The sequence below is a fragment of the Alicyclobacillus fructus genome (genome assembly GCF_017329605.1).
Taxonomy (GTDB): Bacteria; Bacillota; Bacilli; order Alicyclobacillales; family Alicyclobacillaceae; genus Alicyclobacillus; species Alicyclobacillus fructus.
Window position 1 is genome coordinate 1 of the sequence record NZ_JAFMTY010000024.1, and the last position, 51,829, is coordinate 51,829.

Here is a 51,829-nt window from a genome sequence, read left to right on the forward strand (position 1 = left end):
ATCAAACTCTCAATCCAAACAGCTTATCCTGACTTCGTGGTCGTCAAGACTCACGGGCTTGGTGGTCTTGTGTGTTTAGTTTTCAAGGAGCGACCCCGCGGTATCCCGCGGCTTTCGCGCCGCCTCGCGGCAGCCCGCTTAAAATAACATGCATCCCGCATGTCTGTCAAGCGCGCCTCTCGGCGTTTGTCATCTTCGATTTCGGCGTCGCGCGAACGCGACGTCCCGTAGGATAGCACCCTCATGATGCCCTGTCAAGGCGGATGCCACGATGAATGGTTTGGCCATTCGCCCGCATGTTTCCTATCCTTCGAGAGCGAAATTCCAACGCTGAGCCAAGAGGACGATGGATCAAGGTCACCTTTCTCGAGCGGTTAACACACGACAGGCCCATGAATGAAGCATCGACTTCTCCCGGCAAGCGACGTGATCGGATGCAGGACCGATAGTTCAACAAGGCGCGAGTCGGCTCGTTCCGGTGACGCGGACGTGAGGATGTGCAGATGCACCCTCAAACGCGAAGCCAAGGTAGGATTCGTCTCCGCCTGCCGGGGTCCCGTCTCCTACCGTCGGGCGTCCATTGCTGGCTGACGAGATCGCGCGGCCAGTCCGCCTCTCAGGCGCAAGGCACCGCCGTGAACCGTCCACGCGCATCGTTTCCGTCGCCGATCGGTGGCGCGGTGCAGCCCCTTGACCCCGCGCACGCCATTTCGCTTGACAAGCGCGCCCCTCCGTGTTAAAGTACCGAATGCCCAGCGTTGTGTGCGGGCTGAGAGCCATTAGCTCAGTTGGCAGAGCACCTGACTTTTAATCAGGGTGTCGCTGGTTCGAATCCAGCATGGCTCACCACATGCCACCTTGGCTCAGGGGTAGAGCAGCTCACTCGTAATGAGCAGGTCGTCGGTTCGAATCCGACAGGTGGCTCCACACGGGCAACGGCTCCGTTGCCCGCCAACCCGCTGGACTTGGTTGGACAGCGGACCCACAGCTTACCGATATACGCGCGCCCGTAGCTCAGTTGGATAGAGCGTTTGACTACGAATCAAAAGGTCGGGAGTTCGAATCTCTCCGGGCGCGCCACTTCATGCGGAGCATAGCGCAGCTTGGTAGCGCGCCTGCCTTGGGAGCAGGAGGTCGTGGGTTCAAATCCCGCTGCTCCGACCAAATTTCCGGGGGTATAGCTCAGCTGGGAGAGCACCTGCCTTGCAAGCAGGGGGTCGTCGGTTCGAATCCGGCTACCTCCACCATGATGTTCCTCGATAGCTCAGCGGTAGAGCATCCGGCTGTTAACCGGAGGGTCGCAGGTTCGAATCCTGCTCGGGGAGCCAGCACAAGCTCCCATAGCTCAGTCGGTAGAGCGCATCCATGGTAAGGATGAGGTCACCAGTTCGAGCCTGGTTGGGAGCTCCATGGCCCCATGGTCAAGTGGTTAAGACACCACCCTTTCACGGTGGTAACGGGGGTTCGAATCCCCCTGGGGTCATCACCTGGGACTTGACGCTTCGAACGCGTCGCGGGTATAATAGTCCAGTCTTCGTGCGGAAGTAGCTCAGGGGTAGAGCATCGCCTTGCCAAGGCGAGGGCCGCGGGTTCGAATCCCGTCTTCCGCTCCACATGGAGGCTCTCCTCCTCGCGGGTGTAGTTTAGTGGTAAAACATCAGCTTCCCAAGCTGAGGTCGGGGGTTCGATTCCCCTCACCCGCTCCACGCGGCTGTAGCTCAGAGGGAGAGCACTACCTTGACACGGTAGGGGTCACAGGTTCAATTCCTGTCAGCCGCACCACACGAGGCCCTATCGTCTAATGGTTCAGGACGCCGCCCTCTCACGGCGGAAATCGGGGTTCGAATCCCCGTAGGGTCACCACCACACGGAGTGATGGCCGAGTTGGTCGAAGGCGCTCGCCTGCTAAGCGAGTATACGGTTGTTAAGACCGTATCGAGGGTTCGAATCCCTCTCACTCCGCCATATTGGAACTGTGGTGTAGAGGCCTAACATGCCTGCCTGTCACGCAGGAGATCGCGGGTTCGAATCCCGTCAGTTCCGCCATGTGCGCCCATAGCTCAGTCGGCTAGAGCGCACGACTGATAATCGTGAGGTCGGTGGTTCGAATCCACCTGGGCGCACCAATCAGGCAGCAGCCGTCTTGAAACGGCTGCTGCTTTGATTTTCTTCAGCCACGTGGACCCCTGGAACGTTATCCCGAAGCGCTCCTGTCAGCCTGCGCTGCAGCGTGCCGAACGCATCGACTTCCTTTATGGAAAACTCATCGAAGCATTCGACAGACCTCCGCCATTCGAGCGTCCCCTTTCCAGCGCCGCTGCAGCGCCCAGTTCACACCTTGCGCGATCGCGTCAGCGTCACCGGTCCCGTTCACCGTCATGCATTCACAAGACAAGCCTCGATGTCTTCCCGGATGCTCTCCGGCGCAGTCTGCGGCGCGAAGCGCTTGACCACGCGCCCGTCGCGATCGACGAGGAATTTGGTGAAGTTCCACTTGATGGCCTCGGATCCGAGTGCACCCTTGGCCTGTTGCTTCAGATATTCGAACAGCGGATGCGCGTTCGGCCCATTCACGTCCACCTTCGCAAACACGGGGAACGTCACGCGGTAGGTCATCTGGCAAAACTGTTGAATTTCCTCGTTCGATCCCGGCTCCTGATTGCCGAACTGGTTGCACGGAAAGGCGAGGATCTCGAAGCCGCGATCGCGATACACCTCGTACAGCTTCTGCAGACCCTCGTATTGCGGCGTGAAGCCGCACTTGGAAGCGGTGTTGACAATCAAGAGCACCTTTCCCTCGTAGTCCCGCAGCGACGTCGTGGTCCCGTCGGCTTTCTCGACCTCAAAATCGTAAATCGTCAAGGTTATCCCCTCCCGCACCCATCGTACCACTCCTTTTGATTGTGCACAAATGATTCAAGCCCCGGCTTAACGGCCGGGGCCCTCGTTCACTTGCTCACCGGGATCGCCATCTCCGCCCTGCGCGCCAGCATCCGGTTCACCGCGCTCACCAGGGCCTTCGCCGAAGCTTCCATGATGTCCGTGTCGATGCCGCAGCCGAAGTGGGTGTTCCCGTCCTCGTCGTCGACGCTGATGTAGGCCACCGCGCGCGATCCCGACCCCACCTCCAGCGCGTGCTCCTTGTAGGTCAGGTTCGCGACCCGGATCCCGAGCCCCTCCTCCAGCGCATGGCAGAGCGCGTCGAGCCGCCCGTTGCCGGCCCCTTCAATCTCTTTCGCCTCTCCGTGAAAGACCACGGTCGCCCGCACGCGATGCGCGCCCTTCGCGTCCGTGCCTGTGAGATCGACGAGATCGAGCGGCTGACCGAGGTTGACGAACTCGCGCATGAAGATCTCGGCGATCTCGTCCGCCGACAGCTCCTTCTGCTCGCGATCCGACACGCGCTTCACGGCGTAGCCGAGCTGCTCGCGCATCTTCGGCGGCAGATCGAAGCCGTGGGACTGCTCCAGCACATAGCCGATGCCACCCTTGCCGGACTGGCTGTTGATGCGAATGATGTCGCCCTCGTACTCCCGGCCGATGTCCTTGGGATCGATGGGCAAATACGGGACGTTCCAGTGCTCCGGAGACCGCTCCTCGCGCCACTTCATGCCCTTCGCGATGGCGTCCTGATGCGATCCGGAGAACGCCGTGAAGACGAGCTCGCCCGCGTATGGGTGGCGCTTGCCGACCTGCATCTTGGTGAGCGCCTCGACCCGCGCCTGGATGGCCGGCAGGTTGGAGAAGTCGAGCCCCGGATCGATCCCGTGCGAGTACAGGTTCAGCGCCAGCGTGACGATGTCCACGTTGCCCGTCCGCTCGCCGTTGCCAAACAAGGTGCCCTCGAGCCGCTCGGCGCCCGCGAGCATGGCGAGTTCGGCCGCCGCGACGCCCGTGCCGCGATCGTTGTGCGGGTGCACGGACAGCACGACCGAGTCGCGCCGCGCCAGGCGCTTGCCCATGTACTCGATCTGGCTCGCGTACACGTGCGGCATCGAAAGCTCGACGGTCGCCGGCAGGTTGATGATGACCTTGCGATCCGGCGTCGGCTGCCACACGTCGAGCACCGCGTTGCAGATCTCGAGCGCGAAGTCGAGTTCGGTGCCGGTGAAACTCTCGGGCGAATACTGGAAGAGGAAGTTGCCCGGCGTGGTGCGGGCGAGATCGCGAATCTGTTCAGCGCCGGTCACGGCGATGTTGACGATCTCGTCCTTGTCCGCGCGGAACACCTGCTCGCGCTGCGCCACGGACGTCGAGTTGTACAGGTGCACGATGGCCCGCTTGGCCCCGCGAATGGCCTCGAACGTGCGCTCGATGATGTGATCGCGCGATTGGGTGAGGACCTGGATGGTCACGTCGTCCGGGACGAGATCGCGCTCGATGAGCGTCCGGACGAACTCGAACTCTGTGTCGGACGCGGCGGGAAAGCCGACCTCGATCTCCTTGAAGCCAATTTCGACAAGCAGTTGGAAATAGGCCAGCTTTTCCTCGAGGTTCATGGGCACAATCAGCGCCTGGTTGCCGTCGCGCAGATCGACGCTGCACCAGACGGGCGGCCGATCCACGTGGTCCTTGCGAACCCAGTCGAAGCACGGTTCCGGCGGCAGAAAGTACTGTCGGGTGTACTTGTTCACGTTGTTCATGTCCATCCACTCCTTCTTCTTTGTATGGAAGACTCCAAGCCTGGGCGGCGAAAGAGAAAAGAAAAAGGCCTCATCTCGGATAGAGACGAGGCCGGGTTGGCTCGCGGTACCACTCTACTTGGCTCTCCTTGCGGAAAAGCCCCCTCTGTCGACGGCAATCACCGTCTAGCCCGATAACGCGGGCACGCGGCACACCCTACTGGCACCTCCTCAGTGCACTTCGGGCTGCGGTTCATGGGCGAGTTCAGGACGTGCCTTCCGCCGGTTCGCACCGACCACCGGCTCTCTGGGCTCCAGCCGCGTCCCTACTACTCCCACTCGTCACCTTTTACGATTTTCAGGCTTGATTCGCACATCCGTCAGTTCTGTCGATTCCATCGTAAGGGGAATGCTCTGCGATGTCAAGCGGTGGGCGTAAACACAAGGGAAACCGTTTGATGTTGGTCATCCGCGGTGGTCTGTGACCACTGCAAAGGATGTGAAGTCGTTAGATAGAGCACGGTTGACTGACCATCCTGCGTAAATTCAACGCTTTGAACCAAAGCGCGTGGATCGCCGCTGCCGTAATCGACCGTCGTGGAAGGCAACGCGACATTACAACAGTTCGGAATGACGATGGAATACGTCCGTTCATTGGCTTTCGATTTGACGAATGCCCACTTGAGTTCGGAAAGCCAGAAACTGTAATCCACTCGCGGTTTTGTTGTCGCCAAGCCGAAGTCCAATTCGAATGTCCGCGCATTGTCCACTGGAGATTGGATTTTCATGATTTGCCACATCTGCGGCACATCGGGGACTGGCGGTTGAGGTTTGTACCACTGGGAACGTGCGCACCCCGTCATGAACGGCATGATGGCCAAGGCCACGAGCCATGTTGTCAGTCCACGCTTGGTTCCAGACACGCCGCATCACCTCGTATTCCCCCAATGTAACACAAACCGCAGCTCTCCAGAACCTGTAGGGCTCCGGAGATCTGCGGCATCTGCGCAGCACCGTCACCCAGAAGCCCTGGAACAGCCCGAGAAAGGTGCCGCTCAGGACGCCTTCGCCTATAGGGCGTTTGCAGGACAAAAAAATCGCCGCGCCCCTGCCACCTCCGGGAGCTGCGCGGCGACTCTACGCTTTCTTGTTCGGCACCACCTGTCTGCGGCTTTCGCAATCACGTCCCTCGCGAAATCTCCGGATCCAGACCGCCTTTGCGCGGCGGTTGCAGGCTTTGCCCATAGATCACGTCTCCTCTCGAACGCGCCTCAGCACCTCCTGCGCCTCTCGCTCTGAAAGCCCCGTCAACTCGACGACATCCGCGACCGACGCACCCTTGCGGAACATCCGCTCGGCAATTTCCCGAGCCTTGCGCTCTTCTGCCTCTTCCACAATCTCCTTCAGCAGTTCCGTCATCGCCAACACCCTCCTCAGTAACGTCTTTTGCTCATCCGTCAAAACTCGTGCGCTGAATCCGAACACCAACGCCGCCAGGTAGTTCTGCTCCTCGCGATCCGGGACGTGTTGCAAGGTTTGCACAATGGCGTCGAACGCCTCATCTCGCGTGCGACGCTCGAATCGCATGTGAAACGCAAACGCCAACCGAACCCGATCTTCCGGCGTCCACTCACCCGTCTCCAGGTGTCGCCGCACCGTCTCCAACGCTGCGTCGCCGTCCATCTGACCCAGATACACATTTTCCACCGCATATCGGAAACACCCGGCGTCCAGTTCAGACGGCGCGCTCTGCACGTCGCCCGTGTATAACACCACCGTGCGGATCGCCCGACGATGGCGTTCCGCAAGCGCAACATCGTAAGCCGCAAACCGATACAGCGTCGGTTCCTTTGTCGACTGGAACTCCAGGTGAAGCAGACGTCCATCCGCAAGCTCCAGCATGATGTCCGTCATGCTCTGACGCAGCCTCATCTCAGGGATCTCCGTCGCCAAGGCGCGCACCACCGGCGCGTGGCGTACGCCAATCACCGACAACACTTCCCCAGGCAGCGCCAACGTCAAGTGCTTCGCAACGAGATCGTTCGCATTCCTCGGTATGTCCATCATGACCTCCGTTTGCCTTCAGTATACTGCCGTGCTGCGTGAGGGGCCAATAGGTATACGAATGCAAAAAAGCAACCCTCTGGACCCAACCATGTCCCAAAGGGTTGCATGCGTTTCGATTCGATCGAGTTTACGAAGTCATCGACCTATCTCATCTACCCAACTGCTTCCGCCGCATGCGGGTGAAGGTGTCGAACGTGACCGCGAGCAGCAGGATGGCACCCTCCACCAGGTACTTCGTGCTCGTCGGCGCGTTCAGAAGCGCCATGCCGTTCTCAATGCTGCCGATGACGAGCGCGCCAAGCAGCGCGTTCCACACGCTTCCATAGCCTCCAAACAAGCTCGTCCCGCCGATCACGGCCGCCGCAATCGAGTCCATGAGCAGATCGCTGCCGCCCGAGGCCGTGGACGCCGCGCCCAATCGCGACGCGCCGACGATGCCGCCGATGGCCGCCATGGTGCCCGCGAGCGTGAACACCATGATCCGCACGCCCTTCACGTTGATGCCCGCCCGGCGCGCCGCCTCCGCGTTTCCGCCGACGGCGTAGATGTGGCGGCCAAACGTGGTGCTCTGGCAGAGCCACGCGAGCAGCACCACAAACACAATCAGGACCAGCCCGGCGATGGGCACGCCCTGGTAGGCGTTGAGCAGAACCGTCGCGCCGATCATCACGGCGGCGCTGAGCGCGAGCTTGGTCCACGTGGAGGAAGCCGACTTCAGCGGCAACCCGAGCTGCTGGCGCTTGGCGCGATCGCGCAACGTCGTCCACACCACGGCCAGAATCGCCACCGCCACGAGCACCCAGCTCAGCCAATCGGGCAGGTAGTTGCCCGCGATGGCGTTGATGGTGTTGTTCATGATGGGCACCGTGCCCTCTTGGCCAATCAGCACAAACAGGAGCCCCAAGAAGCCGAGCGATCCGGCCAAGGTCACGATGAACGACGGCACGCGCAGCACCGTCACCCAGAAGCCCTGGAACAGCCCGAGCAACGTGCCGCTCAAGGCGCCGGCAAGAATCGCCACGTACGGGTTCATGCCCTTGCCCGCCAGGACCGCCAGCACCGCTCCGCCGATGGCGCTCACGGCCGCGATGGACAGGTCGATCTCGCCGAGCAACAGGATGAGCGTCTCGCCGATGCCGAGCAGCCCGTATTCCGCCATCTGCAGCACGAGGTTGGACAGGTTGCGGCTCGTGAGAAAGCTGTTGTTCAGGATTTCGAACACAATCCAGATGAGGACGAGCGACAAAAACACCGGCAGCTGCTGAAACTCCCCGCCAATGACGCGATCGAACACCGAGGTGCTGCGCGCCGCGGGCGATTGCGTCTTGTTGGCCTGACCGATGTTGACCGTCATGTTAGGACGTGACCTCCTCTTGCGCCGATGCGCCCGTGATGGCCGCCACAACCTGCTCGGGCGTGACGTCGTTGCGGTCGAACGTCGCGACCGTGCGCCCCAGCCGCAGCACGACGATGCGGTTCGCAATCTTGAACACGTCGCTCATGTTGTGCGAGATGACGAGCACCGCGCGGCCGCTCGCCGCGAGCCGCTGGATGAGCTCCAGCACCGCGCGCTGTTGCACGACGCCGAGCGCGGCCGTCGGTTCGTCCAGCATCACGAGCTTCGAGCCCCACAGGACGGATCGCGCCACGGCGACCGTCTGCCTCTGACCGCCGGAGAGCGACGCGACCTGCGTGTGCAATGGGGGCAGGCGAATGCCGAGTTCGTTGAGCACAGGGATGGCGCGCCGCTCCATCTCGTTCCGGTCGATCACGCGCACCAGACCGGGGATCACGTTGCGCCGCAGCTCCCGGCCGAGAAACAGGTTGGAGACGATGTCCAGGTTGTCGCAGAGCGCGAGATCCTGGTAGACCGTCTGAATCCCGTATTTCTCCGCGACGGCGGGACTCGTCAGGCGCACCGGCTCACCTTCGAACAAGATCTCTCCCTCGTCCGGCTGCTCGACGCCCGCGATCATCTTGATGGTGGTGGACTTGCCGGCGCCGTTGTCCCCGACGAGCGCCACGATTTCGCCTGCATGTACGGAAAACGACACGCCGTCCAACGCCTGCACGGCACCAAACCGCTTGCGAAGGTTGCGCACCTCGAGGACCGGCTGTGTCTGGGTCTCAGTTGCCACCATCCTCGCCTCCTCTCGTCGTTAAGAAGCGCCGGAGAACACGTCGCGTGCGCTCCGGCGCCGGTCCTCAGACACGAATTACTGCTGTTCCGCAGGATTCTTGATGCGCGCCCAGGTCGTGAAGCCGTCCTTGATGACCGTGCTCTGGATGTTGGCCTTCGTCACGACGATGGGCTGCAGGAGAACGGACGGGACGTTCGTGGCACCGTTGTTCACCTTGCCGTTCACGAGCGATGCGGGCGGCTTCTTGCCCGTCACGATGTCATACGCCAACTGGGCAGCCGCATTGGCCTCCTCCGCGATGGGCTTGTAGACCGTCATCGACTGCGTGCCATCGTAGTAGATGCGGTGCAGGCCGGCGTCCGTCGCGTCCTGGCCGGTGACCGGGATGCCCTTGATGTGCTGTTGCTCAAGCGCCTGGATGGCCGCGCCCGCCAGGTTGTCGTTCGCAGCCAGCACAGCGTCGACGTGATTGTGCAGCCGCGTGAGCGCCTGCTGCATCTCCGTCAGCGCCTGCTGCGAATCCCAGTTGGGCGTGAACTGCTCATAGCCGAGCTTCAGCTTGCCCGACTTGAAGAGCGGATCCAGCACCTCGTGAGCGCCCTGCGCGAACTGCTTCGCGTTCGGGTCGGTGGGCGCACCGTCCAGCATGACCACCGTGCCGCCCTTCTTGGTGTGCTGCGCGATGTACTCGCCCTGGAGCTTGCCGACCTCGACGTTATTGAACGAGACGTAGTAGTCGACCTTGGCGTTTTGGATCAGGCGGTCGTACGAAATCACGGGGACGTGCGCCCGCGCCGCCTCGGTCACGATGGTGGTGGCCTCAAAGCCGTTCACCGGCGCCACGACGAGAAGTTTGGCGCCCTGCGTGATGGCGCTTTCCACCTGCTGAAGCTGCGTCGCCTCGGACCCCTGCGCGTTGGCATAGATGATCTGCGCGTTCGGATCCAGCTTCTTCATCGCCGCGATGAAATCCGGGCGATCATCGTACTCCCAGCGCGGCGACGTGTTGGTCTCCGGCATGAGGAAGGCGATTTTCACGCTCGGATGCGGATTCACCGCGGCAGCCGCCCCAGTCGACGAGGACCCTTGTGCATTCGTCGACGACGTGCCGCACCCGGCCAGAATCCCCGTCATCACCGCCGCAGCCGCCATCCACGTTGCACTCTTCTTCCACGTTTTCTTTGCCACTGTGCAATACCCCCTTGTTTCGATCTCACAACAGGCCATGCGCCGCTTCGCAACCGCTTACCTGATTGAGGCGGAAAGCGCAATCACCTCCACTTGCACATCCCTGCGTGGAGTTCGATCGGCGCAACCTGATCTATGCATACCAGACCGAAGCCTAGTTTGTCAACACAAACAACTAAGTGAATTCGCGCGGGCCCTGCCGCAAACGACGTCGCGGCGCCAGGCCGGCGCCTCCCTGCCACTTGAAGGGCCTCTCGACGCAAGCGGCGGGGCGCAAACGCGCCGCAGCGCCCCACCGTTCCCAGGCAGGGCGCGGCGCTTCGCTCAGGTCGTCGGTGCGCCTTCTCGCATCCACTTCTTGGTGTTGAACTGGTTGTTGACGAGGATGGGCACCTGAGGGAAGTTCGTGGGGTAAGACCAAAAGCTCATGCCACGCAAGTTGTATTCGACAACCAAGTCCTGTTTCGCCTGAAAGCTGCGCGGGTCCTCGAACCACACGATGTGATGCCTGCCCTGGGCGTCGGTGTACGTGAAGTAGGGAGCTTCCGCCCGGAGATCGTATTGAATCGGCACATGTTGCGCGTAGGCAAGATTCACGGCCTGCACCGGCGTGAGCGTCGCGGCGCGGGTGCCGGGGCGGTACGGAAGCGTCCAGTCGTACCCGTACACCGAGACGCCAAGCAGGATCTTGTCGCGCGGGATGGCGGTCACGGCGTAGTTCAGCACGCGCCGCATCTGATCCACGGGCGACACCGGCATGGGCGGGCCGCCGATCCAACCCCACTCATACGTCATGAGAACGACAAAGTCACAGACCTCTCCGTGCCAGCGATAGTCGTGGGCCTCGTACAGAAGCCCAGGCTGATCCGCGTACAATTTCGGCGCCAGCGCGCTCGACAGGAGGAAGCCTTCTTTGTGCACCTGCTCCGCGCACCGCTCGACGAAGGCGTTGTAGAGGTCGCGATCGTGCGGATAGATGTATTCGAAATCGAGGTTCAGCGCCCGGTAGCCCTTGCGCCCCATCTCGCGCAGCGCGTTGGTGATGACCTTTTCCTGGGTGGACGGCGACGTGAAAATGGCGTGCGCCACGTCCGAGTTGAACATGTCCCCGTGCCAGTTGGTGAGCACCAGCATGGGCGTCACGTCCTGGTCCAACGCGGCATCCACCAAAGGGGTGTCGTCCGACCGGGCCTGGATGGAACCGTCTGTCTGCGCCTCGTAGGAGAACGGCGACACGTAGGTCAACACCGGGGCGATCACGTCCAGCTGATGGGGCGCGGGATCGGAAAACTGCACGAAATACGCGTTCACTTCGATGGTGCGCCGCTCGGCGCCGGTCACCTCGCCCTCCCGGGTGGGAATGACCAGGGCTTGCCCGACGACCAGTTGCTCTGGGTTGCGAATGCCGTTGGCGGCCGCGATATCGGCTGCCGAGACGTGGTACAGCTTTCCGAGCTCCCACAGCGTGTCTCCGGGCTCGACGACATGGATGAGCATCTGCCTTCACTCCTCATGGGTGGCGATCTCGACACCAGCCTATGCCCAAACAGCGCGCGTGGGCTGGGCGCACGCCCAGCCCAGGGACGTTTGGAGATGAAAGCTGCACCGTCTATGATCGACATGGCAAGACCATGGGAGGTGTGGCGTCATGGCAACGGTTCCCGAGAACGTCCCTTCGCCTGCGCAACCCCTGTCACGACGGCTCGTCTTCTTGATGGCGGTGGCCGCAGGCGTTGGCGTGGCCAACCTGTACTACCTGCAGCCCCTCTTGCACGAAATCCAGGTTGGATTTCACGCGGCCTCCTGGCAGGTGGGCCTGGCGGCCACCCTGACCCAAATCGGCTACGCGCTGGGGCTGTTTCTCTTTGTACCCCTTGGGGACAGTCTGGAGCGGCGAGGACTGACGGTGCGGATGTGCATCGTGACGGCGAGCGCGCTCCTCATCCTGGCAGCATCGCTCAACGTGTGGTGGCTCATGGGCGGCTGTCTGCTCGTGGGCGCGGCCACCATCGTCCCTCAACTTGTGGTGCCATTTGCGGCTCACCTCGCGCCACCGAAAGAACGTGGGCGCACGGTCGGCACGGTGATGAGCGGCCTGCTCATGGGCGTCCTGCTGGCGCGGACACTGGCGGGGCTCGTGGGCCAAGTGCTCGGATGGCGGGCCGTGTACCTCCTGGCAGCGGCCGCGATGCTCGGCCTCGCAGCACTGCTTCACGCCAGTCTGCCTGCATCGCCGCCCGAATCGCGCACGCCGTATGGGCAACTGCTTCTTTCCCTCATTCATCTGATCCGCGCCTATCCGGACCTGCGCGACGCCTCGCTCCTCGGCGCGATGTCGTTCGGGGCGTTCAGCGCGTTTTGGACCGTGCTCTCACTGTATCTCGCCGGGGCGCCGTTTCATCTTGGGCCGGGCGTAACGGGGCTGTTTGGCCTCGCGGGCGTCGCAGGCGCCCTCGCCGCGCCGTACGCTGGGCACATGGCCTCACGGCTTCCAGCCATCTGGACGGCGCGCCTCGCGTCATGTCTGACCCTCGCGTCGTTTGGGCTGTTCTGGACTTTTCGGCACAGCCTCGCAGGCCTCGCGCTCGGCGTTGTCCTCATGGACCTTGGCGTTCAGGCGACGCAGGTGTCGAATCAGGCGCGCATCTACAGCCTGTCGGATGAGGCGCGCAGCCGCATCAACTCGGTGTACATGGTGGCCTATTTTCTCGGAGGCGCCTTGGGATCGTTCGCCGGCGCAAGCGCATGGGACAGATTTCACTTCGGGGGCGTCTGTGTCGCGGCCTGCGCCCTTCTCGCCATCGGCATCTTCGGCGTCGCGCTGGTCGCGCCGTCCCGCTTGCGGAGCTGGCACAGGTGACCGAGCGGGGGTCGGCCCGCTCGGCCTGTCGATTGGGCGATCTCGCCCTCAGATCCCGATGGATTTCATGCTGGCCTCAGGGTACCGCTCGCCCGCGGCGACGCCCTTCGGCGCGATGGCGTCGATCTCGCACAGTTCCTCCGCCGTGAGCTTCACCTCAAGCGCGCCGAGGTTCTCCTCCAGATACTTCACCCGCTTCGTTCCCGGGATCGGCACGATGTCGTCTCCCTGCGCCATCACCCAGGCGAGTGCGAGCTGCGCGGGCGTGCACCCTTTTTCTCGCGCCAGGCCCTCGATCTTCTCCACGAGATCGAGGTTCCGCTTGAAGTTTTCGCCCTGGAAGCGCGGCGAGTGGCGGCGGTAGTCGTCCTCCGGCAGATCCTCGAACCGACGGATGGCGCCCGTGAGGAACCCCCTTCCGAGCGGGCTGTACGCCACAAAGCCGATGCCAAGTTCCCGCACGGTCGGCAGGATCTCGTCTTCCACATCGCGGCTCCACAGCGAATACTCGGTCTGCAGCGCCGTGATGGGATGCACCTTGTGCGCGCGGCGAATGGTCTGCGCCCCGGCCTCGGACAGGCCCAGAAACCGCACCTTTCCCGCCTGCACCAACTCGGCCATCGCGCCGACCGTCTCCTCGATGGGCACGTTCGGGTCGACGCGGTGCTGGTAGTACAGATCAATGTAGTCGACGCCCAGCCGCTTGAGGCTTGCGTCGCAGGCCTGTTTCACGTATTCGGGCCTGCCGTTGATGCCGAGGAAGGTCCCGTCCGGCGCGCGCACGTTTCCGAATTTCGTGGCGATCACGACGCGATCGCGATACGGCCTGAGCACGCGCCCGACCAGCCTCTCGTTCTCGCCGACGCCGTACATGTCGGCCGTGTCAAAGAAGTTGATGCCGAGTTCCAAGGCGCGTTCCAGCGTCCGGATGGCTTCCGCCTCGTCACGGCCACTGTAGAAGTCCGACATGCCCATGCAACCGAGCCCAAGCGCGGAGACCCGGAGCCCTTGCGTGCCCAACGCTCTCGTCTGCACGTTCCATCCCTTCCTTTCAATTTCGCGCGCCTCGCCATCAAGCGACGGGTGCGAAGCTAGTATAATCCTTTCTGGAAAGTTCGAAAAAACGCCCGTGAAGGAGGACCTGCGCTTGCAGCGCCACACGCCCGATCCATCGACACCCCCGCGCCACCTCGCCATCACCTTCGACGACGGCCCAGACGGGGACACGACGCCCAAGATCCTGTCCACGCTTCGGGATTACGGCGTGCCCGCCACCTTTTTCTGCATCGGCGAGCAGGTCGAACGTTTTCCCGACGTCCTGAAGGCCATCCACGAAGCCGGCCACGAGATCGGCAACCACACCATGACGCATCCCCATCTCACGAACTTGGCGGATGCCGAGATCGAGCGCGAGTTGCGCGCCTGTCAAGCGGCCATTGAGAAGGTGGTCCAGGTGCCCATCCGCTACTTTCGCCCGCCCTATGGAGACATCGACGATCGCGTCCGCCGCATCGCAGCCTGGCTTCACTACGAGGTGGTGCTGTGGGACGTGGACTCGCTCGATTGGTCGGGCATCCCCGGCCCGGCCGTTGCGGCCAACGTCCTGCCGAAGCTCAAGCCGGGAGCCGTGATCCTCATGCACGCGGGCCCGTTCGCGAAGGGAACCCCCGACGCGCTGCCGTACGTGCTCGAGGTGGCTGTGGCGATGGGCTATGACTTCGTGCCGCTGTCACAGCTCAAGCGGGTGTGATGGCAAACCTCGCCCCGCCTCCGGGTTTCGGGATTTCGACTCGTCTGACGGGTTGCGGTTTGTAGGGCCCCTCGAGCAGCTTTGGTAACAGCCAACCCCCGCAGCGGACTTTCACCGCCCAGCTAGCGCCCATGCCGGGCGCGCCACAAAAGCCCCCTTTGCTACCAAAGGGGGCGTAAGAAAGATCATGTGCTTGCGTCGTTTGAGTGCGACGGACGTGCATGTGATTCGATCCAGGTTGCCACTTGACCTATATCGAGACGCTTATTCGCCACATCTAAACACAGCTGAAACACTTCTTCGTCATCAGCCCATAGTGGGTATCCATTCAGCTCTAAAAAAGTACTCGCACAGCCCCAGGCTGTTCGTTTATTCCCATCGACTTTTGGACAATCTCCTCATGGCATCGTCGTTCCGAGAAAACACTCGGTTCGCGATTTCGCGAATGAGATGTTGACGATCCTCTTTGCTCTTCGTGTTCATTTTCATCTGTTCGCCAACCTCTCTGGTTGGAGTGATTTTTGCCATCTATCTCGTCTCTCATTCATCTTTTCGTGTAAACCCACAGACGACAGGGTGGGCGTGTGAAAAGGAACCCATCCTCATGGTACCTAACGAAGGTAAAGGCGTCTAGGGAGGGCGGCCGTGAATCTCCGGCGTGGGCTATCGATTGGCGGTCGAACCGCCGGAAGGCGCGTGAAAAAGGCCGCCCAAGCCAGGCGGCCGAAGTGGCTCCATTGCACTCAAATCGAACATCTCGACGTCCACGGCGCTCAGTCGTCCACGTCGATCTCCTTGTGCTCCCGGACGATGTGGTTGTAGTCGTAGCCGTGCTCGCAGTGCTGGCAGTGCACCCGAACCACAAGCTCGCCCTCCGGCACCTCGACGACGTTTTTCTTCTCGCAGCGCGGACAGATGGACTCCACAATCCAATGTTTATGATGGCTCATGCGATCGCCTCCCCACTCACAACGTTGGAGTGTATCACACGCGCTTCAAAACGGAATTGAATCCGCCTCCTGGACCGAGGGCGAGATCGCCAAAAACGAGCCCGCGCCGCGGCTCAGTCGAGCCCGTGCAGGAAATAGTACGCGTCGATGGAGCCAAAGCCCGTCGGGTGATCCCATCCAACCCCCGCGCTGTAAGCCCCATTCGATCCCGCCGTGATATCGTGGAAGGCGTACGGCGCATAGGACGTATTCCGCGCCATCGCGTAGATGCCCACATCCGCCAGTCCAACCGGCGCCTTGCCCTCGAGCGCGCGCGCCTGATCGATGAGCGCAAACGTGGCCGCCATCATCGGCGCGACGAAGCTCGTGCCGCCCGCGACCTCCCACTGGCCCTGATAGAGAAAGTCATAGCCCGTGGCCGGATCGGCGTTCAGGGCGATGTCGCACGTCTGCCGATAGCCGGTCTGCGGCACACCCGGGCCGTACTGCCACCACGGCTCGCCGTACACCGAGCTCACGCCCCCGCCCGTGTCCGCCCAGGCCGTCTCCTTGAGGCGCGTGCCGTCTGCGCCCATGACGAGCCTCGTCCCGCCGCACGCGGTCACGCACGGATCGGACGAAGGATAGTCGACCGCCGTCCCGCTCGTCCCATCGGACGATCCGCTGTCCCCCGCCGCCGCGAACACGCTCTGTCCCTGCGCCGCCATCTGCATGAAGATCTGGTGCTCGGCCTGCATGGTGGACGAATCCGTCTCCGACTCGGGCGCGCCCCAACTGGTGGTGACGACGTGCGCGCCGTCATCCGCGGCCACCTGGGCGAACGCGTCGATGAACGACTGCGCGTCCGGCTCGGCCGCCTCGTACACGGCGAGGGACGCGGTCGGCGCGATGGCGTGCGCCCATTCGCAGTCGAGGGTGGTCTCGTCGTCCGGCGCCGTGGACGATCCGTCGATCACGCGCTGGCGCAGCACGGGATCGGGCAGCCCGAAGGCGCGGTCGAACGCCGCGATGTCCGACATCTGCACGGAGCCGGAGGTCACGATGGCAATCACCTGCCCGCGGCCCATGTAGTGACTGTAGAGCGGCGTGTAGTCGTACGCGCGCTGGATCTGGGCGGGCGTGTAGCCTCCGCCCGCGGGCGCCGCGTGCGACACGACGAGATGGCGCTCCATCGCGCCGCTCGACAGGCCCACCACCGCCGACACGTGCGCGGCCAACGGCGCAGGCAGCGTCGCCGCCCCGTCCGGCCCGTACCACGCGGCCGTTCCCTTCTCATACGTCATCTCGCGCACGCCGAACGCCCGTTCCACGCCGCGCGCACGTCCGGTGATGGCGAGCACCATCGGATTGGCTGTCTGCGCGACGCTGAGCCCATAGGCGCGAAGGCCCTGGACCACCGCCTCGACGTCTGCCTTGGTCGGTGCAAACTCCCGGTCGAACGCGGCGGGCGTGAGAAACCGGCCTTCCTCCGGCGATCCCGGCGTGTACAGCGCTTCGATCAGGCGCTCGAGCGCTGCCTCGTGGCGCAGGCGCAAGGTGACCACCAAATGCATCGTCTGCGACGGCGACAGGCTCCCCTCCGCGCGAGCCCCCCGCATCTGCGGGTCGGGCAAAGCCACCACGGCGCGATCCTGCAAAGGCGCCGCGAACACCGCCGGCGGCGCGGCCAACGCGGCCGAAGCGGCCGCCAAGGCGGACAGAAGTGTGAGCGCTCGCATGCGGAACCCTCCCTGTGTCTGTCGATTCTGTGCTTTCTAGTTAACCGACAGTATAGAGGGAGGTGAATTACATTTATAGTTAAACAATGAGGAAAAGGAATCTCATTCTGGTTCGTCATCCGGCTCCCTGGTCAGCCTGGCGTCGTTGTCCATCCATCCGGCGGCAGCACGCCTTCGTACCGCACCAGCGCCGCGAAGTACCTGCGGGCGAAGTCGCGGAACGCCTCGGCGGCCCGCGTGAGATGATGCCTCCGCGACCAGGCCAACCCAATGACGCGCTGGCAGCGCGGCGCCTCAATTCGCAGGCGGCGCGTCTCGTGCGCCTCCCGTTCCCACCACGTCAAGGCCGGCACAAACGCCACACCCAGGCCTTGGCGGACGAGATCGGCGATCACGTCGGCCTCGTCGCCCGAAAAATGCACCTTCGGTTCGAAGCCGGCCGCCCGGCAGAACCCGTCGGTCAACTCGCGAAACTCATGCCCTTGATTCACGCAGATAAACGGCTCGTCCCTGAGTTCCGACAGCCTTACCGAGGTGCGCGCGGCGAGAGGATGGCCAGCCGGCACGATGAGATACACCTCCTCCACCACAAGCGGCTCCCAGGCGATCTCGTCTCCCGCCATCCGCGCCCCCGAGATGCAGAAGTCCGCTTCGCCGCGCACGATCTGCCGGGTCATCTCCTCCGCACTCCCGGAGTACTGGCGCACGCGAACACTCGGATGTTCGCGCAGAAACGCGCGCAAGAGCCCTGGCAACAGGCGCGTGGTCGACACTGTGAGAATGACGGTCTCGTCCTGCGCCTTGGCCATCTGCTCCAGTTCCCGCCTCGCTTCCTCCATTTCCGTCAACGCGCGATCCACCCGCGCCAGAAACGCCCGCCCATACGCGTTCAGCCGCAGATTTCTCCCCGTCCGATCAAACAGGGGCACACCGAGCTCGGCCTCGAGCCGCGCGATGGTCTTGCTCAGCGAAGGCTGCGCGATGCGAAGCTCCATGGCCGCGCGCGTCATGTGCTCCACGCGCGCCAGCGTGCGAAAGTAGGTCAATTGAAGAAGGTCCATCTCGGTGCCTCCCGCGGCAATCATAGCTCTTGAGCTATCTATTCATATCTATCAATGCATTTTACGGAATCAATGTGGCTCTCTACAATGAAATGGCGTTCCGGAATTTCATCTCACGAAACCGCGAGGAGGTTGACATGGAAACCGCAAAGACCGCCGGGCATCCAGGACTCCGGCTGATGATGATTCTCGTCTCCACGGCGCTCTCGTTTGGTCCCCAATACATTGCCAACGTATCTTCCATCCTGGATCAGACCCTCATCCAGTCCGGACTGGCGGAGGGTATGCGCGCCTTCGCCCTGGCGGCGTCGCTTTCCAACCTCGCCTTCGCCGTCTGCGTGCCCATCGGGCTTGCGCTCACGCAGCGGTTCGGGCTGCGGCGCACCTATCCGTGGTTCGCGGCCATCTTTCTCGCGTCCTGCGCGATGTCTGCGGTCGCGATGAATCCGCTCGTCTTTACCGTCAGCCGCGTCCTCGAAGGCATGGCCGCGGGCGGACTGTTTCTCACCACGCTGCCCGTGAGCCTGATCTCGTTTCCGGCGCCGATTCGCGGCCGGTTCATCGCCTTCGCCATCGGCGGGCTGTTTGGCATGTCCGCCGTCGGCACCGTGGTCGGAGCCGTGGCCCTCCTGACGAATTCCTGGCGCCTCGTCTTTGTCGTCGCCGGGCTTTGCTCGGCCATCGGGGTGGCGCTCGGGCTTCGGTCCCTGCCGTCCGATCCGCCCGCCGCCCATGGGCGCTGGGACCATCCCGGCACGACGTTGCTCGCCCTGTTGGCCGCCTCGCTCGCGCCGCCGCTCGTCCAGATTCGGGTGGCGGGCCTCGGCGCGCCGAGCGTCTGGCCGTGGCTGGCTGCAGCAGCCGTCCTGTTCGCCATCTGGATCCTCTGGGAAGTTCGCTGCCGGGCGCCGCTGGTGCAGTACAGAGCCCTTCGCAGCCTGCGCCAGCTTTGCGGTGCGGCCATGGCCATCCTCAGCCATGTGGCTCTCATCCTCGTCCTCGTGATGGGCTACGAATGGCTACACGCCCTGTGCGGAATCATCCCGCGCCAATGGCTGGTTCCCGCGCTCGTCTTTGCGGGTTGCGTCACGGCCGTCGCCATGTTGGCCACCTGGTTGCATCCCATCGTCGGCCCCGGCGCACTCGGGGCCATCGGGTCGCTCGGCGTGGTTCTCGTGGCCTGGGCGTGGCGGCGACAGGGCCAACACGCCTCCGCCGCGCTCGTGAGCTGCGAGATGGCCGTGGCCCTGAGTCTCATCGGGCTCGTGCTCATCATGGGCGCGCTCACCGCCGCGCTCGCGGGCGATGTGCACGAAGCGCGGTTGCGCTCGTGCTCGCTTCACTTTCACCGCAACCTGGCGGGCGCCCTGGCCCCTTCTTTCGCGAGCTGGTGGATGGGGCGCAGCGCCGCCATCGCGTACGAGCACCTGCGCGATCACGTCACCCTGTTTCAGCCCAGCGCGCTCGCCGCGTACCATCAACTGGTGGCGGCGCTGGCAGCGAAGACGGGGAATCTCACGCTGGCCGAGCGCCTGGCGGGCGCCGCACTTCTCGCGGAGGCCCAACGCATCTCGCTCACGGCGGCCCTGCACCACACCGCGGACGTCCTCCTGCTGGTGGGTTTCGGCATGTTCGCAGCGTCCGTCCTCATGGCGGCGACGGGTAAGGGCCGCCCGCTTTCCCAGCCGGCTGACCACGCCACGGCCCCCGCGGCCGCGCAAGGGATTCAAGCCAAACCCGGCACGTTTGTGGTACCATGACCTCGTCCCATGAAATCCCGAGAGACAAGGATGATGGCCATGTCCCACACGAGCCTGGGTCAGAAACCGCCATTTCGCGCGGATCACGTCGGAAGCCTGCTGCGCCCGGAATCCGTGAAGGAGGCGCGGCGCAGGTTTTTTGCGGGCGAGATCGACCGCGACGAGCTCACCGCGGTGGAGAATGAGGCCATCCGCCGCGTGGTTGCGCAGCAAAAGGAGATTGGGCTTGCCGCGGTGACCGACGGCGAACTGCGCCGCTCCTGGTGGCACTTTGATTTCCTCGAGCACCTCGACGGCGTGATGGGCTACGAACCCGAGCAGGGCGGCATTCAGTTCCACAACGTGACCACCCGCCCGCGCGCCATCCGCGTCGTCGGAAAGCTCGGCTTCCCGCAGGATCACCCCATGCTCGCCCATTTCCGATTCCTGAAGGAGGCGGCGGGCGAGCACGTGGCGAAGATGACCATCCCCAGCCCGAGCATGTTGCACTTCCGCGGCGAGATCGCGGACGGGGTGTACGAAGACGAGGACGAGATGTTTCACGATCTCGCCATGGCCTATCAGGGCGCCATCCGCGCGTTTTACGATGCGGGCTGCCGATATTTGCAACTCGACGACACGGCATGGGCGTACCTGTGCTCGGAGGAGCAAAAGCAGCAGATGATCGCCAAGGGGCGCGATCCCAAGCGGCTTGAGGCGAAGTACGCGGAGACCATCAACAAGGCGCTCGCGGCAAAGCCCGCTGACATGACCATCACCATGCACATCTGCCGCGGCAACTTCCGATCCACCTGGATCTCGTCCGGCGGCTACGAGCCCGTGGCAGAGACCCTGTTTCAGAAGCTCAACATCGACGGCTTCTTCCTCGAATACGATACGGAACGGGCGGGCGGATTCGAGCCGCTTCGGTTTGTGAACCGCAGGTCGCTTTCCATTGTGCTCGGGCTCATCACCAGCAAGCACGGCGCCCTCGAGGACAAAGACGAGGTCAAGCGGCGGATTCACGAGGCCACGCGCTACGTTCCGCTGGAACAACTGTGCCTGAGTCCGCAGTGCGGTTTTGCTTCCACGGAAGAGGGCAATCTGCTGACGGAAGAGGAACAGTGGGCGAAGTTGCGGCACGTCGTCGAGATCGCGCACGAGGTCTGGGGCTGACAGAGAAGAAAGGCAAAAGAGGGGTCAAATGGTGTACGCGGTGCGCGTCGTCTACCGCTATGTGCGACGCTACTTCAAGTTTCTGCTCGTCGGCGTGATGAACGCGGCCGTCGATCTCGGCGTGTTAAACGCGCTTCTGCTCGCGTTTCCGACGAGGTCTCCGCTTGTGCTGATGGCGTACAACACAATCGGCGTCATGGCGGCCATCTGCAACAGCTACTTGTGGAACCGGTTCTGGACCTTCGGCGACATCGCGACGGGATCCCGCAGGGAGAAAATGAAGTTCGCGCTGCAGTCGCTCATCAACCTGGTGTTGAACGACGCGATTCTGGTGGGCGCGAACGACTACCTGGTCACGCATCGCGGACTCCCCTACATGCTGGGAAGCAACATCGCCAAGGGCGGCGCGATGTTCGTCTCGTCGTCCGTCTCGTACGTGTTCATGCGCATGTTCGTGTTCAAGCGGCGAAATGTGCTTCACCTGGAGACGCATCGCCGATAGGAAGCTTGCGCTAACGGGCCCAATGGATTGGATTTGAAATCAACAATTACCTTCCCACATTTTCGTCTCCCATGCTATGATCAGTTTGTCACCCATGCGCGCGCATTCCTCAAATCAGGGTGGTGTCCACGGGGACTGCGCGCGCATTTGGTTTTTGAAATCCCCATTCATTCACCCAAGATGAGCCTCCGCGAGACCGAGGCGGGCGCGGGTTTTCATGGTATGAGTTCCTCTCGGTTTCCTTGAGATCAAATTTTGATTTTTGGGTATTGACAGGCAAATCGCGCCAAGCTATGATCCTCTCATATTTTATCTCTTTTTCCTCTATGAGGGGTGATTTCGTGGTGACGGCGCGTTTTATGGCCCTCGCGACAGGCGCTACTGTGCTTCTGGCCGGTGCATTCCTCGCGATTTGGGAGGCGCCGCGCGTCTTCTCCAATCCAGCGCCCGTCCCCGTGCCATCCTCGGGGGACGTGGTCCAACAGTGGTGGCAAGAACAGCATTCGTCCGCTTCCACACTTGAAAAGGTCCTCTACACGTCCGAGTTGTACGTTGAGATGCCGCTTGTCAATCAGTATACGCGACAGCTCACGTTGCCCGACTTTTTGATGGTACAAGGCACGCCGTCGCAGAAGTATGCAGACGGAAGGATGACAGTCTTTTACGTCTCGTGGAAGTCATGGGGAGATGCCTGGATTCACGATTTCCATTATCACCCCACCATCTTCCGTTGCACCCTGTGGCGCCACAAAGCCACGGTCTCCATTTTGCCTGCGGCAACCGAACATATGACCGCCAGTCCAGCAGTTCTCGCAAACTTCCCGGGCGTCGTTCATAGGTTGACGCTGCAACAGGATGCGACGGGCGCCTGGAAGGTGGCGGACGACGATTATACCGACGAATTCAAGCAAGACGTTGGTTCCAACGTCGATTGGAAGAAGCTCATCGAATCCCTGCCGGGCGATATCGCGCGCGAAAAGTCACAGGCCGTTACCCAACCGCCTCCACGTTCCGGCCTCCCGAACGTCACGGGCTCGCCCGGTGGACCGTCCAACGAGGCCACGAACGCGTCTTCGGGCTGACTCGCGCCGCGATACGGCCACTCAAGCGGCGCGAGGCATCCACGCGTTCACCACGGCGGCAATGGCGAGTCCCAAGAGGACGGACGACGCCACGTACGCGATGGCCAAGCCGCGATGCGTTCTCCACAGCCCCACGGTTTCCGTGGAGAAGCTCGAGAACGTGGTGAATCCGCCGCAAAAACCCGCGCCGAGAAAGATGAAAAGGTGCGGGTCTTCGTGCGCGAGGCGCGCCGTGAAGAGCGCCAGGCACAGCGTGCCCACCATATTGATGATCCACGTCCCCCACGGAAATGGCGTTTTGTTCACCTTGCCAATCCACTGGCCCACGAGATATCGCAGCACGGCCCCGATGGCCGATCCGCCCGTGGTCAACCAAAGCACGGCGTCGTTCACAGCGAGACCTCCTCTTCCGCTTCCCACTCCTCTTCGGGTGTCGCCTGTGCTGGCACCACCTTCGTTCCGAGCCATGCGCACAGAGGCCCGAGGACGGCGGTCAACACCACGTACAGCACGCCCTGCCACGGAGCGAGCCGCAGCGCCTCCCAAGCGCCGACGGCAAACGTGGAGAACGTCGTGTAGCCGCCCATGACACCCGGCCCCAGTCCTGCCACCAGCCAGTGCGGAAGCGCGTGCCTCACCGCCAGTTGCTGAATCAGGCCGAGCACAAAGGCGCCCGTCAAATTGATGGCAAAGATGCCGAGCGGGAACAGGTGCACCTGACCCACGGCGACGTCGACGAGATCGCGCAATCCTCCGCCCAGCGCGCCGCCGACCAGCACGGCGGCGATTTTCTTCCATTCATCCAAAACCCTCTCCCCCTTCGCTTCCCAATGAAAATGGCCCCTGCCACGCGCGAACGCAGCCCAGCATGCGTCCACACATCGCAGGAGCCATCAGCCCTGGCGGGCGGTTCCGGTGAGCTCCATCACCTGACGGATTGTGCCCTCATCGTAACGAATCGGCGCGCGGAAGACAAGCGCGCGCTCACTGCGCCACGTATCCCCCGTCGATCACGACGGCCTGGCCCGTGACGGAGGCGGCGAGATCGGACGCGAGGAACACGGCGTAGTGCGCGACCTCCTCGGGGAAGAGCAGCCGCTTCTGCGGCACGAGCGGATAGATCACGTCCTCCAGCACCTGCTCCACGGGGACGTTGCGCGTGCGGGCGAGATCGGCCAGCTGGTTGCGGACGAGGGGCGTGTCGACGTAACCGGGGCAGAGCGCGTTCACGGTCACGCCGTGCTCGGCCGCCTCGAGCGCCGCGACCTTCGTCAGGCCGATGAGCCCGTGTTTGGCCGCGTTGTACGCCGCCTTGCCCGCGAAACCGATGAGGCCGTTGACGGACGCCATGTTGAGGATCCGCCCATACCCGCGCGCCTTCATCCCGGGCAGCGCCCGCTTGATGCTCAAAAACGGCCCCGTGAGCATGAGGTCCACCATCTTGCGAAAGACGTCGGCCGGGAACTCCTCGATGGGCGCCACATGCTGCATGCCCGCGTTGTTGACCACGATGTCCACGCGGCCGTACTGCGCTTCCGCCTGCGTGAACAGCCGGTCGATCTCGCCCTCGTCCGAGGCGTCCGCCGCGACGGCCGTCACGTCCAGTCCGCGCTGCCGCAGAGCCTGTGCCTGCGCTTCCGCCGCGTCCTGCCGCAAATCGGACAACACCACGCGCGCCCCCGCTTCGGCCATGGCCGTGGCGACGGCGAGCCCAATCCCGCTCGCCGCACCGGTGACGACAGCGACGCGCCCTTGTAACGAAATCTGCATGCTCATCACGCCTCCAGGTTGGTGTCTGCGTACAGCTCCGCGCCCCGAGCGAGATGGTCCATAGTGCGGTACAGGCCGCCCGGCGGTGGTTCCTCGCCGCGCTCGACCCACCGCTCGAGGCACAAAAACGCCGCTTCGAAATACGGGAAGACCGGCTGCTGGTCGCCGCGATCGAGCCGCAACAGCCCGTCCACGTGATTGCCGCGGTCGATCTCGTACAGCCGGTGCAGGTGCGCACGGCCTGCGGCGGCGACCGCCTGGGCGTAGGCCGTTTGATGCGCCGCAAACGGGAGCAGGCAGTCCCAGTTGCCCGCCACGGTGAGCACCGGCGCGCCGATACGGCCGGTGTTGACGATGGGCGCAATGCGCGTCGCGACGCGCCCTGCCCGCTCCTCAGCCGGGTAGGCCGCAAGGGCGGACGGATCGGCCAACCAGTCGTTCGACCAAGGAAGGGCGAAGTTTGGCCAGTCGGGATCCAGATTGCGCCCGTAGAGCCAGAGGGTGACGAGCCAGTACATCTGGTAGTAGATGGCCCAGTGGGGCTCGGCGCCGGGCGGAAGCCCGAGCGCGACGAGATGGTCCCGCCATCGCTTGCGCTCGGGGCCATCGGCCCGCGCGTACGCGGCGAACCCGGCGATCCACGTCGGAAGGGTCTTCAAAAGGTGCTGTCCTTGCGGAGCCCAATACACGCCTTCCCAGTCCACGGCGCCGTCGATCCCGTCCGCATGCCGCTCGGCGAGAATCCGCGCCACGTAGCCGCCGTTCGACACGCCGAGCACGTAGGTGCGAAGCGGAACCTGCGCGAAACGCAGGGCGAGCACGCGCTTGGCCACCTCGATGAGGTGGACGTAAGCATACTCCCACTCCGCCATGGACCGGGCGGGATCGCGCAACGTGAGCCCTGGCGTCGCCTTGTCGCAGGCTGCGTAGGCGTAGCCCCTTTGCAACACGATGTCCGAGACGAGGTGATCCAGCGCGAACTCCGAGCGGACAGCGGGCGTGGCACCGATGACGAGCTTGCCGTTCCAGTCCCGCGGGATGCGGAGCACCGCCTGGGCGCGGCCCAGCGCGCCGTGCCACTGATACCCAGGCACCCGGCGAACGATGCGCGGCGGCCGATAGACGAGCGCCTGCGCGTCCTCGTGCGCGCCCTGGCCTTGTGTGGTCAGATCCGGAAGCCACTCGAGCCCGCGGGCCATTCGCGCTGACGCTTCTGCGACGAGCCATCCGTCGTTGTCCACGCGCCCTCCTCCTCCCTCGCGTCTCCCCATGAATTCGCTTTCTTTTGCCGCCTTCCTGCTGTTCGCCGCGGCCTGGCAGCGAGGCGGTGCGATTCTCATATCGTGCCATTTGCAACATACGTTGAAGGAGGGGGTGCCGACGACGGATGAAGGAGGTGATCGCGTGCTCGTCCTGTGGTACCTCGTCGAGATCGCGCTCTACGTCCTCACGTCCATCGCCTTCTACCGCCTCGCGAAGAAGGCGGGGCTCCGGAAGATGGCCTGGTTCGCCTGGGTGCCCGTGCTGAACATCGTCCTGCAGCTCCGCATGATCGGCAAGAGCGCCTGGTGGTTGCTCGTCCTGCTCGTACCGATTGTGGACATTGTGTTCTGGATCATCTGGCAGGTCAAACTTTGCCGCGCGTTCGGCCACAGCGGCGCGAACGTGTGGTGGGTCCTTGTTCCGCTGGTGTATACCATCATATGGATTGTATGGGGTTTCGAAGAGGAGACGCAATATGTGGGGGTGAGCGCGTGAAACGGGCGCCCCGGTCTTCCGGCCGGGGCGCTCTTCGATTCACAGGGCGCCCACGACGGGATGCGGTACGTACGGCTCCTCGAGATACGCCATGTCCTCCTTTTCGTTATCAGCCTCTATCAGCCGCTGGCAGATTCACGAGATTTGGTGCGGCAAGGGTTTTCCGCGCCCAAAGGAGGACTTCACCCCATCTTGTGAGAAAAAATGGTGTCCACCAAGCCATTTCAGGCGGGCGAGGTCCAACGTGTAGGTTCGACACGTATGGCGCTTTTTGCTTTGACGAACAGAATGACCGCGGATTGGCATCCCCCACCTCATGGCCGCACATGTCGCTGATCTCCGCTAGCGCAGATCCACCCGCCCCGCCGCTACCTCCTGCAGGGCCGACGCGGTCACAGGCCGGCCGTAGCGAAAGCCCTGCAGCCTGTTCACGCCTATCGCCCGCAGGAGTGCCTCCTGCTCCGCGGTCTCCACGCCTTCTGCCGTGACCTCGAGCCCCAGTTCACTCGCAAGCGCCATCACGGCGCGAATCAGCCGCTCATAGTACTCATTTGTGTACAGGCGCGCCACGTAACTCCGGTCAATTTTGATCCGGGTCACCTGAAACCGCCGCAGATACGCGAGCGACGCGTACCCCGTGCCAAAGTCGTCGAGCGCGATGCGAAAGCCGCGCTGACACAGCGACCGGACCAAATCCTCCGCCGCGTGCTCCATCAGCGACTGCTCCGTCAGCTCGATCTCGACGTCTTCCGGCTTCACGCCGTGCTCGGCGACCGCGCGCGAGAGGTCGTCGACGAGATCGCCGTACAGTTGGCAGTCCTGCGCGGAGATGTTCAAGGAGATGGTGAGCGACAGCCCGCTCTCCCGCCACGCCGCGAGGCTTGCGATGGCCTCCTCCATCACGCGCCGGGTGATGGCCGGCATCAACCTCGCTTCCTCCGCAATCGGGAGAAACTCGCCCGGCGACAATTCGCCGAACTCCTTGTGCCGCCAGCGCACGAGCGCCTCCGCGGACACCAACTCGCCCGACTTCGCGTCCACGACGGGCTGGTACACCACGTACAACTCGCCCCGTGCAATGGCGCGAGGCAATTCGTTCCGCAGGCGATCCGCCCGCGACATGGCCGCCGCAATGGACTCCCGATAGAAGCAGACCTGGTGCCGCCCTCGCCGCTTCGCGCGCTGCACCGCCAGCTCCGCCTTGCGAAACAGGACGTCCGGCGTGGTCCCATCTTCGGGAAAGAAGGCAATTCCGACACACGCGCCGAGATCGAACCGATTCGCCCACGGATCGACTTCGCGGCACGAAGCCATGAGCCGGTTCGCCACGGCGAGCACATCGAGTTCTGGCCCTGCGTGCGCCACGAGGAGGGCAAACTCGTCTCCGCCCAGGCGGGCCAAGACGTCGGCGCTGCGCTTTTCGGCTTGCCATCCCCGGGCCACGGCGCGCAACACCTCGTCGCCTGCGCGATAGCCAAACGCGGCGTTCAGCGCTTCAAACCGGTCGAGATCGACATACAGCAACGCCAGTCGGTCCGCATCGCGTTCGGCCGCGCGCACGGCGTATTCGAAATAGTCCATGAAGTAGGCGCGATTGAGGACGCCCGTGAGCGCGTCGTGACTCGATTCGTGCGCGAGGCGTCTGCGCAGATCCCGCTTTTGGCGCAGATCGAGGAACAGTTCGCGGTACGCAAAGGCGGAGAAAGCGAGGAGGAGTGCGGTGCCGATGCCGGCGATCCAAAGCGTCAGATAAAGTGGACGCGAGGCCATCACGCGGAGGATGGGCAGGCTGTCCACCCTGATGGCCTGTTCCCAGTGGGCCAACGCGTGCACGCCGCCCGCCGCATCGCAGATGATGGCCGCCACCATGGCCAGCACAACGACCTGCATGCTGACCACGTACGCCAACAGTCGGTATTCGGTCGCCAACGGCTTCAACAAGAGCCACTTCAGCCACGCCCGCATTCGTTCCGCCCCCCGCGCGGAGCATGTGTATCGTTGTAGTTCGTGCTTAGAAATGCAAAATCCTTCTCCGCACAACGACGCAGCAAAGGCCCGCCGCCTCAGTCGAGGCGCGGGCCTTTGCATTCCGCAGTCGAGTTTTGGCGTCAGGACTCCGCCGCACCGGATTGCGCCACATACCGCTCGCCGCGCAAGATCCGCTCCGTCGGATACACGCGGCGCACGCGCGCGACAATGACGGCCGCCAGCACGCTCTTCACAAAGTCGCCTGGCAGAAACGGCCACATGCCGCCCGCCAGCGCGCTTCCCCACGGATGGAGGGACGGCACCACGTGCCGCAGCCAGAGCACGCCCGGGATGTAGCAGACGAGATCGCCCAGCACAAACAGGATGGCGATGAGCTTGGCGATCTCGCCGCGCGATCCGGGCCGCACGCGCGCGATGGCGAGTCCGGCAAACAGCGCGCAGAACGGCCAGCCCCAGATGTAGCCCGCCGTCGGGCCGAGCATCAGGCTTGGCCCGGCGTGCCCGCCGATGAGCGGCAGGCCGACGAGATCCAGTACAATGAGAAGCACGAACGTCAGCGCGCCGTACCACGGCCCGAGCAGCCCGGCGCAGACCTGCACCACCAGCGTCTCCAGCGTGATGGGCACCGAGCCGACGGGAATCTGCACGAGGCTCAAAACGGCGAAGATGGCGATGAAGAGGGCACAGAAGATGAGTCCGCGAACTTTGGCCATGAAACTTGACCACTCCCCTAGGTCGATGTGATATTGTTAACCTACGAGCAGATTATAGTTGACAATCCAGGTGAAAGACAACCGCGAATGGGGGGCGAACGACGTCCCATGTCGGAATTTCAATGGAACCGACTCACGCAGAACCCGAGCGCGCAGACGGCTCGGCCGCCCGCCATCGCGTGGCGCCACCTGTTCGTCACCCCGCACGGCGCCGCCAAGCCCGTGCTGTGCGACGTATCGGGCGAGGTCCCGGCCGGATGCGTCGTGGCGTTGGTCGGGCCGAACGGCGCAGGCAAGACGACGTTTTTCCGCGCCCTCGTGGGACTCGCCCGGTTTGAGGGTGAGTTGGCCGTGCACGGCGAGGCGTGGCAGACCGCCCGCTGGCGGGTGCAGATGGGCTTTCAGCCGCCCGCGGCGAGCTTTGTGGGGCAGACGGTGGAAGAAGAGATCGCGGTCTCCATCGCCGCGCGCGCCACTCACCTCCGCGAGCGCGAACCGGATGGGAGGGCACTCGAGGGCGAGATCCGCGATTGGATGCGGACAGTGGGACTTTCGGTTCCCCTGAACCGTCCGGTGGACGCACTGTCGGGCGGCGAGATGGCCAAGCTCGCGATCGCAGGCGCGCTGGCATCCGGCGCCGACGTCCTGTTGATGGACGAGACCCAGGCGGAGCTCGATCCCGACGCGCGCGCCGCGATGCGCTCGCTGTTTCGCCGCCTCGCTCAAACCGGCCGAACCGTGCTCCTCGTCACGCACGACATGGACGACGTGTTGGCGGCGGACGCGGTGATGGTGGTGAAAGACGGCTCGATGAGCGCGCCCATGTCGCCTCGCGACTTTTTCTACGGAGACAACGGCCAAGCGCCCTGTGACGATCTCGGCTTCGAGCCGCCCTACCTCATCCGGGCGGCGCGCCACATCCGGGACGCGACGGGCGCCGACTTTGCACCCCTGACGGAACAGGAATTTGTGGAGGGATGGCGGCGTGCAGTTGCAGGTCAGGTCCTTGACGCTCGCGCGCGGCGAGACGCCGATTCTGTCGAACATCTCGTTTGAGGCGTCGCCCGGCGAATGGATCTTGCTCGTCGGGCGCAACGGGGCGGGCAAGTCCACGCTGCTCGATGCGCTGGCCGGGATCGCCGTCCCCTTATCCGGCGAGATCCTCTGCCGCGGCGAGGGCGACGAGCCGGTCCGGCCCACGTACTTGCCGCAAGCGCCGGAGCGGCTCTTGTTCGCCACCCCGGCGGCCGAGGAGTTCGCCGCGAGCCTGCGGCTCCCGAGCGCCGAGGTCCGGAACCGCTGGAGCGAATGGGTGGCGCCCCGGCTGGCGCCCCTTGGCCTCGGCCATCTCCGGCCGGACGACCTACCCTCCCGCCTGTCCACCGGCATGCAGCGCAAGTTCGTCTACGCCATGGCGCTCGCGCGACCCGGACAGGTGCTTCTCTGCGACGAGCCGACGAGCGGCCTCGACGCGGCGTCCCGCGCGGAGATCCTGGACGAGATCGAGCGCTTTGTCGAGCAGGGCGGGTTGGCCATCACGGCGTTGCACGATCTCGACGAGGCGCTGTTTCGCGCCACCCGCGTGCTCGCCCTGGCCGACGGCCGCATCGCCTTCGACGGGACGCCGCAGGCGTTTGTGGAACGCGCCCTGCCTTTGGCGGAAGCCGGCGTGCCCGTGCCGCCTTCCGTGCGCCTGGCCCTGGCCCTCGCGGCGAGCGGCGGACCCGCGCCTTCGCTTTGCCGCCCGCGCGATCTCGCCGCAAAGCTCCTGGAGGCGCCTGCCACCGGCCAGCCAGCGGAGAAAGCCGCGCCCCCCGCGCACGCCCAGGCCCGCTTCGGCACGACAGGCGAAGCCGACGAGGCTTCCGCGGCATGCGGGGCGGCCGCCGCTTCGCACGAAGGCGCCATGGCGACGCCCGTCACGCCCCGCAAAGCCGACTTTCACCCCGCCCTGCGCTGGCTCATCGTCACCGCGCTCACGATCGCCATCGCGCTGGTCCACCGGCCTTGGGGCGATCTCGCGGCCGTGATCGTCACGCTCGCGCTGTTGTGCGTCCTGCGTGCTGCGGTGCGGACCACGCTTCGTCTGACGTGGACCTGGGCGAGCTTCGCCGCCCTGGCCTGCGCCGTGAGCGGCCTGCAGCTCGGGCCGCCGTTCCACGCCCGCTGGGCCTTTCATCCCGCCGCGGCGCAGCACACCCTGCTGGAGGTCGTGCCGTATTGGTGCTTTCTGCAGTTGGGACAGCTTGCGCTCGCTCGCTTCTCGTCGCTCCAGTTTGCGGCCCTGGCCCATCGGGCGCTGGCACGCCTCGTGCCTCGCCGCCAGCGGCTCGTCGTCAGCTGGTTTGGAGCGCTCGTGACGCGTTTCATTCCCGCGGTGGACGCCATCTACCGCGAGCAATGGTACGCATACCGCGTGCGATGCCAGAACGCCGGCCGCGCCGTCACGACCTCGCGGCTCCTCGTGGACGTGGCCAACGTCATCGCGCCGTTTGTCATCCGCATGCTGCGGTTCGGCGAGACCACGGCGGACGCCATGGAGGCGCGCCGGCTGTTTGAAGTCCCGCCTCCCTCCGCCCTGTTGCCCGAGTGGCGCGTGCGCGGGAAAGATGCGGGCCTCATGGCGATCGCGGCCGCGGGCCTCGCGCTCCTCGTCTGGACGCGCTGAAGCCCGGCGAGTGGTTTCGCCGGGCTTCAGATTGGGCGCCTGTGGAGGCGATTCGGCGGCTCACATCGAGGTCATGATGTTGAGCGTGGAACCGCCCCAGGTGTATTTCAGGCCGAGATCGTTCAGGATTTTGGCCACATCCGACATCGCCATGAACGTGGTGGGCTTGTGCGAATACGGATCGGTCAGAACCGCCCCGTTGGCCATGCCGACCACGTGTCCGTTGATGTCGAGCGTGATGTACCCGCCGTTGAACTTGGCGTTCCAGTTGTACGATCCGCCCGTTTGGATCATCCATTCGTGGCCGTTCCAGCTGTTGTGGATGTTCAGCTTGTCGAGCACCTGCATCACGTACCAGATGGGGATGTACTGCTCGCTCTGATTCGTCGCCGGATTCACGCCCCAGACGCCGAGCGGCATCTCCCAGGCCTGGCCGTTCACCTCGAGCGAGATGCCGGTCCACGTCCAGGAGTCGCTCGCGCTCTCGAATTTCGTGGGGAACTGGCTCACAATGCCCGCCGCCAGTGAATCGCCGGTCATAAACATATGGTTGTAGGACATGGCGAACTCGTTGGCGGAATCCGCGTAGTCCTTGTTGACGTAGTCGTTAAACGTTGCCAACAGCTCGTCGATGTGCGTCTCCAGGCCATCCTCCACCGCCTGCACACTGAGGCTTGGGTCCTCGCTTCCGAGGAACTCCGCGAAGTGCACCTTGTAGTCCTCAAGCGCATTCACGGCCTGTTGGCGTCCGCTTGCGTCATTCTTCGCCGTGGCGACGACGTAGTTGACGAAGTCGTTGATGTGGTCCGCCCACAGCTGTTTGTACTCCGCACCCGCTTGCGATCCGTAAACCGAACCGTACGCGTTCGACAAATCATCCGTGTTCTGGTTCAGCACGTTGGCCAAGGCCTGGAAGTCACCCGCACCGCTGTAGCCCGCCTCCATGGCGAGGTTGGCGAGATCTGCGTGCAGGGCGAGCAATTGATCCATCGTGACGCGCAGGTTCGCGGCGGCCGTGTCGGGTGAAGCCGTTCCGAACTTTTGCGGGAACTGCTTGACGATGGCGCCCGCGAGCGCGTCTCCGACCATGAACATGTGGTTGTACGCCTCGACGAGTTCCTGCGCCATATCGGTGTAGTCTTTGTTGACGTAGTCGTTAAACGCGGTGAGGAGTTCCTGCACGTGCTGGCGAAGACCGTCCTGAACCGCCTGTTCGCTCAGGTACGGATTGGCCGATGCGAGGAACTTGGCGAAGTTCTGCTCGTACTGTTGCAGAGCGTTGAGGGCCGCCTGCTGACCGGACGGATCGTTCTTCACGGTGGCCACGACGTAGTTCACAAAGTCCTGAATGTGTGCGCTCCACATCTGCTTAAACTGCGCTCCGGCTTGCGAACCGTACACCGAAGCGATGGCGCTCGAAAGCGCGTCCGTGTTTTGACTCAGCAGATTCACCCAGTTGTTGTAGTCCGGCGCGTTGTCGTAACCCGCTTCCATCGCCTCGATGGCGAGCACGGCGTGTTGCGCGAGCAGGTTGTCGAGATCGACCCGCAGGTTGATGGCCGCGTTCGCGGTCACCGGCGCCGGCTTGACCGGCCACATGTTCGAATTGGTTGCCGCCATCGCGACGCTGGACGTCCCTCCGAGTGCGATCATGCAGGCTGCGGAAGCGCCGAGCCACTTGGTTTTGTTTTTCATCATCACTTTGACATCCCTCCATGGGTCCTGTGGAATCTTTCACTTTGATCTACGGTGGAGCGGGAGATTTGGATCACTTCTTCTCTCGAATGTTCTTTGAGAAGCGCTATCATGAGCCCCATTTGAATCCAGAAGAGCACAAAGTCGACGGGGATGCCCTCATCGTACGGGTCCGACGGGTTGATAAAGTAGCTGCCGCCCTGAAAGAAGAAGAAGTTGAGCACCATGAAGCTGGCGACACCGAGCGCGGCTGCGGTGACGGCCCTTTCGACCAAGGACAGCGGACGAATGAGCGCCACAAGGCCGGCCATCAAAAGCGCAACGCCGCTCGCCAGCTCGCCTACCATCACGAGCCAGGCGAAGAACGCCGCATGTGGAACGAACACGTGATCCAAGAGCGAAGCGTAGAAGCGGTACGGCAAATCGTGTTCCGCTGACGCGAGCTCTGCGCCCAACCCGCGCACGAAACCGTGCGCAAGCACCTTGTTCACCCCGGAGACAAGCCATTCATAACCGACGACAAGCAGGATCCACGCCTGATACCGATGGATTCGCATCCCCAACCCCTCCTCCTGGGCGCCACTCGCCTAGGAATACGCGCACCGCGGTCATCTGGATCAGCCCCGATGGCCAGTTCGCATTAAAAAAGCGCTGCCCGGAACTCGGACAGCGCTTATGCGATCAGCTGGAGAACGTCTTGAAAACATGGTGTGAGTGGCCATCCGCAGCTTTGCCCTCACGTCGACAGCTGCGCCTTGAACACCATAGTGCCGAGCGGCCGGACGTCGATGGCCTTCGGCTCGAGCGTTACGGCCACGATGTTCACCTGCTCATTCGGCATGAGCGACGCGAACACGGCGTTCCCCTGCGCATCCGGCACAAACACGCCGGCGGATTGCGGGGGCTGGCCTTGGTGAATCACCCAGACCTGGTACACCTGAGAACCCTCGGGCCGCTTCAACCCGTGAAATCGAATCAGCATTTCCTTGCCCTGCGGCGAATCGATGACCCACATCTGCGCGCTTCCCATCCCCGCGGTCGGCGCCAGCTGAATCTGGGTTTTCACCTGCCCAATCGCTTCGGACGGCGCAACGCGGTGCAGTGCCCAGCCAAGCCCCGCCGCGACGAACACCAGCGCAGCCCAGGGCGCCATCCACCAAGCCCGCATGCGGCGGCGTCCCCTGCGCGCGGACCACGGTGGCACGGTCGACGCATTCGGTGCGGACGTCGTGCTTTCGCGCGAAACCTCCGCTCGTTCCTTCGCCACTTCCGGCGACGCGGCGGCCCGTTCGGCATCGGCGTCGATCTCCGCAAGCACGGCGGTCAGGACGCGATCGCGCATCCCGGAAGGCGGCTCCACTTCGTCGAAGTCGTACAACATGGCGTCGGTGATGGGTTTCATGCGGGCCCACTCGGCCTGACACTCCGCGCACGTGGCGAGATGTTCCTCGAACGCCACGCGGTCGGCGTCATCCAGCCCGCCGAGGGCGTAGAGCGCACACAGATCGCACATCTTGTCAGCCACGGCCCTCCACCTCCCATCCGACGCGCTCGAGTTCGTCGCGCAGTTTCTGCATCGCCAGGCGGGCGCGGCTCTTCACGGTGCCCAGAGACCAACCGAATCGCTCGGCGATCTCGTTCTGCGTGTACCCCTGAAAGTACATCCATTCCACGACCTGACGCTGCTCCTCGGGAAGCTTGGCAAGCGCCTGACGGATGCGGGATCGCAGATCGCTTTGTTCCGCCAGGCGATCCGGCGTGGGGCCGTGATCCGCGAGAACGGGAAACAGATCTTCTCCAGACTCGTGCTGCTGGCGTCGCTCCCGGCGGTGAAGGTCGATGGCGGACCTGCGCGCGATGGTCAACAGCCAAGTCGACACCTTGCCGAGCGCGGGGTTGTACGCATGCGCCTGACGCCACACCTTGACGAACACGTCCTGCACAATCTCTTCGGCGTGCGAGACGTCCCCGGTCACGCGGTACGCGAAGCTGTACACGAGGCGCGCAAACCGATCGTACAGGGCCTCGAGCGCGTCGCGCTGCCCGCGCGCGATGGCGGCAAGCAGCATGTCGTCGGACAGCTCACCGTTCATGTCCACTCTCCTCAAACGGACGATGGAGTTGGTTGTGCTGTCACGTATGATAGTGGAAGCCGCTGCGCGGGACAAGGTGGACGCCATGGCTCGCCGCCCCTCGACTCTGACGTGGCGTTTCATGAAGTCATACGCAGAGAAATGGATGTGGGATCAGTCGGGGGCCGCGAAAGGAAAACGGGGCGTTGGGAGGAAGCGCCGCGAGAGCGGACGCGATAGGGAGAGAATCGCGAAGGGTCGCTGGGCTTCTGAGCGGGGACGACACACGCCTCCTCCCCGTGGGCGATATTCAAAGTCCCCGCGGGGCGACGTGCCCCGCGGGATCTTCGTTGCCGAACGCATCGAACGGAAGGGCCTCAGCCTTCCACCAGCCGCAGCACATCCGCCTCGGTATCCGCCTCGAGCGCCCGGGCCGCCAACGCCTTTGCATCCTCATAACGGGTGCTGCGCACGACGTCGCGCACCTTGAGAATGGAACCCGCGCTCATGCTGAATTCGTCCAGCCCGAGGCCCAAAAGAATGGCCGTCGCGCGCGGATCTCCCGCCAGCTCGCCGCACATGCCGACCCATTTGCCATGCGCGTGCGCGCCGTCAATCACCATCTTCACCAGCCGCAGCACGCTTGGGTTGAGCGGCTGATACAAATGGGCAATGCGCTCGTTCAACCGGTCGCATGCGAGCGCGTACTGGACGAGATCGTTCGTGCCGATGGAGAAAAAGTCGACCTCCCTCGCCAGGCGATCCGCCACCACGGCCGCGGCGGGAATTTCGATCATGATGCCGACTTCCAGGTGGTCGTCGAACGGCACGCCCTCGCGGCGCAGCGACGCCTTGACCGCCTCGAGTTGGGCCTTGGCCGCCCGCACCTCCTCCACCGTCGCGATCATCGGGAACATCACGCGCAGCTTGCCGTAGTGGGAGGCGCGCAGAATGGCGCGGAGCTGAGTCTGAAACAGATCGGTCCGGTCCAGGCAGACCCGAATGGCTCGGTAGCCGAGGAACGGATTGTCCTCCTGCGGCAGGCCGAGATACGGGATGCCCTTGTCTCCGCCGACGTCGAGCGTGCGGATGATCACCGGGCGCCCGGCCATGGCCTCCGCGACCTCCCTGTAGGCTGCGAACTGCTCGTCCTCGGTGGGCGGCGTCTCCCGGTTCATGTACAGAAATTCGGACCGGAACAGGCCGATGCCCTCGCCGCCCTGCGCCAGCACCTGCGCCACCTCGGCGGGCGTCCCGATGTTCCCCGCGATTTCCACCCGGCGGCCGTCCGGCGTGACCGACGCGGCGTCGCGCAGCGCGGCAAGCCGCGCCCGCTCTCCCTGCTGGCGCTCCATCTCCCGGGCGAAGCGCGCCAAGTCGTCCTCGCCCGGATCCACCACAACCAGGCCCTCACCGCCGTCGACCGCGATGCGCTGACCCGACTGCACGCGGGCGGTGATGTCGCCGAGGCCCACCACGGCCGGAATGCCGAGCGATCTCGCCATGATGGCGGTGTGCGACGTGCGTCCGCCCACATCCGTCACAAACGCGCGCACGAGCGCGGCGTCCAGTTGCACCGTGTCGGACGGGGCGAGATCGCGCGCCACCAGGACGACGGGCTCGGAGATGTCCGCGAGATGGTGGCCTTCGGCGCCCTGCAGGCGGCGCAGGAGGCGGTTGCCCACGTCGCGCACGTCGGCGGCGCGCTGGCGCATGTACTCGTCGTCCAGCCCCTCGAAGATGCTGGCGAGCATGTCGATCACGCTCTTGACCGCCCACTCGGCGTTCACGCGCTCCGCCTCAAGGTACTGGCGAATTTGCCCCACGAGCTCGGGATCGTCCAACATCTGCGCGTGCGCGACGAAGAGCTGCGCCTCCGCTTCCCCCATCTTCTCGAGCGCCGTCTGGCGGAGCGCCTCGAGCTCCTGCTTGGCGGCGGCGATGGCCTGCTCCACGCGCGCCCACTCCGCCGCCGGATCGGCACCTTCCACGCGCTCGACGGACAACGCCGCCGGCGCCATCACCCAGGCCTTGGCGACGGCCACGCCGTCCGACGCGGCCACGCCGCGATACACCGTGCCCATGTGCGTCACCTCACTCGCCGAATCCGGATGCGACGAGATCGCAGAGCGCGTTCACAGCCTGTTCCGCGTCTTCGCCCTCCGCCTCAATCTTGATGACGGTGCCCTGCCCAATGGCGAGCGACAACAGCCCCAGAATGCTCTTGGCGTTGATTCGCTTGCCCTTGGCCTCGAGGTAAATCTCCGACTGAAACTTGTTCGCCTCCGCCACAAACAGCGAAGCTGGCCGCGCATGCAGCCCGGAAGGGTTCTTCAGTTCGATCTCTCGTTGTGCCATTGCCATCTCCATAACCTCCTGTGCGTGTTTTCGTCTCATCCTCAGCGGAACTGGGCCTTCAACGCTTGGTACGCCGACACGACGCCCTCCAAAAGCGGCCCATCCAGGCCACACACCTTGCGCGCCGCGCCCTCCACGCCGATCTCGGCGATGAGCCGCCCAAGCTCGACCGAAGCCTCGTCCTGGTCATCGTCGTAGCAAAGCGCCGACGCGATGGCGCGCTGAATGGCCTGCGCCTCGCAACCCGCCTCGGCCGCGGCCATCAGGGGACCCATCAGGCGCTCGCCCGGCGCCAGCTTGCGCAGGGGATCGCGCGCGACGCGGCCGACGTGATCGACCACGTATGGATTCGCGAAGCGCGCGCGCACCTTGTCGGCGTACGCGGCGAGATGGCCGAGGTCAAATTCGGCATACCGGTGCGCGAGCCCCCGCGCGGCTTCCTGCTGAAACTGCGCCGCGTGCTGCCGGATATCCGCATGCGACAGCGCCTCGCCGATGGTCCGGATGCCGTAGAGATGCGCCAGGTACGCGATGGCGGCGTGCGCGCCATTGACGAGGTACAGCTTGCGCTGCAGATACGGATCGAGGTTCGACACCCACGAGATGCCGGACGGCGCGCCGGGCACGGGGCTTCCTTCCACGACCCACTCGTAATACGACTCGACCACGCAGTCGAGCGGCTCCTCGGCGTGCTCCTCGCGGTTGGGCGCGATGCGATCCACCGCGGCATCGAGGAAGCGGACGCGCGCGTCCACGAACGAGCGCACCGCGTCGTCGGCGAGCCGAAGGACGTGATCGCGCAGTTGCGACGTCGCGCGCACCGCGTTTTCGCAGGCGATGACGATCACGTCACCGCCGCGATCCGCCTGCATGCGGAGGCGGAACCCTTGCACCAGCACCTCGGCGACCGCCGCCAGGTGCCGCACGCCGACGGCGGTGGTGATCCAGTCGCTCTCCGCCGCGAGCTCGGCGCAGCGCTCCGAATCGAGCAGACACGCGTCGACACCTTCCACCTCGACGACGCGCTTCTCCTCGCCGAGCTCGATCACGCGGTAGCGCCGCTTCTCAGCGATGTCCCGCACAAGACCCGGCACCACATCCGCAAACGTCACCTGAAATCCCGCGTCCACGAGCAGCCAGCCGATGAACCCCCGGCCGATGTTGCCCGCGCCAAAGTGCAGCGCCCGCTTCATGGCGCACTCTCCAGAATGGCCACGATCTCGTCCGGCGACGACGCCTGGACCAGCCTCGTCACGTTCGCCTCATCCATGCAGACCGTGGCAATTCGAGACAAAAGCTCCATGTGCTCCTCGCCCTTGCCCGCAATCCCGATGACCAGATGCGCCCGCTCGCCGCCGAAATCCACCCCGTCCGGGTACTGAGCCACGACAATCCCCGACGCGCGGATGTACTTCACCGAATCCGGCATGCCGTGCGGAATGGCGATCCCGTTGCCGATGTACGTGGTGGTCGAAGCCTCGCGCTCGATCATGCTGTCCACGTACGGCGCCTCCACGTGGCCGAGATCGACCAGCATCCGGCCCACCCGCCGGATGGCGTCCTCCTTCGGCTCTGGGCGCAGGTTGAGCGCCACATGGCGCGCGTCCAATGTCACCATCTTATTCACTCCCCCAGATGAACCATGGCATCGTACAGGTGCTGTCGCACCTGTTCTTCTTCCGCGCTTTTCAACGCTTCCACCAACGATTGCGACTCGACCAGGGCGACCGAGATGCGGCCCAGACACTCGATGGCCTCCGCGTCCTCCTCCACCCGCGCGAGCAGGACGAGCACCACGGCCACGGGCTCGTCCTCGCCCACGCCAGGCGTGCGCATCGGCCGCTCCAATCGATAGACGCCGACAAACGGCCCGTCGAGGGCATCGGTCCTCGCGTGCAGAACCGCGAGTTGACGCCCCGGCAGGACGACGCTGCCCAGCCGCTCCCGGCGCTCGATGGCTTTGACAATCGGCTCCGCGGCGGGCGCGCGCCCGCGCCTCACGACGTGGCGCGCGACGATAGGAATGAGGTCGTCCATCGTTTCCGCGCGGATGCGCTCGATCTCGACCGACGACGCCAGGTGCAGGGCCCATGTGGTCGGGCCGCCGGACAAGCGCCGGCCCGATTCGGGCGACGGACGCCATCGCCGCTCGATCCCGGCGAGCGCCAACCGGACCTGGCGGATGTCTTCGTCCGTGAGAAACGGCGACACCACCACGACCGGCACCTCCGTCTCGGGCAGCGGAACCGTGGACAACACGATGTCGGCGTCCAGGTGAGAGGCCGATTGCGCTGGCGCCACCTGCACCGCCGACACCTCGGGCAACTCCTTGCGCACGCGGCTCAAAAGCAACCGCGCCGAACTGAGCCCGTGCGGACACACGATGGCGGCCCGCCATCGCGCCTCCGCCGACTGCCGCTCTCGCGACGCGCCGAGGTGCATGGTCAGAAAGCCGATCTCCTCTTCGGGCAAGTCCAGTCCGTGCGGAGCAAACACGGCGCGGGACGCCGCCGCAGCCGCGGCGAAGAGCTCCGGGTACCGGACCTTGACCATCTCGAGCAGCGGGTTGCGAATCGGCAGCCCGGCGCGGACGCGATCGAGCGCAGGCGCCAAATGCTGCGCCAGGTCACTCATCAACAGCTCGTCGGACGTGAACGGCAGTTGCGTGATGTCCTGAACCGCGCGCACGAACCGATGGGCGAGATCGAGCGCGGTCACGTTGGAAGGCAGCAGGCGGAAATCGTCGTCCAAGCGCACGCGCAGGCCCGCGAGGTGCCGGGCCATATAGCGGATTTCCGGCTCGGTCGCGATGGCCTCGAGGCCGATGGCCTGGGCGGCGCGCACCAGGAGCTCTCTCGCCGTGGCGATATCGCTCGGCCTGGCGTCGCCTTCCACCTCTTCGCCAAGCAGCCGGCCGCCTCGCGATGCGCGCAGGGACTGAATCACCGCGTACAGCCAGACCTCGAACCGATCCGCCTCCTCGATGGGCGGCTCGGCCGCCCCGAGCACGGACTCCACGACGTCCGCCAGGGCCTTCAGCGCCTCGGGTTTGACCCATTGTACGAGCCAGCGCGCGACTGGATGGCTGAGATCGCCTTCTCGCACCGTCATGCGCGCGAGTTCATAAGGAGGAATCTGCTCGTAGACGATGTCAGCCATGGTTTCGCGCCTGGCCGCCTCGCCGCCTTCCACCAGCACGCCGAAACCTTGCCTGCGCACCAGGATCAGGCGGCGCGCCCGCAGCCACGGGGCGAGATCGTTCAAATCGCTGCTCAAGCTCGCGGGCGCGGCATCGAGCACCTTGCCCAGATACGCGAGTTTGAGCGGCCCCGGCTCCGCTAGGAGCCAGAGGGCGAGGAGCGCGGCCCGCTGCCGCGGCGTGACCGGCGCGGCCTGCGGCATGACGGGGCCCAGCGCGGCCTCGATGCGGCGCAGCTCCTGCGGCGAGGCCACCACGCGCACGCGGCCCTTCTGGTTCTCGATGCGCGCGCGGAATGGTCGGAGCCAGCCGGCGACGGCGCGCAAGTCGCGCTGCAGCGTCCGCCGACTGACATCCAAACGGCGCGCGGCCTCGGAAGGATCCACGCCTTCCGAGTGCCGCACCAGTTCAGAGAGCAGGAGCTTTTGGCGATCCGTCAGTTCGCTGACCATGTCTTATCCCTTCAGACGGTCGAGGTCCTCGATGATTTGGTCGTAGGTCGCCTTGTTCAAGAAGTTTTGCACCAAGTAAATCTTTGCCTTCGGCGCCACCTGCCGCGCGCGCGTCTCGAAGCTCGCCTGCGTGAACACCACCTCGGCCGTGGGCGGCAGCTGGTTGACCGGCACGTGATGCACAGGGATGTCGTAACCCGCTTCCTGCAGGCGCTTTTTCAAGATGGAGGCGCCCATCGCGCTCGATCCCATGCCGGCCTCGCACGCGAAGTACACGGCCGACGGCACGCGCGCAAGCGTTTCTTCTGGTTGACCCGCCTGGCCCGCCGTGGTCGGCGCCGCAGCCTGCGCGGACGGAGCGAACTTCGACTGGGACTTCATGTCCTGAACCACCGCCTGCGCGAACGCGAGCGCACCCTCGTCCATCTCGTCGCGCGAACGGCGAATAAAGAAGGAAGCCACCAGGAACGAGACCAGCGCACCCACGAAGATGCCGGAGAGCACCGGGAAGTAGCCGCCTTTTGGCGTCATGGCGATCTCGGCGAAGATGCTTCCGGGCGACGGCGTCGCCACGAGACCGGCGTGCAACACCATGAAAGTCGCGTCTGCCGCCATGCCGCCGAGAATCACAGCGAGCACGAGAACGGGGCGCATCAGCACGTACGGGAAATAGACCTCGTGAATGCCGCCAAAGAACTGAATCAGAATGGCGCCCGGCACCGACTGGCGGATGGCGCCCTTCGCGAATACCCAGTAGGCCATCAGAAGTCCCAGGCCCGGGCCGGGATCGGTCTCCAACAGGAAGAAGATGGACTTCCCGGTCTCCTTCGCCTGCTGCACGCCGATAGGTTCAAGGATACCGTGGTTGATGGCGTTGTTCAAAAACAACACCTTGCCAGGTTCGATGAAAATCGCGATGAGCGGCAGCAAATGCGCATTGGTCACCCACACGGCCGCCGCGCCCAGCCAGGCCGACACGCGGTCCATCACCGGCTGTACGGCCAGAAATCCGAGGATGGCAAGCACCGCGCCGAGAATGCCTGCGGAAAACGTGTTCACCAGCATCTCGAAACCGGCGCGAATGCGGCCCTCGACCGCGCGGTCGAACTGCTTGATGAGATAGCCGCCGAGCGGCCCCATGATCATGGCGCCGATGAACATCGGCTGGGAAGCGCCGATGGCCACGCCCGCCGTGGCGATGGCGCCGACGACGCCACCGCGGATGCCGTGCACGAGGCGCCCGCCCGTGAAGCCGATGAGCACCGGAATGAGGAAGGACACCATCGGAGAAACGAGTTGGTCCAACTTGGCATTCGGTGTCCAGCCCGTGGGAATGAAAAATGCGGTGATCAGACCCCACGCGATGAATGCCGGAATATTGGGCATGACCATGCCCGCCAGAAAGCCGCCGAACTTTTGCATCGCCGCCCGAGCCCGGCCGCTCGAGGCGATCGGTTGCTCTGCAACATGGGTCGCCACAGTACGCCCTCCTTCGACAGTTGTAATCGCTTTCTGTCGAACACGATACATGCCCGTCGTACGCGCATCAACGCAAACAAATTCAGGCCTGACGCGGCGTTTGGCGTCAGGCCCGAAAAGCTCCGTCACGGCGGGGCTTTCCCGTCAATCCGTCACCCTGAGGACAATTTTACCGATGTTCTGGTTGGCCTCCATCCGCTCGTGCGCGGCCCGCACGTCGCGCCAGTCATAGACGCGATCGATGACCGGGGCGATCTCGCCCTTCGCCAGCGCATCGTAGGCGAAGGCGACAAACGCGGCCGTGAGCTCGATCTTCGCCTCCAGGCTGCGGGAGCGGAGCGCCGTCCCGATGATCTGTTGCCGCTTGGCGAGGATGTGGCCGAGATCCAGTCCGTCGACCTTGGTGCCTCCCATCGTGCCGATGACGATGAGCCGCCCGTCCACCGCCAGCGCGCGCAGGTTGTCGTGAAAGTATGGAGCGCCCACGAAGTCCAAGATGATGTCCGCGCCGCGGCCACCGGTCTCGCGCCGGACGAAATCGACGAACGATCCGTCGTGGTAGTTCCACCCGGCCACGGCCCCCAGTTCGAGGCACTTCGCAATCTTGTCCGGGCTGCCCGCGGTCACGATGCTTCGCGCCCCGGCAAGCCGGATCAGCTGAATGGCCGACGTGCCGACGCCGCTCGCTCCCGCGTGCACGAGAACCGTCTCGCCAGGGCTCAGGCGGCCGAGCACAAAAAGGTTCAGATAGGCCGTGAGGAACGTCTCCGGAATGGCCGCGCCCTGCTCGTACGAAAGGGCGTCTGGCAACCGGATGAGCATCCCCGCCGGGACGACGGCGTACTGCGCATATCCGCCGCCGGGAAGAAGCGCCGCGACGCGATCGCCCACTTGGACCGACGAGACGCCCGGCCCCAGCGCTTCCACGTCGCCCGCCATTTCAAGGCCCAGGATCTCCGATGCGCCCGGCGGAGGCGGGTACAGGCCGCGCCGCTGCAGGAGATCGGCGCGATTCAGGGCCGTGGCGCGTACGCGCACCAAGACCTCGCCCGGCCCCGGCGACGGTGTCTCCACCTCGCCGATGTCGAGTACCTCCGGACCGCCGAACGATTTGAGCATCACTGCGAGCATCATCGTCGCCTCCCCATGCACCCCCATCGTATCACAGGGGCGCGTCGGCGCCAAAAGCATCCAAGTCGATCTCGCCGCGCTCGATCTTCTTCAGCACCTGCAGGTACAGCGGGCCTTCCACCTCGAGAACGCGCGCCCGCAGGCGCTCGGGCGTGTCGCCGGGAAGCACGGGGACCTCGGCCTGCGCGAGCACCGGGCCGTGATCGTACTCGTGATCCACCACATGGACGGTGGCGCCGGTCACGGATTCTCCGCTTTCGATCACGGCCTCGTGCACGCGCATGCCGTACATGCCTGGGCCTCCAAATTTCGGCAACAGACTCGGGTGAATGTTGAGGATCCGGTTTCTGTAGGCGGAGAGCGTGACGGGGCCAATTCGCTTCATGTAACCGGAGAGCAGAACCCATTCGGCGCCGTGCTGACGAAGGCATTGGCAAAGCGCGCGATCCGCCTCGTCCGGCCCGCCGCACCGTTTTTCGTTCACCACCACCGCAGGAATGCCGAGATCGCGCGCGCAGGCGAGCGCCGCACTGCCCGGGTTGTTGCTCACCACGAGCACCGGCTCAAATTCGACCTCATGCCGCGCCCGGGCCTCGAGCAGGTAGCGCATGCCGGATCCGTTGTGGGAGGCGAGAAACGCGATTTTTCGCATCGGCGACTATTCCACTCCTTTGAATGCGTGTATCCTGAAAGAGAATCTGCAACGAGCGAGGACGATAGCATGACACCATCGGAACGACTCAAGCAACTGCCGGACGGCGTGTTCCAGGACCTTGCCCTGGCGGCACACGAGCGGCGCAAAAAGGGACTCGACGTGATCGACTTGAGCGTCGGATCGCCCGATCTTCCCCCGCCGCCGCACGCCGTCGAGGCGCTGATTCGCGCCGCGCAGGACCCCCGAGAGTACCGGTACGCCATCACCGCGCTGCCGGAGTTTCACGAGGCCGTCGCGGCGTTTTACGAGCGGTACGGAGTGACGCTGGATCCCGAGCGAGAGGTCCTTCAGCTCGCCGGATCCCAAGATGGACTCAGCCACCTGGCGCTCACCTTTCTGAATCCGGGCGATCTCGCCCTGATCCCCGATCCCGGCTACCCCATCTACGACGCCGGGGTGCGACTTGCAGGCGCGCGCGTGGAGCCGATTCCGGTCGACGAGGAAACGCTGCAGCCGCGCTTTGACGCCATTCCACCCGAGGTGTGGCGCCAGGCGAAGCTCATGATCCTCAATTTTCCGTCCAATCCCACGGCCGCGATCGCGACAAGTGCCACGCTCGAGCAGGCCGTGTCGCTGGCCAAGCAGCACGATCTGCTTCTGGTCCACGACTTCGCCTATTCGGAACTGGTATTCGACGGGGTACAGCCCCAGAGCATCCTGTCGGTTCCGGGCGCCAAAGAGGTGGCCATCGAGTTCAACTCGCTCTCGAAGACCTACAACCTCGCCGGGGCGCGCATCGCGTACGCCGTCGGGCGAGCGGAGGCCCTCGCGGCGCTGCGCAAGCTGAAATCGCACATCGACTTCGGCGTGTTTCTGCCCGTGCAGCGCGCGGCCATCGCGGCCCTCACGGCGCCGTGGGACGGCTACGAGCGCCAGCGCGCCATCTACGCCGAGCGGCGCGACGCGCTCTGCGCCGCGCTCGCGGAAGCGGGATGGCGCGTCCGCAAGCCGGCGGCCACGATGTTCTTGTGGGCTCAAACGCCGGGCGGCGAACCTTCCTATCCGTTCGCGCTCGCGCTGCTCCGGGAGACGGGCGTCGCCGTCACGCCCGGCATCGCGTTCGGGCCGCGCGGAGAAGGGCATGTCCGCATGGCGTTCGTGCACGACACGCCTTTGCTGGTGGAGGCGGCGCGCCGCATCGGGATGTGGCTTCGCGAGCGAAACGGGTGAGGGAACGCGGACCTGCGCGCCCTGGCCGCGTGCGGACGTTGGTCGCAGGCGGCCAGGGAACCCTCACCACATCGCGGCCAAGCCGCCGTCGATGTTCAGCGCAACCCCCGTGACGTACGACGCCGCGTCGGACACCAAGAAGGCGATGACCCGCGCGGCTTCGTCCGTCTCGCCAATTCGCCCCAGGGGAATGTTGTGCTCCGGGAGGCGGGCGAACTCATCCCACGTCAGGTCCGGCCGCTGCGCCTTCCACATCTTCTCGATTTGGTCACTCCGAATCTGCCCGATGCAGACCGCATTCACGCGGATCCCGTGTTTGCCGAGATCCTTGCTCATGGCCTTCGTCAGCGCGATCCCGGCCGCCCTCGTCACGGACGACGGCATGGACGAAGGCCCAGGGGTCTTGCCGCCGATGGCCGTGACGTTGACGATGGCGCCGCCTCCCTGGCGCTGCATGTGTGGCACGGCCTGGCGCGAACACCGAATCGCGGCGAACAGCTTCAGGTCGAGATCGCCCTGCCAGTCCGCGTCGCTCACAGAGAGGAACTCCCGCGCGTTCGCAGTTCCCGCGTTGTTGACGAGGATGTCGATCCGGCCGAATTCGCCGACCACCGCCTCAATGAACGACTCGCAGGCGCCCGGCTGCCGCACGTCCACAGGCACGGCCAGCACGCGCCGACCTGTCTCCTGTTCAATGGCGCGCCGCGCCTCGTCGAGCGCCGATTCCGTTCTCGCGCAGATGGCGACATCGGCGCCCTCCGCGGCGAGCAGCCTGGCCGTTTGCAGCCCAATGCCTTTCGATGCGCCCGTGATCACGGCGACTTTGCCTTTGAGCCCAAGTTCCATAGCCCTCGCTCCCCTCTTGGCTTATCGCTCATCCTTTTCAGTGTAGCGGATGTCCGCCGGCGAGCGCGAATGCCGCTCCCCACGCGCCACAGCGCAAAGCCCAGGATCGCCCCGACGCAGTTGAACAGAATGTCGTCAATCTCGAAGTCGCGGTAAGGAAAGCCGATGCGGGCCGAGATGATGAGGCCCGCCACCTGAAGGAAGCTCGCGGCGAAAAACGACAGCATGAGGACAAGCGACAGCTTCCGCATCGAAGCGTACATCGACGGCAGCGCCGCGCCCAGTGGCACGAACAGAAGGATGCAGCGAGCGAAGATCTGCCATGCGCCAGTCGCCCACACGAAAACGCTGCGCAGCGTCTGCCAAGGCGTCATGTCGATCTGCGGCCAGGAGGGCACCTCGTGCAGGGGGATGGGAAAGAGCGCGACATCCACCATCCATAGGGCGTACAGGACCAGCGCGTGGCGCATGCACGCCCGCCGCCACTCGACGCGCCAGCGCCGGCAAGCGGCGCGCAGGACCCACCACGCGGTGTAGGCGCCCCAGCACAGGAGGCCAAAGGGCCAAAACGTGATCATGGATCTCCTCCGGGGTTGAATCCGGGGGCATCGCGCCATTCCCCCGGATCCAGCGTGGCAATTCGCCTGGATTGTAGTACAGCAAGGCGCTCCTCGTCATGAGTCCTGAGACCCGTTTTTCGGTGCACGCAGGACGCGCATGGGAGCCTCGGCGCCCTCGCCCGGCTCTCGAATGACAAGCGCCACGCCACCAAGAATCAGCAGGGCCCCGAGCCAAAACGAAGCGGTCACCGTTTCGCCGAGCACCCACCAGCCGAGCGCCGTGCCGACCAAGGGCTGCAGAAAGAAATACACGCCGCCCGATCCCGCGGGCATGCGCCGCAGCCCCTCATTCCAAAGCAGGAACGCGCCCGCGGTGGAAAAGACGCCAAGGTAAAGCACGCCCGCCCACACCCACGTATGGCGAAGGATCACATGCAGGCTGGGCATGTGCGCAAAACTGACGGGCGTCATCACCACGAGCGCGACGAGCATGGCGTACGCGGTGATGACAAGCGACGAGTGGTGAGGTGGCACGCGCTTCACGAGAACGGACTGAAGCCCCCACGTGATGGCGGCGACCAACAGAACGAGCCCGCCCCAAAGCGCGCGGGCATGGTCCGGACGGCCCACACCAATCATGACGAACACGCCGAGCGTCGCCAGAATGACCGACGCGGCCCGCCGCCACGTGATGGCCTCCTTCAGAAGAAGGCGGGCGAAGATCACCATAAAGGCAGGGGTTCCTGAGGTGATGACGGCCCCCATCTCCGCCGTGGACTCGTGCGTCCCGACAAATTGCGCCCAGATGGAGACCGCGTAACCCACCACGCCGACGGCCGCAACGAGGGCGAAATCGCGAGGGGCCATTCGCCAGTTGACGCCCCGCCACACGCCCACCGCAGCGAGTGCGATGACACCGACGGCGTACCGAAGCCAGATGAGCGCAGAAGGATCCACCCACTCCATGACCGCCTTGCTGACCACGTACGTACCGCCCCATAGGGAGGCTGCAAGCGCCAGACACACGGCGCCGATCCACGAAGACTTCATCTCCATCCCTCCGCCTGTTCGATCCTCGAAGCTGGCGAAGGGCCGCCCCTTCGCCGTCAGCGAACGGCCCGGGGCACGTCGATTTCGAAAAACGCCGGCAACTTCGACACCTCCCATTCGCCTCGATCCTACCGCCACCAGCGAGGGCTGTCGATAACCTAGAGAAAAAGAAAATGCCGCTCGGTACGAGCGGCACTTTGCCTCGCTCACGCCCGGGCGAACGATCCGTCCTTCGAATCGACCGGCAGGAATGCGGAGAGAATCGCACCCAGAATGGGCACCCCCATCAGGATGTACAGGACACTGGTCAGCCCGACGTGATCGGCCAGGACGCCAAAGAACGTGGCGCCAATACCGCCCGCCCCCACGCCAAACCCGATGGTGAGGCCGGACGCAAGCGACACGTTGCGCGGCAAGAGCATCTGCATATACACCACGGTGACCGCAAAGGAGGAGAGAATGAAAAACCCAAACGGCAACAGCGCCAGCACAGCCCACGCGCCGTGAAGGAACGGCAATCCGAATCCGAATGGGATGGACAACAACATCGACAGGAGCAGGATGCGCTGCTTGGGCATCCGATCCGCGAGAGCGCCGCCGATGAACGTCCCCAGCGCGCCCGCCCCCAAAAACACGAACATCAGCGCGTCGGACAACGCATACGACATCCCGAATTTGTGCGCGTAGTAAAATGGCATGAACTGCGCGATGCCGATTTGGCACCACGAGCGGAGGACGATCACGACCACGAGCAGCGCCACGGCCCCGATCCGGTTCTCCCCTTCAATGGTCATGCGAACTTTCGCATAGTCGCGAAGCGAAGTCTTGTACCATGGGTAAAGCCGCAGCGTGAAAACGAGCCCCAGCGCGACGCCGACAAACATCCACAGGATGCTGTGAAGGCCCGCCGAAAGGATGAAGAGCGACACGATGAGCGGCCCCATCGCCTGGCCGCCATTTCCGCCGACCTGGAAGATGGCCTGCGCCAATCCCTTCGCCCGCCCCGCCGCGAGGTGCGCCACGCGCGACGCCTCGGGGTGGAACACGCCCGATCCCAGACCGCTCATGGCCACCATGAGCAGCAGCACGCCGTAGCTCGGCGCGACGCCCGTCAGCGTGATGCCGAGCGTGGACAGGAACAGCCCCAAGGGCAGCATCCACGCCTTGGGATGGCGATCCGCCAACGCCCCGAACAGGGGCTGCGCCACCGAAGAAGTGATGTAGGAGACCAAGACAATCAAACTGATCTCGGTGTAGTTGAGGTGAAAGAGCGGCTTGTACAACTGGGTCAGGGCCGGCACGAGCCCGGTCGTCGACAAGTCGTTGAGAAAATGCGAACCGCAGATGCTCCAAACGGCGTCCCGGTTCATCCGGCCCTTTTCGCGAACGGCCTGCACCACAGCCACGCGTCATCACCCCTGCAGAATCTCTCTTTTGCCGCGATCGCGCCCATATTTCGCGTCACGAATCAAGCGCCGAAAAAGCGGGCGAGCCGTGTGCTCACCCACTCGCGCAATGGACCACGATTGGCTTGTCGCACTCAAAACTGAATGTGCAGAGCTGCCAAAATGGAAACAACCACGCCTACGACAATACAATACCAGCCGAATGGGCGCAAGGCGCGGACCTCTGTGGTTTGGAAATACCGCATGAGGAAGGCCGTGCTGAGGAGCGCCAGCACCCCTGCGCAAAGTCCGCCGATGAGACCATCGTGAAACATCGCGTGATTGTGCTGATGCAGCATCTTCGGCACTTCGAGGATGCCCGCCCCGAGAATGACCGGCGTCGCGAGGAGAAAGCTGAACCGCGCCGCGTCGTCGTACTCCAACCCGCTCGCGAGACCGGCCGCCATGGTGATCCCGCTTCGCGAAAATCCCGGGATGAGCGCCAGCGACTGCACGATGCCGATGACAAAGCTGCGCCCGAACGACAGGTTCTCGATGTTCGTGGTCGTTCGTCTCCGGCGCCGCCGCATCCGATCCGCCCAAAACAGGACCAGCCCGTTGACGATGAGAAAGATGGAAGCCGACAACGCGGACGGAAACAGCTCCTGCAGCTTGTGTTCAAAGATCTTGCCCAAAACCGCCGCCGGGATCGTCGCCACGATGATGAGAAGCAGGATGCGCCGCTCGATCCGCCTGCGCCGATCGAAGATGGAGGCAATCAGATGGATCCACTCCGGCAAGAAGTAGATGAGCAGCGCCAAGCCCGTCCCGAGGTGAAGCATGACGACAAACGGGAGGAATTGATTCGACTCGGAGAACTGCGTCCAGCGCAACAGGTACGGCAAAATGACAGCATGCCCGACACTCGAGATGGGAAACAGTTCCGTGATGCCCTGCACGATTCCGTAGATGATGACCTGCAGTAGGTGCATACAGCGCCTGCCTTTCTGCGGATGATAGGGTTTCGGTCCCATTGTACAAGAAGATCTCATCCCGCTCACGCGATTGCCGCAAACTTGCGACCTTTTGCGGCGGGCGCGATCGTGCTAAGCTGGAATCGAACAGAAGAGAAGGGAGCGATCACGCATGAGCAAAGCCCAGTCGGTGCTCGCGCACTGGCATTCGCACCGGGACGTTCTCGCGCCGCTCGTGGCATCCGTCCCCGAGGACAAGCTCGACTTCAAGCCGTGGGATGGGGCGATGTCGTTTCGCGATCTCGTCTGGCACATCCTCGCGGTAAGCGCCACGTTCGCAGCCGCGGCCAAAGCGGGGCGCCTGACCGAGAGACCTGAACAGCCGGATCTCTCGACCAAGCAGGCTCTCCTCGACGCAATTTCGACCTTCACAGAGAAGACGCACGCGGACATCGCGTCGATCTCGGATGAACAGTTTGAAAGCATCGTGGAGACCAAGGCCGTGTTCGGCGCGGACTTACCCGCCAAAGCCCTGTTGGCGAGCCTCATCGATCACGAGATCCACCACAAGGGACAGTTGTTTGTGTATGCGCGCTTGATGGGCGCAGAAACGCTCCCGTTCTTCATTCACAGATGAGACTTCGTCCCAAAGGGGGCGAGCAGGGCTTCGGCCTTCGGCCTGCAGATCTGCTCGCCCCCTTTGGGACTTCGCTTCAGAGGGGTGGGGATGGGGGCTTATGCGTGGAAGAGCGTATCTACCGTCTGGGGACGAATGGATTCCCTGAGTGCACGACTGCGGGAGAGCGCGAAGGAACGTTTCCATGCACCCAACCTAAGATGAGGAACATGGTGGGCAGCGGGGTGGATGGCACAGGGAGATGGGGCCTGAAACGACAAAAGGCCAGGCAGATGGGTGCCTGACCTTGTTCTCTCGCCTGGCAACGACCTACCTTCCCAGGAGGCTTCCCTCCCAGTATTCTCGGCGCTGG

The 51,829-nt window shown here is 64.2% G+C and carries 46 protein-coding genes, 15 tRNA genes, 1 pseudogene, 1 riboswitch and 1 other annotated feature; of the genes and pseudogenes, 26 read left to right on the forward strand and 36 right to left on the reverse strand.

Annotated elements, in window-relative coordinates:
• Positions 1 to 773: 773 nt before the first annotated feature.
• The 15 genes from J3481_RS11820 to J3481_RS11890 all read left to right on the forward strand — a co-directional run bounded on the left by J3481_RS11820 (position 774) and on the right by J3481_RS11890 (position 2,126).
• Positions 774 to 849 (forward strand) — tRNA-Lys (locus J3481_RS11820).
• A gap of 3 nt (positions 850 to 852) precedes the next feature.
• Positions 853 to 927, forward strand: a tRNA-Thr gene (locus tag J3481_RS11825).
• 76 nt (positions 928 to 1,003) lie between these two features.
• Positions 1,004 to 1,080, forward strand: a tRNA-Arg gene (locus J3481_RS11830).
• Between the two features lie 7 nt (positions 1,081 to 1,087).
• Positions 1,088 to 1,164 (forward strand) — tRNA-Pro (locus J3481_RS11835).
• Positions 1,165 to 1,171: 7 nt separating this feature from the next.
• Positions 1,172 to 1,247 (forward strand) — tRNA-Ala (locus J3481_RS11840).
• Positions 1,248 to 1,253: 6 nt separating this feature from the next.
• A tRNA-Asn gene (locus J3481_RS11845) sits at positions 1,254 to 1,328 on the forward strand.
• Positions 1,329 to 1,334: 6 nt separating this feature from the next.
• Positions 1,335 to 1,410 (forward strand) — tRNA-Thr (locus tag J3481_RS11850).
• A 1-nt stretch (position 1,411) separates the two neighbouring features.
• Positions 1,412 to 1,483: transfer RNA gene (locus J3481_RS11855), tRNA-Glu, on the forward strand.
• 55 nt (positions 1,484 to 1,538) lie between these two features.
• A tRNA-Gly gene (locus tag J3481_RS11860) sits at positions 1,539 to 1,613 on the forward strand.
• Positions 1,614 to 1,632: 19 nt separating this feature from the next.
• Positions 1,633 to 1,706, forward strand: a tRNA-Gly gene (locus J3481_RS11865).
• A 1-nt stretch (position 1,707) separates the two neighbouring features.
• Positions 1,708 to 1,782, forward strand: a tRNA-Val gene (locus tag J3481_RS11870).
• A 5-nt stretch (positions 1,783 to 1,787) separates the two neighbouring features.
• Positions 1,788 to 1,863, forward strand: a tRNA-Glu gene (locus J3481_RS11875).
• Between the two features lie 6 nt (positions 1,864 to 1,869).
• Positions 1,870 to 1,965 (forward strand) — tRNA-Ser (locus J3481_RS11880).
• 4 nt (positions 1,966 to 1,969) lie between these two features.
• Positions 1,970 to 2,046 (forward strand) — tRNA-Asp (locus J3481_RS11885).
• Positions 2,047 to 2,049: 3 nt separating this feature from the next.
• Positions 2,050 to 2,126 (forward strand) — tRNA-Ile (locus tag J3481_RS11890).
• Between the two features lie 250 nt (positions 2,127 to 2,376).
• On the opposite strand, the gene J3481_RS11895 is transcribed toward J3481_RS11890, so the two are convergent.
• From J3481_RS11895 to J3481_RS11930, 8 genes are all read right to left on the reverse strand, one after another.
• Entirely contained in the window at positions 2,377 to 2,862 is a 486-nt protein-coding gene (locus J3481_RS11895; RefSeq protein ID WP_206832397.1) for a glutathione peroxidase, read from the reverse strand.
• Positions 2,863 to 2,948: 86 nt separating this feature from the next.
• The gene (locus J3481_RS11900; RefSeq protein ID WP_206832396.1) at positions 2,949 to 4,643 is read right to left on the reverse strand and encodes a 2-isopropylmalate synthase; all 1,695 of its coding nucleotides are present in this window, start codon (positions 4,641 to 4,643) and stop codon (positions 2,949 to 2,951) included.
• A gap of 78 nt (positions 4,644 to 4,721) precedes the next feature.
• Positions 4,722 to 4,974 (reverse strand) — a binding site (T-box leader).
• Positions 4,975 to 5,044: 70 nt separating this feature from the next.
• Positions 5,045 to 5,545, reverse strand: a complete 501-nt coding sequence (locus tag J3481_RS11905; RefSeq protein ID WP_206832395.1) for a hypothetical protein — start codon at positions 5,543 to 5,545, stop codon at positions 5,045 to 5,047.
• Between the two features lie 325 nt (positions 5,546 to 5,870).
• Complete coding sequence (locus J3481_RS11910; RefSeq protein WP_206832394.1) at positions 5,871 to 6,686, reverse strand: RpnC/YadD family protein; 816 nt, start codon at positions 6,684 to 6,686, stop codon at positions 5,871 to 5,873.
• 151 nt (positions 6,687 to 6,837) lie between these two features.
• Positions 6,838 to 8,043 carry a sugar ABC transporter permease gene (locus J3481_RS11915; protein WP_206832393.1) on the reverse strand — a complete coding sequence of 402 codons (1,206 nt, stop codon included), beginning with the start codon at positions 8,041 to 8,043 and terminating at the stop codon, positions 6,838 to 6,840.
• 1 nt (position 8,044) lies between these two features.
• Positions 8,045 to 8,827 carry an ATP-binding cassette domain-containing protein gene (locus J3481_RS11920; RefSeq protein WP_206832392.1) on the reverse strand — a complete coding sequence of 261 codons (783 nt, stop codon included), beginning with the start codon at positions 8,825 to 8,827 and terminating at the stop codon, positions 8,045 to 8,047.
• Positions 8,828 to 8,905: 78 nt separating this feature from the next.
• Positions 8,906 to 10,018, reverse strand: a complete 1,113-nt coding sequence (locus J3481_RS11925; protein ID WP_206832391.1) for a sugar ABC transporter substrate-binding protein — start codon at positions 10,016 to 10,018, stop codon at positions 8,906 to 8,908.
• 324 nt (positions 10,019 to 10,342) lie between these two features.
• Positions 10,343 to 11,515 carry a glycosyl hydrolase family 18 protein gene (locus J3481_RS11930; RefSeq protein ID WP_206832390.1) on the reverse strand — a complete coding sequence of 391 codons (1,173 nt, stop codon included), beginning with the start codon at positions 11,513 to 11,515 and terminating at the stop codon, positions 10,343 to 10,345.
• 151 nt (positions 11,516 to 11,666) lie between these two features.
• Here J3481_RS11930 and J3481_RS11935 point away from each other — a divergent pair, with 151 nt between their 5' ends.
• Positions 11,667 to 12,878: an MFS transporter gene (locus J3481_RS11935; RefSeq protein WP_206832389.1), complete on the forward strand. Its 1,212-nt coding sequence runs from the start codon at positions 11,667 to 11,669 to the stop codon at positions 12,876 to 12,878.
• A 48-nt stretch (positions 12,879 to 12,926) separates the two neighbouring features.
• Here J3481_RS11935 and J3481_RS11940 read toward each other — a convergent pair whose 3' ends face one another.
• Positions 12,927 to 13,913 (reverse strand): aldo/keto reductase, encoded by a 987-nt coding sequence (locus tag J3481_RS11940; protein WP_206832388.1) that lies wholly within the window; start codon positions 13,911 to 13,913, stop codon positions 12,927 to 12,929.
• Between the two features lie 112 nt (positions 13,914 to 14,025).
• On the opposite strand from J3481_RS11940, the gene J3481_RS11945 reads away from it, so the two are divergent.
• Entirely contained in the window at positions 14,026 to 14,628 is a 603-nt protein-coding gene (locus J3481_RS11945; protein WP_206832387.1) for a polysaccharide deacetylase family protein, read from the forward strand.
• A gap of 185 nt (positions 14,629 to 14,813) precedes the next feature.
• On the opposite strand, the pseudogene J3481_RS15085 reads toward J3481_RS11945, so the two are convergent.
• The 4 genes and pseudogenes from J3481_RS15085 to J3481_RS11965 form a co-directional block, all read right to left on the reverse strand.
• Positions 14,814 to 14,999 (reverse strand): annotated as a pseudogene (locus J3481_RS15085) (hypothetical protein); the annotation flags it as partial.
• A 402-nt stretch (positions 15,000 to 15,401) separates the two neighbouring features.
• Positions 15,402 to 15,578, reverse strand: a complete 177-nt coding sequence (locus J3481_RS11955) for a hypothetical protein (protein WP_206832386.1) — start codon at positions 15,576 to 15,578, stop codon at positions 15,402 to 15,404.
• A gap of 113 nt (positions 15,579 to 15,691) precedes the next feature.
• Entirely contained in the window at positions 15,692 to 17,296 is a 1,605-nt protein-coding gene (locus J3481_RS11960; protein WP_206832385.1) for a S53 family peptidase, read from the reverse strand.
• Positions 17,297 to 17,427: 131 nt separating this feature from the next.
• Positions 17,428 to 18,357 (reverse strand): LysR family transcriptional regulator, encoded by a 930-nt coding sequence (locus J3481_RS11965; protein ID WP_206832384.1) that lies wholly within the window; start codon positions 18,355 to 18,357, stop codon positions 17,428 to 17,430.
• A 137-nt stretch (positions 18,358 to 18,494) separates the two neighbouring features.
• Here J3481_RS11965 and J3481_RS11970 point away from each other — a divergent pair, with 137 nt between their 5' ends.
• The 4 genes from J3481_RS11970 (at position 18,495) to J3481_RS11985 (ending at position 22,856) form a co-directional block, all read left to right on the forward strand.
• On the forward strand, positions 18,495 to 20,117 hold the full coding sequence (locus J3481_RS11970; RefSeq protein ID WP_206832383.1) for an MFS transporter: 1,623 nt from the start codon (positions 18,495 to 18,497) through the stop codon (positions 20,115 to 20,117).
• 39 nt (positions 20,118 to 20,156) lie between these two features.
• Positions 20,157 to 21,272, forward strand: a complete 1,116-nt coding sequence (locus J3481_RS11975) for a 5-methyltetrahydropteroyltriglutamate--homocysteine S-methyltransferase (protein ID WP_206832382.1) — start codon at positions 20,157 to 20,159, stop codon at positions 21,270 to 21,272.
• Positions 21,273 to 21,300: 28 nt separating this feature from the next.
• On the forward strand, positions 21,301 to 21,774 hold the full coding sequence (locus tag J3481_RS11980; protein WP_206832381.1) for a GtrA family protein: 474 nt from the start codon (positions 21,301 to 21,303) through the stop codon (positions 21,772 to 21,774).
• Positions 21,775 to 22,115: 341 nt separating this feature from the next.
• The gene (locus J3481_RS11985) at positions 22,116 to 22,856 is read left to right on the forward strand and encodes a hypothetical protein (RefSeq protein ID WP_206832380.1); all 741 of its coding nucleotides are present in this window, start codon (positions 22,116 to 22,118) and stop codon (positions 22,854 to 22,856) included.
• A gap of 21 nt (positions 22,857 to 22,877) precedes the next feature.
• On the opposite strand, the gene crcB is transcribed toward J3481_RS11985, so the two are convergent.
• From crcB to J3481_RS12005, 4 genes are all read right to left on the reverse strand, one after another.
• A complete protein-coding gene (gene crcB / locus J3481_RS11990; protein ID WP_206832379.1) occupies positions 22,878 to 23,249 on the reverse strand; it encodes a fluoride efflux transporter CrcB in 372 nt (123 codons plus the stop codon).
• The gene (locus tag J3481_RS11995; RefSeq protein WP_206832378.1) at positions 23,246 to 23,662 is read right to left on the reverse strand and encodes a fluoride efflux transporter FluC; all 417 of its coding nucleotides are present in this window, start codon (positions 23,660 to 23,662) and stop codon (positions 23,246 to 23,248) included. The genes crcB and J3481_RS11995 overlap by 4 nt, the downstream gene beginning before the upstream one ends.
• Before the next feature lie 71 nt (positions 23,663 to 23,733).
• A riboswitch (Fluoride riboswitch) is annotated at positions 23,734 to 23,795 on the reverse strand.
• A 45-nt stretch (positions 23,796 to 23,840) separates the two neighbouring features.
• The gene (locus J3481_RS12000) at positions 23,841 to 24,626 is read right to left on the reverse strand and encodes a 3-hydroxybutyrate dehydrogenase (protein ID WP_206832377.1); all 786 of its coding nucleotides are present in this window, start codon (positions 24,624 to 24,626) and stop codon (positions 23,841 to 23,843) included.
• A 5-nt stretch (positions 24,627 to 24,631) separates the two neighbouring features.
• The gene (locus J3481_RS12005; protein WP_328702133.1) at positions 24,632 to 25,867 is read right to left on the reverse strand and encodes an alpha/beta hydrolase; all 1,236 of its coding nucleotides are present in this window, start codon (positions 25,865 to 25,867) and stop codon (positions 24,632 to 24,634) included.
• Positions 25,868 to 26,030: 163 nt separating this feature from the next.
• Here J3481_RS12005 and J3481_RS12010 point away from each other — a divergent pair, with 163 nt between their 5' ends.
• The gene (locus J3481_RS12010) at positions 26,031 to 26,384 is read left to right on the forward strand and encodes a DUF5684 domain-containing protein (RefSeq protein ID WP_206832375.1); all 354 of its coding nucleotides are present in this window, start codon (positions 26,031 to 26,033) and stop codon (positions 26,382 to 26,384) included.
• 342 nt (positions 26,385 to 26,726) lie between these two features.
• Here J3481_RS12010 and J3481_RS12015 read toward each other — a convergent pair whose 3' ends face one another.
• Together J3481_RS12015 and J3481_RS12020 are read right to left on the reverse strand one after the other, a co-directional pair.
• The gene (locus J3481_RS12015; RefSeq protein WP_206832374.1) at positions 26,727 to 28,349 is read right to left on the reverse strand and encodes a putative bifunctional diguanylate cyclase/phosphodiesterase; all 1,623 of its coding nucleotides are present in this window, start codon (positions 28,347 to 28,349) and stop codon (positions 26,727 to 26,729) included.
• Between the two features lie 143 nt (positions 28,350 to 28,492).
• The gene (locus J3481_RS12020; RefSeq protein WP_206832373.1) at positions 28,493 to 29,086 is read right to left on the reverse strand and encodes a biotin transporter BioY; all 594 of its coding nucleotides are present in this window, start codon (positions 29,084 to 29,086) and stop codon (positions 28,493 to 28,495) included.
• Between the two features lie 108 nt (positions 29,087 to 29,194).
• Here J3481_RS12020 and J3481_RS12025 point away from each other — a divergent pair, with 108 nt between their 5' ends.
• On the forward strand, positions 29,195 to 30,142 hold the full coding sequence (locus J3481_RS12025; RefSeq protein WP_206832372.1) for an energy-coupling factor ABC transporter ATP-binding protein: 948 nt from the start codon (positions 29,195 to 29,197) through the stop codon (positions 30,140 to 30,142).
• The gene (locus J3481_RS12030) at positions 30,072 to 31,754 is read left to right on the forward strand and encodes an ATP-binding cassette domain-containing protein (protein WP_206832371.1); all 1,683 of its coding nucleotides are present in this window, start codon (positions 30,072 to 30,074) and stop codon (positions 31,752 to 31,754) included. The genes J3481_RS12025 and J3481_RS12030 overlap by 71 nt, the downstream gene beginning before the upstream one ends.
• Before the next feature lie 60 nt (positions 31,755 to 31,814).
• Here the strand turns inward: J3481_RS12030 and J3481_RS12035 are convergent, their stop codons facing one another.
• The 12 genes from J3481_RS12035 to purN form a co-directional block, all read right to left on the reverse strand.
• A complete protein-coding gene (locus tag J3481_RS12035; RefSeq protein ID WP_236011624.1) occupies positions 31,815 to 33,452 on the reverse strand; it encodes a hypothetical protein in 1,638 nt (545 codons plus the stop codon).
• Positions 33,452 to 34,006 (reverse strand): hypothetical protein, encoded by a 555-nt coding sequence (locus tag J3481_RS12040; RefSeq protein WP_206832369.1) that lies wholly within the window; start codon positions 34,004 to 34,006, stop codon positions 33,452 to 33,454. The genes J3481_RS12035 and J3481_RS12040 overlap by 1 nt, the downstream gene beginning before the upstream one ends.
• Positions 34,007 to 34,185: 179 nt before the next feature.
• Positions 34,186 to 34,974 (reverse strand): anti-sigma factor, encoded by a 789-nt coding sequence (locus J3481_RS12045; protein WP_206832368.1) that lies wholly within the window; start codon positions 34,972 to 34,974, stop codon positions 34,186 to 34,188.
• Positions 34,967 to 35,542: an RNA polymerase sigma factor gene (locus tag J3481_RS12050; RefSeq protein ID WP_206832367.1), complete on the reverse strand. Its 576-nt coding sequence runs from the start codon at positions 35,540 to 35,542 to the stop codon at positions 34,967 to 34,969. Before J3481_RS12050 ends, J3481_RS12045 begins: the two co-directional genes overlap by 8 nt.
• 356 nt (positions 35,543 to 35,898) lie before the next feature.
• Complete coding sequence (gene ptsP, locus J3481_RS12055) at positions 35,899 to 37,605, reverse strand: phosphoenolpyruvate--protein phosphotransferase (protein ID WP_206832366.1); 1,707 nt, start codon at positions 37,603 to 37,605, stop codon at positions 35,899 to 35,901.
• Positions 37,606 to 37,615: 10 nt separating this feature from the next.
• Entirely contained in the window at positions 37,616 to 37,879 is a 264-nt protein-coding gene (locus tag J3481_RS12060) for an HPr family phosphocarrier protein (RefSeq protein WP_206832399.1), read from the reverse strand.
• 41 nt (positions 37,880 to 37,920) lie between these two features.
• The gene (locus J3481_RS12065; protein WP_206832365.1) at positions 37,921 to 39,072 is read right to left on the reverse strand and encodes a mannitol-1-phosphate 5-dehydrogenase; all 1,152 of its coding nucleotides are present in this window, start codon (positions 39,070 to 39,072) and stop codon (positions 37,921 to 37,923) included.
• Positions 39,069 to 39,497, reverse strand: coding sequence for a PTS sugar transporter subunit IIA (locus J3481_RS12070; RefSeq protein WP_206832364.1), 429 nt, complete (start codon positions 39,495 to 39,497; stop codon positions 39,069 to 39,071). The genes J3481_RS12065 and J3481_RS12070 overlap by 4 nt, the downstream gene beginning before the upstream one ends.
• 5 nt (positions 39,498 to 39,502) lie before the next feature.
• Positions 39,503 to 41,530 (reverse strand): BglG family transcription antiterminator, encoded by a 2,028-nt coding sequence (locus J3481_RS12075; RefSeq protein ID WP_206832363.1) that lies wholly within the window; start codon positions 41,528 to 41,530, stop codon positions 39,503 to 39,505.
• 3 nt (positions 41,531 to 41,533) lie between these two features.
• Positions 41,534 to 43,009 carry a PTS mannitol transporter subunit IICB gene (locus J3481_RS12080; RefSeq protein ID WP_328702132.1) on the reverse strand — a complete coding sequence of 492 codons (1,476 nt, stop codon included), beginning with the start codon at positions 43,007 to 43,009 and terminating at the stop codon, positions 41,534 to 41,536.
• Between the two features lie 144 nt (positions 43,010 to 43,153).
• Positions 43,154 to 44,140 (reverse strand): NAD(P)H-quinone oxidoreductase, encoded by a 987-nt coding sequence (locus J3481_RS12085; protein WP_206832362.1) that lies wholly within the window; start codon positions 44,138 to 44,140, stop codon positions 43,154 to 43,156.
• A gap of 31 nt (positions 44,141 to 44,171) precedes the next feature.
• The gene (gene purN / locus J3481_RS12090) at positions 44,172 to 44,792 is read right to left on the reverse strand and encodes a phosphoribosylglycinamide formyltransferase (RefSeq protein ID WP_206832361.1); all 621 of its coding nucleotides are present in this window, start codon (positions 44,790 to 44,792) and stop codon (positions 44,172 to 44,174) included.
• A gap of 69 nt (positions 44,793 to 44,861) precedes the next feature.
• Here purN and J3481_RS12095 point away from each other — a divergent pair, with 69 nt between their 5' ends.
• Complete coding sequence (locus J3481_RS12095; protein ID WP_206832360.1) at positions 44,862 to 46,025, forward strand: aminotransferase class I/II-fold pyridoxal phosphate-dependent enzyme; 1,164 nt, start codon at positions 44,862 to 44,864, stop codon at positions 46,023 to 46,025.
• Positions 46,026 to 46,088: 63 nt separating this feature from the next.
• Here J3481_RS12095 and J3481_RS12100 read toward each other — a convergent pair whose 3' ends face one another.
• The 5 genes from J3481_RS12100 to J3481_RS12120 form a co-directional block, all read right to left on the reverse strand.
• Positions 46,089 to 46,871, reverse strand: a complete 783-nt coding sequence (locus J3481_RS12100) for an SDR family NAD(P)-dependent oxidoreductase (protein WP_206832359.1) — start codon at positions 46,869 to 46,871, stop codon at positions 46,089 to 46,091.
• The gene (locus J3481_RS12105; RefSeq protein WP_206832358.1) at positions 46,838 to 47,449 is read right to left on the reverse strand and encodes a VanZ family protein; all 612 of its coding nucleotides are present in this window, start codon (positions 47,447 to 47,449) and stop codon (positions 46,838 to 46,840) included. Before J3481_RS12105 ends, J3481_RS12100 begins: the two co-directional genes overlap by 34 nt.
• A gap of 96 nt (positions 47,450 to 47,545) precedes the next feature.
• Positions 47,546 to 48,481 (reverse strand): DMT family transporter, encoded by a 936-nt coding sequence (locus J3481_RS12110; protein ID WP_206832357.1) that lies wholly within the window; start codon positions 48,479 to 48,481, stop codon positions 47,546 to 47,548.
• A 206-nt stretch (positions 48,482 to 48,687) separates the two neighbouring features.
• Entirely contained in the window at positions 48,688 to 49,887 is a 1,200-nt protein-coding gene (locus J3481_RS12115; protein ID WP_206832356.1) for an MFS transporter, read from the reverse strand.
• 134 nt (positions 49,888 to 50,021) lie between these two features.
• Complete coding sequence (locus J3481_RS12120; protein ID WP_206832355.1) at positions 50,022 to 50,858, reverse strand: undecaprenyl-diphosphate phosphatase; 837 nt, start codon at positions 50,856 to 50,858, stop codon at positions 50,022 to 50,024.
• 154 nt (positions 50,859 to 51,012) lie between these two features.
• Here J3481_RS12120 and J3481_RS12125 point away from each other — a divergent pair, with 154 nt between their 5' ends.
• On the forward strand, positions 51,013 to 51,477 hold the full coding sequence (locus J3481_RS12125) for a DinB family protein (RefSeq protein ID WP_206832354.1): 465 nt from the start codon (positions 51,013 to 51,015) through the stop codon (positions 51,475 to 51,477).
• Positions 51,478 to 51,829: the final 352 nt, after the last annotated feature.

Excerpts from the sequence above, each read along its gene's own strand:
- J3481_RS11900 (WP_206832396.1), bottom strand. The coding sequence starts at position 4,643 with ATGAACAACGTGAACAAGTACACCCGACAGTACTTTCTGCCGCCGGAA.
- J3481_RS11910 (WP_206832394.1), bottom strand. The coding sequence starts at position 6,686 with ATGGACATACCGAGGAATGCGAACGATCTCGTTGCGAAGCACTTGACG.
- J3481_RS11915 (WP_206832393.1), bottom strand. The coding sequence starts at position 8,043 with ATGACGGTCAACATCGGTCAGGCCAACAAGACGCAATCGCCCGCGGCG.
- J3481_RS11930 (WP_206832390.1), bottom strand. The coding sequence starts at position 11,515 with ATGCTCATCCATGTCGTCGAGCCCGGAGACACGCTGTGGGAGCTCGGA.
- J3481_RS11935 (WP_206832389.1), top strand. The coding sequence starts at position 11,667 with ATGGCAACGGTTCCCGAGAACGTCCCTTCGCCTGCGCAACCCCTGTCA.
- J3481_RS11955 (WP_206832386.1), bottom strand. The coding sequence starts at position 15,578 with ATGAGCCATCATAAACATTGGATTGTGGAGTCCATCTGTCCGCGCTGC.
- J3481_RS11960 (WP_206832385.1), bottom strand. The coding sequence starts at position 17,296 with ATGCGAGCGCTCACACTTCTGTCCGCCTTGGCGGCCGCTTCGGCCGCG.
- J3481_RS11965 (WP_206832384.1), bottom strand. The coding sequence starts at position 18,357 with ATGGACCTTCTTCAATTGACCTACTTTCGCACGCTGGCGCGCGTGGAG.
- J3481_RS11970 (WP_206832383.1), top strand. The coding sequence starts at position 18,495 with ATGGAAACCGCAAAGACCGCCGGGCATCCAGGACTCCGGCTGATGATG.
- J3481_RS11975 (WP_206832382.1), top strand. The coding sequence starts at position 20,157 with ATGTCCCACACGAGCCTGGGTCAGAAACCGCCATTTCGCGCGGATCAC.
- J3481_RS11980 (WP_206832381.1), top strand. The coding sequence starts at position 21,301 with ATGGTGTACGCGGTGCGCGTCGTCTACCGCTATGTGCGACGCTACTTC.
- J3481_RS12000 (WP_206832377.1), bottom strand. The coding sequence starts at position 24,626 with ATGCAGATTTCGTTACAAGGGCGCGTCGCTGTCGTCACCGGTGCGGCG.
- J3481_RS12015 (WP_206832374.1), bottom strand. The coding sequence starts at position 28,349 with ATGCGGGCGTGGCTGAAGTGGCTCTTGTTGAAGCCGTTGGCGACCGAA.
- J3481_RS12020 (WP_206832373.1), bottom strand. The coding sequence starts at position 29,086 with ATGGCCAAAGTTCGCGGACTCATCTTCTGTGCCCTCTTCATCGCCATC.
- J3481_RS12025 (WP_206832372.1), top strand. The coding sequence starts at position 29,195 with ATGTCGGAATTTCAATGGAACCGACTCACGCAGAACCCGAGCGCGCAG.
- J3481_RS12035 (WP_236011624.1), bottom strand. The coding sequence starts at position 33,452 with ATGATGAAAAACAAAACCAAGTGGCTCGGCGCTTCCGCAGCCTGCATG.
- J3481_RS12040 (WP_206832369.1), bottom strand. The coding sequence starts at position 34,006 with ATGCGAATCCATCGGTATCAGGCGTGGATCCTGCTTGTCGTCGGTTAT.
- J3481_RS12050 (WP_206832367.1), bottom strand. The coding sequence starts at position 35,542 with ATGAACGGTGAGCTGTCCGACGACATGCTGCTTGCCGCCATCGCGCGC.
- ptsP (WP_206832366.1), bottom strand. The coding sequence starts at position 37,605 with ATGGGCACGGTGTATCGCGGCGTGGCCGCGTCGGACGGCGTGGCCGTC.
- J3481_RS12060 (WP_206832399.1), bottom strand. The coding sequence starts at position 37,879 with ATGGCACAACGAGAGATCGAACTGAAGAACCCTTCCGGGCTGCATGCG.
- J3481_RS12065 (WP_206832365.1), bottom strand. The coding sequence starts at position 39,072 with ATGAAGCGGGCGCTGCACTTTGGCGCGGGCAACATCGGCCGGGGGTTC.
- J3481_RS12070 (WP_206832364.1), bottom strand. The coding sequence starts at position 39,497 with ATGGTGACATTGGACGCGCGCCATGTGGCGCTCAACCTGCGCCCAGAG.
- J3481_RS12075 (WP_206832363.1), bottom strand. The coding sequence starts at position 41,530 with ATGGTCAGCGAACTGACGGATCGCCAAAAGCTCCTGCTCTCTGAACTG.
- J3481_RS12085 (WP_206832362.1), bottom strand. The coding sequence starts at position 44,140 with ATGCTCGCAGTGATGCTCAAATCGTTCGGCGGTCCGGAGGTACTCGAC.
- purN (WP_206832361.1), bottom strand. The coding sequence starts at position 44,792 with ATGCGAAAAATCGCGTTTCTCGCCTCCCACAACGGATCCGGCATGCGC.
- J3481_RS12095 (WP_206832360.1), top strand. The coding sequence starts at position 44,862 with ATGACACCATCGGAACGACTCAAGCAACTGCCGGACGGCGTGTTCCAG.
- J3481_RS12100 (WP_206832359.1), bottom strand. The coding sequence starts at position 46,871 with ATGGAACTTGGGCTCAAAGGCAAAGTCGCCGTGATCACGGGCGCATCG.
- J3481_RS12105 (WP_206832358.1), bottom strand. The coding sequence starts at position 47,449 with ATGATCACGTTTTGGCCCTTTGGCCTCCTGTGCTGGGGCGCCTACACC.
- J3481_RS12110 (WP_206832357.1), bottom strand. The coding sequence starts at position 48,481 with ATGAAGTCTTCGTGGATCGGCGCCGTGTGTCTGGCGCTTGCAGCCTCC.
- J3481_RS12120 (WP_206832355.1), bottom strand. The coding sequence starts at position 50,858 with ATGCACCTACTGCAGGTCATCATCTACGGAATCGTGCAGGGCATCACG.
- J3481_RS12125 (WP_206832354.1), top strand. The coding sequence starts at position 51,013 with ATGAGCAAAGCCCAGTCGGTGCTCGCGCACTGGCATTCGCACCGGGAC.